General features: G+C 48.7%; 42 protein-coding genes, 2 tRNA genes and 1 pseudogene. 15 read left to right on the top strand and 30 right to left on the bottom strand.

Going from position 1 to position 45,127, the window contains the following annotated elements:
• Positions 1-133: 133 nt before the first annotated feature.
• Complete coding sequence (locus tag C234_RS0114520) at positions 134-871, bottom strand: NigD1/NigD2 family lipoprotein (protein WP_027326348.1); 738 nt, start codon at positions 869-871, stop codon at positions 134-136.
• 203 nt (positions 872-1,074) lie between these two features.
• On the opposite strand from C234_RS0114520, the gene C234_RS0114515 reads away from it, so the two are divergent.
• Both C234_RS0114515 and C234_RS0114510 read left to right on the top strand, forming a co-directional pair.
• Positions 1,075-1,623 (top strand): RNA polymerase sigma factor, encoded by a 549-nt coding sequence (locus tag C234_RS0114515; RefSeq protein WP_027326347.1) that lies wholly within the window; start codon positions 1,075-1,077, stop codon positions 1,621-1,623.
• 11 nt (positions 1,624-1,634) lie between these two features.
• Positions 1,635-2,891 carry a porin family protein gene (locus C234_RS0114510; protein WP_027326346.1) on the top strand — a complete coding sequence of 419 codons (1,257 nt, stop codon included), beginning with the start codon at positions 1,635-1,637 and terminating at the stop codon, positions 2,889-2,891.
• Positions 2,892-2,916: 25 nt separating this feature from the next.
• Here C234_RS0114510 and C234_RS0114505 read toward each other — a convergent pair whose 3' ends face one another.
• The 3 genes from C234_RS0114505 to C234_RS0114495 form a co-directional block, all read right to left on the bottom strand.
• Positions 2,917-3,636 carry a DUF169 domain-containing protein gene (locus C234_RS0114505; RefSeq protein ID WP_027326345.1) on the bottom strand — a complete coding sequence of 240 codons (720 nt, stop codon included), beginning with the start codon at positions 3,634-3,636 and terminating at the stop codon, positions 2,917-2,919.
• 125 nt (positions 3,637-3,761) lie between these two features.
• Entirely contained in the window at positions 3,762-4,106 is a 345-nt protein-coding gene (locus tag C234_RS0114500; protein WP_027326344.1) for a hypothetical protein, read from the bottom strand.
• Positions 4,103-4,405, bottom strand: a complete 303-nt coding sequence (locus C234_RS0114495; RefSeq protein WP_027326343.1) for an FtsB family cell division protein — start codon at positions 4,403-4,405, stop codon at positions 4,103-4,105. Before C234_RS0114495 ends, C234_RS0114500 begins: the two co-directional genes overlap by 4 nt.
• A gap of 148 nt (positions 4,406-4,553) precedes the next feature.
• On the opposite strand from C234_RS0114495, the gene C234_RS0114490 reads away from it, so the two are divergent.
• Positions 4,554-6,575 carry a DNA polymerase III subunit gamma/tau gene (locus tag C234_RS0114490; RefSeq protein ID WP_027326342.1) on the top strand — a complete coding sequence of 674 codons (2,022 nt, stop codon included), beginning with the start codon at positions 4,554-4,556 and terminating at the stop codon, positions 6,573-6,575.
• Here the strand turns inward: C234_RS0114490 and C234_RS0114485 are convergent.
• From C234_RS0114485 to C234_RS0114420, 12 genes are all read right to left on the bottom strand, one after another.
• Complete coding sequence (locus tag C234_RS0114485) at positions 6,572-6,811, bottom strand: PspC domain-containing protein (protein ID WP_027326341.1); 240 nt, start codon at positions 6,809-6,811, stop codon at positions 6,572-6,574. The two genes, C234_RS0114490 and C234_RS0114485, sit on opposite strands and share 4 nt — an antisense overlap.
• A gap of 97 nt (positions 6,812-6,908) precedes the next feature.
• Positions 6,909-6,985 (bottom strand) — tRNA-His (locus C234_RS0114480).
• A gap of 65 nt (positions 6,986-7,050) precedes the next feature.
• On the bottom strand, positions 7,051-8,172 hold the full coding sequence (locus tag C234_RS0114475; protein ID WP_027326340.1) for a CapA family protein: 1,122 nt from the start codon (positions 8,170-8,172) through the stop codon (positions 7,051-7,053).
• Positions 8,169-9,050 (bottom strand): bifunctional methylenetetrahydrofolate dehydrogenase/methenyltetrahydrofolate cyclohydrolase FolD, encoded by an 882-nt coding sequence (gene folD / locus C234_RS0114470; RefSeq protein WP_027326339.1) that lies wholly within the window; start codon positions 9,048-9,050, stop codon positions 8,169-8,171. The genes C234_RS0114475 and folD overlap by 4 nt, the downstream gene beginning before the upstream one ends.
• 44 nt (positions 9,051-9,094) lie before the next feature.
• On the bottom strand, positions 9,095-10,417 hold the full coding sequence (gene ffh, locus C234_RS0114465; RefSeq protein ID WP_027326338.1) for a signal recognition particle protein: 1,323 nt from the start codon (positions 10,415-10,417) through the stop codon (positions 9,095-9,097).
• 61 nt (positions 10,418-10,478) lie between these two features.
• Positions 10,479-11,801: an MATE family efflux transporter gene (locus C234_RS0114460; protein WP_027326337.1), complete on the bottom strand. Its 1,323-nt coding sequence runs from the start codon at positions 11,799-11,801 to the stop codon at positions 10,479-10,481.
• Positions 11,802-12,338: 537 nt separating this feature from the next.
• The gene (locus C234_RS16605; RefSeq protein ID WP_021644390.1) at positions 12,339-12,983 is read right to left on the bottom strand and encodes a porin family protein; all 645 of its coding nucleotides are present in this window, start codon (positions 12,981-12,983) and stop codon (positions 12,339-12,341) included.
• Between the two features lie 42 nt (positions 12,984-13,025).
• Positions 13,026-14,207 carry a hypothetical protein gene (locus C234_RS18115; protein ID WP_248596510.1) on the bottom strand — a complete coding sequence of 394 codons (1,182 nt, stop codon included), beginning with the start codon at positions 14,205-14,207 and terminating at the stop codon, positions 13,026-13,028.
• 37 nt (positions 14,208-14,244) lie between these two features.
• Complete coding sequence (locus C234_RS0114440; protein ID WP_021644392.1) at positions 14,245-15,183, bottom strand: hypothetical protein; 939 nt, start codon at positions 15,181-15,183, stop codon at positions 14,245-14,247.
• A 60-nt stretch (positions 15,184-15,243) separates the two neighbouring features.
• The gene (locus C234_RS0114435; RefSeq protein ID WP_034540914.1) at positions 15,244-15,753 is read right to left on the bottom strand and encodes a hypothetical protein; all 510 of its coding nucleotides are present in this window, start codon (positions 15,751-15,753) and stop codon (positions 15,244-15,246) included.
• A gap of 168 nt (positions 15,754-15,921) precedes the next feature.
• Positions 15,922-16,392, bottom strand: a complete 471-nt coding sequence (locus C234_RS0114430; RefSeq protein ID WP_021644394.1) for an HU family DNA-binding protein — start codon at positions 16,390-16,392, stop codon at positions 15,922-15,924.
• A 273-nt stretch (positions 16,393-16,665) separates the two neighbouring features.
• Complete coding sequence (locus C234_RS0114420; RefSeq protein ID WP_148295203.1) at positions 16,666-17,448, bottom strand: hypothetical protein; 783 nt, start codon at positions 17,446-17,448, stop codon at positions 16,666-16,668.
• A gap of 872 nt (positions 17,449-18,320) precedes the next feature.
• Between C234_RS0114420 and C234_RS0114415 the strand changes: the two genes are divergently transcribed.
• Both C234_RS0114415 and C234_RS0114410 read left to right on the top strand, forming a co-directional pair.
• The gene (locus tag C234_RS0114415) at positions 18,321-20,261 is read left to right on the top strand and encodes a tetratricopeptide repeat-containing sensor histidine kinase (protein ID WP_027326331.1); all 1,941 of its coding nucleotides are present in this window, start codon (positions 18,321-18,323) and stop codon (positions 20,259-20,261) included.
• Entirely contained in the window at positions 20,258-20,869 is a 612-nt protein-coding gene (locus tag C234_RS0114410; RefSeq protein ID WP_021644400.1) for a response regulator, read from the top strand. The genes C234_RS0114415 and C234_RS0114410 overlap by 4 nt, the downstream gene beginning before the upstream one ends.
• Before the next feature lie 361 nt (positions 20,870-21,230).
• On the opposite strand, the gene C234_RS0114405 is transcribed toward C234_RS0114410, so the two are convergent.
• The 3 genes from C234_RS0114405 to tilS all read right to left on the bottom strand — a co-directional run bounded on the left by C234_RS0114405 (position 21,231) and on the right by tilS (position 26,525).
• Positions 21,231-22,697 (bottom strand): sulfatase family protein, encoded by a 1,467-nt coding sequence (locus C234_RS0114405; protein ID WP_027326330.1) that lies wholly within the window; start codon positions 22,695-22,697, stop codon positions 21,231-21,233.
• 222 nt (positions 22,698-22,919) lie between these two features.
• Complete coding sequence (rho, locus tag C234_RS0114400) at positions 22,920-24,992, bottom strand: transcription termination factor Rho (protein WP_027326329.1); 2,073 nt, start codon at positions 24,990-24,992, stop codon at positions 22,920-22,922.
• Positions 24,993-25,238: 246 nt separating this feature from the next.
• On the bottom strand, positions 25,239-26,525 hold the full coding sequence (gene tilS / locus C234_RS0114395) for a tRNA lysidine(34) synthetase TilS (protein WP_027326328.1): 1,287 nt from the start codon (positions 26,523-26,525) through the stop codon (positions 25,239-25,241).
• 190 nt (positions 26,526-26,715) lie between these two features.
• Between tilS and feoB the strand changes: the two genes are divergently transcribed.
• From feoB to C234_RS18105, 4 genes and pseudogenes are all read left to right on the top strand, one after another.
• Positions 26,716-29,202: a ferrous iron transport protein B gene (feoB, locus tag C234_RS0114390; RefSeq protein WP_027326327.1), complete on the top strand. Its 2,487-nt coding sequence runs from the start codon at positions 26,716-26,718 to the stop codon at positions 29,200-29,202.
• Positions 29,203-29,286: 84 nt separating this feature from the next.
• The gene (locus C234_RS18110) at positions 29,287-29,502 is read left to right on the top strand and encodes a hypothetical protein (RefSeq protein ID WP_027326326.1); all 216 of its coding nucleotides are present in this window, start codon (positions 29,287-29,289) and stop codon (positions 29,500-29,502) included.
• 52 nt (positions 29,503-29,554) lie between these two features.
• Positions 29,555-29,626: transfer RNA gene (locus C234_RS0114380), tRNA-Cys, on the top strand.
• Positions 29,627-29,771: 145 nt separating this feature from the next.
• Positions 29,772-29,849 (top strand): annotated as a pseudogene (locus C234_RS18105) (HipA N-terminal domain-containing protein); the annotation flags it as partial.
• Here the strand turns inward: C234_RS18105 and mnmE are convergent.
• From mnmE to C234_RS0114355, 5 genes are all read right to left on the bottom strand, one after another.
• Positions 29,840-31,234, bottom strand: coding sequence for a tRNA uridine-5-carboxymethylaminomethyl(34) synthesis GTPase MnmE (gene mnmE, locus C234_RS0114375; protein ID WP_027326325.1), 1,395 nt, complete (start codon positions 31,232-31,234; stop codon positions 29,840-29,842). The pseudogene C234_RS18105 and the gene mnmE overlap by 10 nt on opposite strands.
• Positions 31,235-31,275: 41 nt before the next feature.
• Entirely contained in the window at positions 31,276-32,154 is an 879-nt protein-coding gene (locus tag C234_RS0114370; RefSeq protein ID WP_027326324.1) for a nucleoside phosphorylase, read from the bottom strand.
• A 260-nt stretch (positions 32,155-32,414) separates the two neighbouring features.
• Positions 32,415-33,416: a flotillin-like protein FloA gene (floA, locus tag C234_RS0114365; protein WP_027326323.1), complete on the bottom strand. Its 1,002-nt coding sequence runs from the start codon at positions 33,414-33,416 to the stop codon at positions 32,415-32,417.
• 183 nt (positions 33,417-33,599) lie between these two features.
• Complete coding sequence (locus tag C234_RS0114360; RefSeq protein ID WP_027326322.1) at positions 33,600-34,070, bottom strand: NfeD family protein; 471 nt, start codon at positions 34,068-34,070, stop codon at positions 33,600-33,602.
• A 23-nt stretch (positions 34,071-34,093) separates the two neighbouring features.
• Positions 34,094-35,521, bottom strand: coding sequence for a tetratricopeptide repeat protein (locus C234_RS0114355; RefSeq protein WP_027326321.1), 1,428 nt, complete (start codon positions 35,519-35,521; stop codon positions 34,094-34,096).
• A gap of 140 nt (positions 35,522-35,661) precedes the next feature.
• Here C234_RS0114355 and C234_RS0114350 point away from each other — a divergent pair, with 140 nt between their 5' ends.
• The 5 genes from C234_RS0114350 to C234_RS0114330 all read left to right on the top strand — a co-directional run bounded on the left by C234_RS0114350 (position 35,662) and on the right by C234_RS0114330 (position 39,969).
• A complete protein-coding gene (locus C234_RS0114350; protein WP_027326320.1) occupies positions 35,662-36,405 on the top strand; it encodes a PP-loop family protein in 744 nt (247 codons plus the stop codon).
• Positions 36,406-36,721: 316 nt separating this feature from the next.
• Positions 36,722-37,570, top strand: a complete 849-nt coding sequence (locus tag C234_RS0114345; RefSeq protein ID WP_027326319.1) for a Cbp1 family collagen-binding glycoprotein adhesin — start codon at positions 36,722-36,724, stop codon at positions 37,568-37,570.
• 36 nt (positions 37,571-37,606) lie between these two features.
• Positions 37,607-38,278: a porin family protein gene (locus tag C234_RS0114340; protein ID WP_081688175.1), complete on the top strand. Its 672-nt coding sequence runs from the start codon at positions 37,607-37,609 to the stop codon at positions 38,276-38,278.
• Between the two features lie 244 nt (positions 38,279-38,522).
• Positions 38,523-39,050, top strand: a complete 528-nt coding sequence (locus C234_RS0114335) for a hypothetical protein (protein WP_027326317.1) — start codon at positions 38,523-38,525, stop codon at positions 39,048-39,050.
• A 226-nt stretch (positions 39,051-39,276) separates the two neighbouring features.
• Positions 39,277-39,969, top strand: coding sequence for a hypothetical protein (locus C234_RS0114330; protein ID WP_027326316.1), 693 nt, complete (start codon positions 39,277-39,279; stop codon positions 39,967-39,969).
• Between the two features lie 204 nt (positions 39,970-40,173).
• Here C234_RS0114330 and C234_RS0114325 read toward each other — a convergent pair whose 3' ends face one another.
• The 6 genes from C234_RS0114325 to C234_RS0114290 form a co-directional block, all read right to left on the bottom strand.
• On the bottom strand, positions 40,174-40,623 hold the full coding sequence (locus C234_RS0114325; RefSeq protein WP_027326315.1) for an N-acetylmuramoyl-L-alanine amidase: 450 nt from the start codon (positions 40,621-40,623) through the stop codon (positions 40,174-40,176).
• Entirely contained in the window at positions 40,620-40,898 is a 279-nt protein-coding gene (locus C234_RS0114320; RefSeq protein WP_021646039.1) for a hypothetical protein, read from the bottom strand. Before C234_RS0114320 ends, C234_RS0114325 begins: the two co-directional genes overlap by 4 nt.
• 35 nt (positions 40,899-40,933) lie before the next feature.
• Positions 40,934-41,470 (bottom strand): HU family DNA-binding protein, encoded by a 537-nt coding sequence (locus C234_RS0114315; protein ID WP_027326314.1) that lies wholly within the window; start codon positions 41,468-41,470, stop codon positions 40,934-40,936.
• Positions 41,471-41,709: 239 nt separating this feature from the next.
• Positions 41,710-43,077 (bottom strand): replicative DNA helicase, encoded by a 1,368-nt coding sequence (dnaB, locus tag C234_RS0114310; protein WP_027326313.1) that lies wholly within the window; start codon positions 43,075-43,077, stop codon positions 41,710-41,712.
• 16 nt (positions 43,078-43,093) lie between these two features.
• Complete coding sequence (locus C234_RS0114305; RefSeq protein ID WP_027326312.1) at positions 43,094-43,723, bottom strand: hypothetical protein; 630 nt, start codon at positions 43,721-43,723, stop codon at positions 43,094-43,096.
• Between the two features lie 610 nt (positions 43,724-44,333).
• Complete coding sequence (locus C234_RS0114290; RefSeq protein WP_027326310.1) at positions 44,334-44,612, bottom strand: DUF4248 domain-containing protein; 279 nt, start codon at positions 44,610-44,612, stop codon at positions 44,334-44,336.
• 191 nt (positions 44,613-44,803) lie between these two features.
• Here C234_RS0114290 and C234_RS0114285 point away from each other — a divergent pair.
• A partial coding sequence (locus C234_RS0114285; protein WP_027326309.1) for a phage integrase SAM-like domain-containing protein occupies positions 44,804-45,127 on the top strand: 324 nt, incomplete at its 3' end.

The raw sequence follows: 45,127 nt of genomic DNA, 5'->3' as shown, positions 1-45,127 counted from the left end.
TTAAAGCCGTTGCCGGCTACGCTCCCTGCTCGTTTGAGGCAGAGGTTTTGCTTGCATTCATCCGTTCTTTTGCGCTTTCGCCCTCTGTTTGTTTTCGGGCGGGAGCAACCCGTATGTAGGCACGGCTATCTTTTTATTTTGATGAAATGATTTTATCTTTTACGGATGGGGGCAGATTTACTTCGTAGAATTCTTCGCCTCCGTAGATCGTGTTGACACGTATCTTCAGTCCTTTTTTTCCTTCCATTTCATCTTTGATTTTGTCGAGCTTGAAAGATATAAACCCTTCCACCAGTTCGCCGGAAGTATCTTCGTAAGCGTTGTGGCGAAACTCCAGTTCGATGTAGTCTTTTATGACGTTGCTTGCTATCTGGTTTTTCATTTCATTGATCACCAGATTTAAAACGTGCTTTTTCTTTTCCTTTTTTGTGCCGTAATATTGATATTCGATGGTCAGATATTTTCTGTCTTTAGACACCCACATATAGTTCTTGTTGATTTTGTCGTCTCCTATTTTCGCGGCATTCTCTTTGTTCAACTTTTCTATCTCTTTTGTCGGGATGTCTACTATCTCGAATATTTCCACAGTATGGTCGTACCCTTCCACCTTTTCGTCCACGAAGCTGCATGCCACAAAGGCGCGCTGCCCGTCCACAAGCTTGTAATTTCCCAAACGCCCGACATTGTAAGGGTAGAGCGTCTCTCCGTTGTCACAAGTCAGATAGAATTCTTTCTTTTCCGCATCGGGTACATTGATTGTACAGATGATCAATTGCTCTTGCCGGCTATCGTCGTCGCCTAAGCAAGACTGCAAGAATGGCGCGAGGGCCGATAGAGCGAAAATGAAAGCGATAATTTTTAGTTTTTTCATCATATGCTTTTTTAGTTTTTATTTGAAAGAATGCCGGACGGCATGAAAACCGATTCTCACCGTTCGGTATCAAAGAAATGTGAGTTTGAGCCGAATACTGCATCCTCACTCTGTTAAAGAAACAAAAGCCGGAAAAGAATTCCGTTCTCCGTGCAGTATTTTTATCTTTGTCGTATTTATAAGTCGAACACGTGCTTAACAGAATGGAAGAATTAGAGTTGTCGGATCAATGCAGACAGGGGAATAACCGCGCCCGCAAGGAGTTATACGAGCAATATGCAGGACGCATGTTCAGCGTCTGCCTGCGCTATGCCGGCGACCGGGATACCGCTCAAGACCTTCTTCACGACGGCTTTCTGAAGGTTTTCTCCTCGTTCGACAAGTTCTCCTGGCGCGGAGAAGGTTCTCTGAGGGCATGGATGGAGCGCGTTTTTGTGAACATAGCTTTGCAGTATCTTCGTAAAAACGACGTGATAAAGCAGTCGGACTCGTTGGAAAGGCTGCCCGATGATTATGAAGAGCCGGAGGAATCCGATGTGGACGTGATTCCCGAAACCGTGCTGATGCAATTTGTTCGCGAACTGCCTGCGGGATACCGCACAGTATTCAACCTCTATATTTTTGAAGAAAAATCACATAAGGAAATAGCCCGGATACTGGGAATTAATGAGAAATCTTCGGCTTCCCAACTCTTCAGGGCGAAGGGTGTGCTGGCGAAGAGAGTAAAAGAATGGTTAACGATTAACGGATAGACAGAATAGTGATGAAAGAAACTGATTTATGGGTAAAGAAGCTCAAGGAGAAGCTCGAGAATTATTCCGATTCGCTCCCGGCGTCCGGTTGGGAACAACTGGAAAAAGAACTCATGCCCTCCGCTGCCGCCCGGAAAATATATCCTTACCGGAAGCGGATGCTTGCTGTGGCTGCGGTGATTTTGCTGGCTGTCATATCTTCTGTGAGCTTGTATTTTCTGAGCATCCCGGCTGCGGACGATACGCTTCGAACTCCCGATTCCGGACTTGCCTCGTTGCCGGTGAATGTTCCCGGCGACGATCGGTCGGAAGAAAAGCGCGTGACTGCCGAGCCGGCTGTCCGCCCCATTGTAATCGTCCCGAAAGACAGGCTGGCGAAAGCCGGTGGAGGCGATGCGGCGGCAAAGCCTTCGGCTCCTGAAAAGGAAGAGGCGGGCGATAGAGAAAAAGAAAAGGATGAGAAAGCGCTTCCGGTAGCCGAGCCATCCGAAAGAGAGGGCAGGCATGAACCGGAAGTTGACGGGCAGAAACGTACACGTCCGGCACGACCGGTACGTCCTTCGTCGAAGGATAAACTGCGTGTACCCCCGAAAAAGACTTCGAAAGCCGGCGGCGGATGGGCTCTCGCCCTTGCTGTAGGCAATTCTGCGGGGGCCTCCGTAGGATTGGGCAATGACGTGCCCGTTTATATGACTCGTGTCAACACGGTACCCTTGTCCGACGGCTTGATGAATGTGCCGAATGATAAGAAGCTGGTTTTCGATGAGGAAATTCCTTATTTCCGCCAATCGAAAGAGTTGACCGAAATCAAGCATCACCAGCCTGTTTCTGTGGGAATATCCGTCCGAAAGAATCTGGGCAGCGGCTTCTCGGTCGAAACAGGGCTGAACTATACTTTCCTTTCGTCGGAAGCGAAACTGGCGGAGAGCGGAGATGAGTTGAGGCAGAAACTGCACTATCTCGGCATACCTGTGCGGGCCAACTGGAGTTTCCTCGATAGAGAACGCTTCACGCTCTATCTGTCGGGAGGCGGTATGGTGGAGAAATGCGTTTACGGGCAACTGGGAAGCGAAAAAGAAACGGTGAAGCCGTTGCAGTTCTCCGTATCGGGGGCTGTGGGTGCCCAACTGAATGCCACGAAGCGGATGGGGTTTTATGTAGAGCCCGGCGTCTCTTATTTCTTCGACGACGGCTCGGAAGTGCAGACCATCCGCAAGGAGCACCCGTTTAACTTTACCGTCAGGGCAGGAATCCGCTTGACGTATTGATATATAAAGGCATGGTGATGGTTCGTTACGTCGTGGCGCCGCCGATTCGCGCTTTTACCTTGCTCCATGCGTGAGTGTTGAAAAGGCAACTGTTTCTCATCGTTTCGTACATTTGCTTGAAACGGCAATAGGGGATAACGAAGCTGAGTTCGTTTTCTCCCACATAAGGGCGGACCGAAGGGTCGAACAGGCCGAGAAAGGTGCGCCGGCCGTCTCTGCGATTCTCTTGCACAGCCATGGAAACGACAGCCGAACATCCCGAACCGAACAGTGAAGTTACGGCATCGGGCCGGTTGTTGTCGTAGAAAGCCCATGTGCATAAGCCCGAGAGCATATCGGGCGTGGCGAAGAACAACAATCCCTCCATGCCGTTGAAGCTCTCCATACGGTCGATGCGTATGAAGTTGAGATATTTCTTGTCGGTTTGCCTGACTTCGGTTTGCCGGATGAAATCAAGAACCATCTCGGGTGTCTGTTTGTATCGCTCTTTGGCGGATACGAACTCCGGGACATGTGCGGGCATTTCGGAAAAGCCGGTATAGAACTTTCCGCCTCCGCAGCCGATTGTTTCCGCATTCAGGCTCACCGGTTGTCCGTCACGTACGGTATGCAATCCTTTGAAGAAACAGCCGTTTATCTTTTCGGTAACAGCTGCCGGTGTGTCACTGTAACTGAAAGCGATGGGCAAAGGAGCTTCTTCTCCAAAAGCTTCCTTGTAATTCCGGATAAAAGTAGCTACATTCATATTCATTCGGGTTTATGGTTGTTAATTCTGGTCAGGTCTTCTCAAGTATTCGTGAACATAGACGTCGGTGCGCTTTCCGGGAATGTCCGCTGGCAATAAACTATTTATCCGGTTGCCGGGAAAAACTATTTTTTCTTTTCTTTTTCCTCCTCTTGCGGGATGCGGAATGCTGTGTAAAGTTCGAGTATGGCGGCCACAGTGAGGCAGACTATCCATTCGTTTCCTCGCGTGAAGAACATGAACGCTCCTGCCAGTATCAACGCCAAAGCTCCGAATATCTGCTGGATGCGCAATCGGCGGAGCGTGCTGCTTTGGCCTTTAACGGGCGTGTTGATTTGGGCTAAAGCGAAACATCCGGCTCCGATAGTGTATATGTAAGGCGAATACTCCCATCGGGTGATGTAAGTGGCGGCTCCGACGAGAATCATCACAGCGCCTGTGGCAAAAAGGGCGGGTATCAGTCGTTTCATTCTGTTTCTTCAAAAACGTAAATATCTTCGTTGGGTTTCTTCATCAGGTATTTCTCACGGGCTATTTGCTCTATGGCTTCAGGATTGGTCTGCAACTCATTGAGCTTTTCGGTGCTCTCCTCGTACTCGGCTTTGTATTTTTCGATTTCCTTTTTGAGCTGATTGATTTCACGCTCGTATTTGAAACGGCGGTACAGGCTGTTTTCATCGAGAAATCCGATGATGGCTGTAAATATACCGATGGTGATCAGGTATTTATGCCTGCGTATGAAACTCCAGATATTGGTCAGTGTACTCATGTCTTCTCTTTCATTTATATCGCAAAGATAAAATTAATAACTTAAAACTTATCGCTTGCGCGCCAAAACTTATGGCTCTATCATTGATTAGTTATCGCTTTTTTGTGTATTTTTGCAGAAAGTCGAAAAAACAGAAAGAATCCCGGACATGGAAAATTATATCGTATCGGCCCGTAAATATCGTCCTTCTACCTTCGAATCGGTGGTAGGGCAGCGGGCGCTGACCACAACTTTGAAAAATGCGATCGCAACCCGTAAACTGGCTCACGCCTATCTGTTCTGCGGACCTCGCGGTGTAGGAAAAACAACTTGCGCGCGTATCTTCGCCAAAACGATAAACTGTATGAATCTTACCGCCGAAGGGGAGGCTTGTAACGAATGCGAATCGTGCGTATCCTTCAACGAGCAGCGGTCGTACAACATCCATGAACTCGATGCCGCTTCGAACAATTCGGTAGACGATATCCGGCAATTGGTGGAGCAGGTGCGTATTCCGCCGCAGATAGGGAAATACAAAGTATACATTATCGATGAGGTGCACATGTTGTCTACTTCGGCTTTCAACGCTTTTCTGAAGACATTGGAGGAACCGCCTCATCATGCCATTTTTATTCTCGCCACGACGGAGAAACATAAGATACTCCCGACCATCCTTTCACGTTGCCAGATTTACGATTTTAACCGTATCGGCGTGGAGGATACGGTGGAACATCTGTCGTATGTCGCCGCGAAAGAAGGAATCTCAGCCGAGCCCGAAGCTTTGAATGTCATTGCCCTGAAAGCCGACGGAGGAATGCGCGACGCATTGTCTATTTTCGATCAGGTGGTGAGCTTTACCGGAGGGAATATTACGTATCAAGGCGTTATAGAGAATCTGAACGTACTCGACTATGACTACTATTTCCGGTTGACTGATTATCTTTTGTCGAACAACGTAAGCGACGCGCTGTTGCTTTTCAATGATGTGCTGAACAAGGGATTCGATGGGGGGCATTTCATAACCGGCCTGTCGGGGCATTTCCGCGATTTGCTGGTCAGCAGGGATGCCGTTACCCTTCCGTTATTGCAAGTGGGAGCGAGTATTCGCGAACGCTATCAGGCGCAAGCGCAGAAATGCCCGTTGCCTTTCCTTTACCGTGCGATGAAGCTTTGCAATGACTGTGATTTGAATTACCGTGCCAGCAAGAATAAGCGACTGCTGGTGGAACTGACCTTGATACAGGTTGCGCAGCTTACCGCCGAGGGGGACGATGCAGGTGTCGGGCGTAGCCCTAAGCAACAATTAAAACCCGTATTTTCCCAAGCTGCTCCTACAGCTTCCGGTCGGCCGAAAACAGCTTCCGGTCGGCAAACGACAACGGTTGAGTCATCGGTTCAGGTGGTTTCCCCGCAATCACAGGGTGCTTCTCCATCTCTTGCGAAGGCAACTTCCGGTCGGTCGCAAGCTGATACGGCATCTTCACAGATCGTTCCCGAACAATCGCAAGCGACCGTTTCTGTATCTGCAGAACGTATAAAGCCTTCCGGTTCACAGAACGCAACTTCTGCTATGAAAGCGGATGCGCTGCCTTCGGAGAAGGTTTCTGCAGCAGCATCGTCTGTAGAAGCTCCTTCGAAAGTTTACCGTACCGTTGCGGCTTCTTCCGTCGATGCCGGCGATTCGTCTGTGGTAAAGGAGAACAGGAAAGTTCCAAGGATGAAAATATCCACTCTGGGTATGTCTATCAAGAATCCGCAACGCGAAGAGCCCGCTCCTGCCGCTCCTGCCGATATTCGGAAAGTTGATTCGGAGCCGGAAGAGGACTTTATTTTCAACGAAAGAGATTTGAACTATTATTGGCAGGAGTATGCCGGAAGCCTTCCTATGGAACAAGTGGCTATTGCGAAGCGTATGCAGGTGCTCCGTCCCGTATTGCTTCGTAACTCCACGACATTCGAGGTGGTGGTGGATAATGAGATTGCCGCAAAAGACTTTACGGCATTGATTCCCGAACTGCAAACTTACCTTCGCGGGCGTTTGAAGAACAGTAAAGTGGTAATGAAAGTACGAGTCAGCGCCTCTACCGAAAATGTTCTTCCCGTAGGGCGTGTGGAGAAATTCCAAATGATGGCCCGGAAGAATCAGTCGCTGATGCAACTGAAAGAAGAGTTCGGGCTGGAGCTGTATTAATGATTATGGCGGTCTCCTATCCGGCTGCCGTATCTGTCGCTATATCTTTCATCAGGCATCACGATCCATAGAATGATGTAAACGATGGTTCCTGCAAATGCGGTAAAGATAGTAGCCAGTACGTACACAACTCTTAAAATGCTGACGTCCCATCCGAAGTATTCTGCCAATCCACCGCATACTCCGGCTATCATTCGTTCCTTTCGCGAACGGGTGAGTTTCTTGTTTCTTTCCATGGCGATATTCTTGTTTTATTTGTAAGCACGATAGGTCTTTCGTTGTTATTTATAATAAACAAGTCCTGTAAATCTTTTGTTTACAGGACTTGCTTTGTGGGGTGGCAGATGGGACTCGAACCCACGACATTCAGAACCACAATCTGACGCTCTAACCAACTGAACTACAGCCACCATGTTTGCATTTCTCTAATGCGGTGCAAAGATAGGTATTCTCTTTCAATCTCCAAAAGATTTTGCTACTTTTTTTCAAAGAAATCATACTCTTTTATTCCCCGATTGTGCCTTTTGAAGAGCGAACGGGTGTCATCGATGAAGATTTTCAATGACTTACGCCCTTTCATGGGAATGGAGTCTTGGGGAAGATTGGCAGGCAGTATCCGGTAGTTTTTCTTTCCTGAAAGAGCAGGACGGGCAGTCCATACCAGACTGTAAGCGCAATCGTGAAGCCGGACGGTTCCGCTTTTTATAAATTCCATTCTAAGCATCACGCCTCCGTCTGTGCCTCGCAACGACATGTTCGAGATATAATTGCCCAGTGAGTAAGCTATCAAATGTTTCTCATTGGTCAGGCTGTCTGTGCGCACTTCCATCGGCTGTACGACATGCGGATGAGAACCGATGACATGGTTTACTCCTTTTTCTATCAGCCAGTCGGCCAGACGGATTTGTTCCGGATCGGGGAGTGACCGGTATTCGGTTCCCCAATGCATATAAGCAATGATTATATCCGGTTTAAGTGTTTTGCTTGCTTCTATATCTTCGGCAATGAGCGTGGTGTCTATATAGTTCACCATGTTGGGCGGCGTGACGGCAATTCCGTTGGTGTCATACGTGTAGCTGAGTAAAGCGATACGAAAATCGTTTTTTTCGAGAAAGAGAGGGGAGCGTTTGTTGCGATCTTCCTTATCGGTGTAAGTGCCTGTATGCTGTATGCCGCAAGAATCGAGTTGCCGTATCGTCCGCTCCAATCCTTTCCTGCCGCGGTCGAGACAATGATTGTTGGCGGTAACCAATACGTTGAATCCGGCATTGCGGATTGCTTGTAGAAACTCGTCGGGGGCGCTGAACGCAGGATATCCTTTGTATGGCTTGCCTCCTAAGGTTACCTCCAGATTTGCGATGGCAAAGTCTGCCCGCTGCGCTTCTTCTTTGATATATTCAAAGCAAGGGGAATAATCGTATGTAGATGAATCGGTAAGCGCGGCGTCGATTTGAGCCTGATGCTGCATGAGGTCTCCCGCAAAAAGGAGTCGCAGCGTATCCGAAGAGATGAAATTTTCGACACCTCCCCTTATCTGCGACTGCGAAGTGCAGGATAAGGAGAGGAGTATAAGGACCGGAAACAAAAAATGTTTCATGAATAGATGGCTTTCTTTCCGGCCAAGAGTGTATTCTTCATCAATGAAACGATGGTCATCGGACCTACACCGCCGGGAACCGGAGTTATGTATGAGCATTTCGGAGATACTTCGTCGAACTTCACGTCGCCTGTCAGTTTGAATCCGGACTTTCTGGAAGTGTCCGGAACGCGTGTGGTTCCCACATCGATTACTACGGCACCCTGTTTCACCATGTCGGCTTTCACAAATTCGGGCTGTCCCAAAGCGGCGATGATGATGTCTGCTTCCCGGCATTCTTTCACCAGGTCTTTGCTCCGGCTGTGGCATACGGTTACCGTGGCATCGCCCGGATACGTTTTTTGCATCATCAAGGCAGCCATCGGTTTGCCTACGATGTTGCTGCGTCCGAGCACAACGCACTTCTTGCCGGAAGTCTCTATCTTATAGCGTTTCAGCAGTTCGAGGATTCCGTTCGGAGTAGCCGAAACGTAACAAGGCAATCCGATCGACATTCGTCCCACATTGATCGGGTGGAAGCCGTCCACGTCTTTACGGTAATCGATGGTTTCGATCACCTTTTGCTCGGAGATGTGTTTGGGCAGAGGGAGTTGCACGATGAATCCGTCCACGTCGTTGTCTTTGTTCAGTTCGCGTACTTTGGCAAGAAGCTCTTCTTCGGTCACATTACTTTCGTAGCGGATGAGCGAAGACTTGAAACCGCATGCTTCGCATGCTTTGACCTTAGCCGCTACATAGGTTTCGCTACCACCGTCGTGTCCTACGAGGATGGCTGCCAGATGCGGACGTTTTCCGCCGTGTGCTACGATTTCAGCCACTTCGGCGGCAATTTCCCGCTTCACTTGTTCCGAAATGGCTTTTCCGTCTATCAGAGTCATTTTTTTAAGGTATTTATTGTTGATGGATATTTTTTGCGATACGGTTATCTTCTCATCTTGGGCATCATTTTGCCCATTTTGCTGCCGGTCACCATCTTCATCATCTTACGGGTTTGCTCGAACTGTTTCAATAGGCGGTTCACTTCCTGAATACTTGTTCCGCTACCTTTGGCAATACGTGCGCGACGCGATCCGTTCAGTATCTCCGGATTAGAACGTTCTGACGGAGTCATGGAGTGAATGATGGCTTCGATGCTCTTGAAAGCGTTGTCGTCGATGTCGATGTCTTTGATGGCTTTTCCTACACCCGGAATCATGGATGCAAGCTCTTTCAGGTTACCCATCTTCTTGATTTGAGCGATTTGGCTGAGGAAATCGTTGAAGTCGAACTGATTCTTGGCTATTTTCTTTTGCAGCCGTTTCGCTTCTTCTTCATCGTATTGTTCCTGAGCGCGTTCTACCAGTGAAACGATGTCGCCCATTCCTAAGATGCGGTCGGCCATACGTGCCGGATGGAATTGGTCGATGGCATCGAGTTTCTCGCCCGTACCTACAAACTTAATCGGTTTGTTGACAACCGAGCGGATAGAAAGAGCCGCACCGCCGCGTGTGTCACCGTCGAGCTTCGTCAATACCACACCGTTGAAGTCGAGACGTTCATTGAACTCTTTGGCTGTATTCACGGCATCCTGACCGGTCATGGAGTCTACCACGAACAGAATTTCGTTCGGATTAATGGCTTGTTTGATGGCGGCTATCTCGTTCATCATCAGCTCGTCGATAGCCAGACGTCCGGCGGTATCGACAATCACAAGGTCGTATCCTTTGGCTTTTGCCTCCTGAATGGCGTGCCGGGCGATTTCTACAGGGTTTTTGCTGTCGGGTTCCGAGTACATAGGTACGCCGATCTGTTCCGACAATACGCGCAACTGTTCGATTGCCGCAGGACGGTAAACGTCGCAAGCTACAAGTAACGGCTTACGGTTCTTCTTGGTCTTCAACATGCGTGCCAGTTTACCCGAGAAAGTGGTCTTACCCGAGCCTTGCAAACCGGACATCAGAATGACTGCCGGGCGCGCGTCGATATTGATTTCCGCAGTTTCCCCGCCCATCAGTTGTGTCAGTTCGTCGTGAACGATTTTCACCATCAGCTGGCTTGGTTTCACGGCTGTAAGCACATTCTGCCCGAGAGCTTTTTCTTTTACCGTATCGGTGAAGTTTTTTGCAACCTTATAGTTGACGTCGGCATCGAGCAATGCTTTGCGTACGTCTTTCAGCGTTTCCGCTACGTTAATCTCGGTGATTTTGCCTTCACCTTTCAGAATCTTGAACGACCGTTCCAGTCTTTCACTTAAATTATCGAACATAGTTATTTAATTACGAATTAGACGAATTACAGGCTGCAAAAGTACAAAATTCTCCTGTATTTCATATCCTTTTGTGTTGCCATTTTGCTTTTTTGAGATAAATATAGCTGGTTATCAGTAACAGCGTATAGTACAATATCTCAATCGTAAAGCAGATTTCCACCGGGGCCTTGAGCCAAATGCCGACAATGAGTATGTAGGCGCCATAAGCAACCAGTGTAATCATTTCGAGCAGTAGAGCGGCCTGGGTGTTGCCTGTACCGGAAATCCCGTTGAACGCGATGCCGGCTACCGACGCGATGAGCATGGCAAAGCAAATGACGTAGACCGAAGGAACGGATTCTGCAATGAGCGCCTGCTCGTTGGTGTAGATGGAAAGCAGCGGTTGTGTGAAAAGAACCGATACCGTAACCAGTCCGAGCATGATGAAGAAGGAAAGACGCCCGATTTTGTTGATTAACGGAATCACGTATTGCGTGCCTCCCGCACCGATGGTGTTGCTGACGAGACTGTTGCTGGTGGTACCCAGCGCATGAACCGGGATCAGGAGAATCAGATAAATGCTTCGCACGATGTTTGCGATAGCCAGTTCGCGTTGTCCCAACCGCTCCACAGCGACGAAAAAGACGAACCAGATAGCCATTGACAAGAAATATTGGAGCATGGTGAAGGAGGAGATGCTTAGTACCCTCTTCAAGAGATCCCAATTGAACGAACGCAGGTGGTTCAGTCCATATCTTTTCAGATCGACAGTAGCGTAAGTATACATAAGAAAGAAGCACACTGAGCCGGCTTCTGCCAGAACAGAGGCAATAGCCGCTCCCTTGATGCCCATTTCGGGCAGTCCGAAGTTGCCGAATATCAGGGCATAGTCGAGTATCACATTGATGAGCGCCATCACTGCGGCATTGATGGTAAGTACTTTGGTACGGGTGATGCCGATGTATAAAGCCCGAAACATGACGTTGACAGCCGCGAAAAAGAATCCGTAGATGCGCCACTCGAGGAATTCCATCGTTCCTTCGTAAATGGGTTCCGAAGAGATGAGCAGGCGCATGATGTCGCCTCCGAACGCTTGGGTAAAACTAAATAGAAATAAGGCTACCGCCAATAAGAACATAGAGCCTTGTATCATGACCGGGCCTACATCCGTGTAACGCTCTTCTCCGTTGCGTCGGGCAATGACGATCTGCGAGCCGGTGCTGAAACCGAAAGCCACGGTAAATACGCATATATAAAACAGACCTCCCATGGCCGAAGCTCCAAGGGCTACTTCTCCTACGTGTCCGAGAAAGGCGGTGTCGGTGACATTAATGATGTTTTGGGCCAGCAGGCTCAATAAAATAGGGAAACTGACATTCCAGATCTGTTTGTTGGTATACATGTGTATAAAGCGTTATTTGGCAATGCGCAAAGATAGCTCTTTATTTCAAATTATAGTTTCCCTTAAAACGATTTGACTTTTTGTTTTGCCTTATTCTGAGAATATATCCGCAATGTCAAAGACGGTATTATTAAAAGAGGAGCGCATAGAAACCGCTTTACTGCGGTTTCCGTACACTCCTTTATACTTCAGGCATTTTAGTTCAGAACAAGTGGGCTGCATTGAAGAAAGTTATGTATGTAAACGTGCTACCCGGCACAGTGAACTTCTTGCCGTTAGTTTCTGTCGGTTCTACCTTCCCACCGATGTCGAAGAGCAATTTTCTGTTGTGCGGCACATAAACCGAATGGCATATATCGTCAATGTGCAGCTGTTGCCGTCATGTCGGTGGTGAACCCTTTCAGAGATGTTTCAAGTTTCGAATGAATGTGTCAATACGGATTGAAGGCGAAAGTGTAGACGAATGTCAACCCTGTCGCTTTCCGAATTTAGGAATAGCATTCTCTTTTCGTCGACAAAAACAATATTAGTGAATGATTAAAACCGGATACCAGTCGAAAGCCCAAGATTCCAGTTCTGTGCTTTATCGTTGCCTTTTTGCATGATGTTGATGAGTCCGAAATCGCAGTGCATACCGAAACGGAATTGCCGGAAGTCGACAGCCGCACCGACAACCATTCCACAATCGAACCGTTTCAGAGCGATGCTGCTAAATGTGTCCTGCTTATGGTCTCCCTCAGTAATTTGGCCATTCACACCATAAGACAGATAAGGGCCTGCATCAATGATGAGAGCCAGTTCGTCTGTCATCTGGAGTTTATAACCTACGGTGAGAGGAAGCTGAATGTAGTTCGCATTGATGTGTTGATCGTCAGGACTAAGCTCTACGATAGGGCCTTTGATAGTATATTCCAATCCCGCAAGTAGGTAGATCTCGTTTGTGAACGCATAGTCTATCGTAATGCCTGCGTGAAAACCTGCTTTAGCCTTAATGTTGTTGTAGTTGCCACCTCCGATGCTACTCACATTGAGTCCCGCTTTGACACCCCACTGTGTGCGTTTATTGGGAACTTGTCTTTGTTGTTGCGCCCATGAGACTGTTGTAACCATGACCAAAAAAGCGACTGTTAGAACAACTCTTTTTGAAACGTTGACTACGGTAACTGTGATTTTCTTTTTCATAATAATAATGTATGAGTAGTGTGAATGAATATTTGTTGTTTGTCATCTGTTTGTTGCTTCCCAATGCAGTACAGGCCGTTTCCGCTGCTCGTCCCATTTCCACGGTGCGGTTTCATCCGACCCGAACGGGAAGGCAATCATCTTTTGCTTCATATTCCTGTCGGCTCCGTCGGGCAAACGCCACCACGATTCTTTCTGTATGGTTGAAAGCGGAACGGCACGCTTCGGTGTCAGTTTCACGGGCGGTTGCTCCACATCGTTACCGTCGTAGCGGCGGAGAGACATGTTTTCAAGATAGTAAAACTGCGTTTTGGCATGGGAAAACATTGTCTTTCCAAATAGTCCGCCTGGAAACGGAGAGGCTTTGGGCAAAGGTTTTCCTGCACCTCTGACCTCAATCAGACGGTTCAATGCCGCACAATTATTCATGATGCATGTGCCATGAGTGATTACGACAATTCCTCCGGCATTTCCTGAGGAAAACACCGATGCTTCGGAATAACAATACTCGATAAAGCCGTACTTGCCTTTCGATGATCCTGGAGTTGCACCCATGCTCATGCCTCCCGATCCTATCCCGATGCTTAAACTTCCTGTTACGAGCAAGCCGTTACCGCAGGCGATCCCTGCTGCAGAGCCTAATGCCACGCGTATGCTTCCGTTGGAGTAACAATGCCGTATTTCACCATTATTGACGCCTGCGATACAGCCGCCGTATTGTCCTCCTTCATATCCCGAGAGTGCTTTCACTTTCTTGTGAGGTTCTGTTTGGGTGTACTCGCAAGTAAGTTCGGCAGTCGAAACACAACATGTAATTTTTCCTTTGTTCACTCCGGCTATACAGCCTATATATAGGAATTTCTGTCCGTCGGTATAAGTCGGTTTGCCGGCTACGCGCAAGTTCTTTATCTCGCCTTTTCCGTCAACAACCCCAAACAGTCCGACACTTCTGTTATCCGTTTCAGGATAGAAACTGTTGAGCGTTATTGTGCGGCCGTTTCCGTCGAAAGTTCCGCTAAATCCTGTTTCACCGTCCTTGTCCATCCTTCCGATGGGCATCCATCCGTCGAGCGTCAAATCATTCATCAATATGTATGAACCGCTCAGAGCTTCTTTGTCCGTGCCAATAGCCATCAGCTCTTCCGCCGTGCGGATTTTTGTCTGCCCCATCGCCGAACCGATGACGGCGGTGAGCAGGGCGGTCAATGCAAATATTCGTTTCATCTTTTTGTTTGTTTTATGCCCCGTTGCCAAAGGCAGATTAATGTTTTCGTTCATTGTTTTTTAAAATCCCTTCCGGAATATCTTGTGGTGTGGTGGTGTTTTTGAGCACAGCATATACCGATTTTGTGCTACCCATATCCATTTTAAATTTTATCTGCCCGTATATGCAGGCATTCGTAACTGTCAAGTCGCAGATTAACGGTTTTTGCCCTTGTGTTATTTTGCCATCGATGACATTGATAGAATCTCTTGTCTCGAATCCACCTTGAAAAACGAGGCTACTCACTCCTTTCTCCGAAGGGTTCATTTTCAATCTTTCCGCAGATAGGTTCAAATGAATGACTTGCTTCAAATCGCGCGACAACGTCATTTCCAGCGTTACGTTCTTCGCGTTCTCGAAAGGTATTTCTCCCGAATATTTCTGTTCGGTGAAAAACATGGGCGTGTAGGTTGCTGTAAACAGGTTGTCTGCAATGCGGGGCACGGGGGTGAGTACGCTTACGGCTCCTTTCTTATTCTCGACAAGGAAGAACAGTGGAGGGATGGCTGCCTCTTTCGATTCGGTAGGAGCGATGCCTTCAAAACCAATAAGTAAGAATGGTATTTTGATGCTGTCGAGCGCAAGGCTATGTCCGTATGACACGGATTGTGTCGTGTTCTTCGCCGACATATCGGCAATCGTCATAACTTTCACCTTGGCGGGCAGCCGCACTTCGGGATTCAGTGCGTCGGCTACGAACCAGCGACCGGTCAGCTCGCTTACGTGTTCCTGACTGCTGTTTATCAACGTTGATGAATAGCTTATCACCAGAGGAATGCCATCCATGATTTCGAACGAGACGGGAGGTTTATTCCCCTCCGCTGTTAACCGGACATATGATTCGTACTTTTTCAGCACATCCTCCGCAGAGGGACTGCAACCGTGAAATAGGGATACTAAAAGTATCGCAGTCATCCATTTTGTTATTAGTTTCATATTCTTTTATTTTATGCCTTTGTTGCCAGAGGCGGGTTAGAAGTTAGTTCTTCAACAGAGTCATTGTGTTCCGAGAATAGTCAGTACACCGTTATCCAGTTCATATTTCAGCCGGGCATACACCGAATAGGCTACGGTGTTTTCCCCGGCATAGATCGTTACAGTTTGGGTGCCGTCCATCGATTGCACCATCGATATGCCATATCCTTCCCAACTTTTCGTTCGGTATTTCTTGTCGCCCAATTGAACAATAAGCGCGACGGCTGGCAATACGTAGATGTTGCCGACAAGGTATTTCTCGAATGGCTTGTCCATGCCGTTCCTGTGCAGAAGATAGCGGAGCAGGAAGTAGGGAATAAGGAAGAAAACGCCGAGCATCATCCACAACACCACTTCTTCCCGATCAAGGTTGAAGGAAAGAAAGCTTGCTGCCATGCAGAGGGCGGCTGGCAGCAGCGCCAGCCATCGGCCTGCCGGAAGTTTGCGGTACACGAGTATAGCTCCGGCAATGCCTGCCAGCGACAGCCCGAAAAATGTCGCTGCCATGTAATTGAAGATTCTTCTTTTCATGATTTCTTTCGTTTTTTCCTTATGGGAGAGGGGGGAGGCGTTTAATAATCAGTCTGGTGGAAAGAGAATCGCAGGGCAAGCGCCATTTTCTTTGGGGCTGTCCTGCAGTTCTCGTCAGGTGACGGTTCGATAGACCGTTGTTTTTGGGCAACCCGTTATCGCTTTTTCTTATGTACCGGGATCGGGGGCTTCGCCTCCACCGCCGGGCGAGGGCGTTGGCTTCTTGGCTTTTTTGGCGGAGACTTCTGTCCGTTCGTAGCTCACGCCCGTGAGAGTGAAGTACCGTTTCGAGGGCGAGAGTTTCACAACGGGTTTGGTGATGTGAACGTTTGCATTGAATTCCTCTTTGCCTTTTTCCACGAGCTTGCTCTGGAATGAGGGGCGGAGCGTCCCGATGTCGCCGAAATCTACGATATCGCCATTCTCAACGTGTCGTTTGGCGATTTCGGAGGCCAGCCGCAGCACCGCTTCCACTTCTGCTCCTGTGAAAGTGGTGGCGCGTGCCACTTCTTCGCAGAATGTGCGGTGATCTACCCGTTTGCGTCCCGTGGGACTTGCCTGAATCACAGTTTTGCCAGCCAGTTTGCCGACAGTTGCCTTACGCTCGCTGAGCGTGTAGGCCAATGGTCTGTTTGCCATAATTCTTGATTTTTACATTTATAATTATACTGATAAATTCTACCGTTTGTACGTTTTTGAACCGTCTGTCCGACTTTGCATTTCAGGGGGCCCTAACCTTCTCTCTTGAAGGGTCTACCTTTTTGCCCCAAACCCTCGAGGGTTTTCTGAAAAATGGTCGAGGGTTTCTATGGAAACCCTCGTGGGTTTTAAGGAGGCAGATTGATGACCGGGCAGCTTTCCCTCTCTTTTTCTCTTTTTTCAAGCCTTTTGGGGAAATGCGGGATTGAGAACTCACGGTACCGTTTTCTCTCTGTTTGGTGTAGCGTTTTCTGCCGTGTTTCGTGCGGCACGGCGGTAGACCGGAGATTGTAGGCTTCGGACAGCTTTCGAACTCATGTCCACCCCTGTGGCTTCCAGCCAAGCGGAAGAGCCGTCGTATTGAAGCACGGTGTATTTATTTTTGATGATTTTGAATACCCCCGAGCGGAAAGTCTTTCCTTTTGCATCGGTCAATTCACCGATGTAGTTGCCCACAGGTAGTTCGTAAGAAAATTGGTATTCCGGGGGGAGCCGATCTTCATCCGTACTGAGAAGATTGCCATCGGCATCGTAGAGCTTGAGCATGGTAATGTCGCAGTTTTCGCTCAGATTCTGGACAACTAAGTATCCCGTCCCGTCGCCTTCTTCTCCTTCTTCACGAGTGAATACGGTTTGGCTTGCCGCCTGTGTGCCGATCATGCCGATGACCATCGGGTTGACAAACGTAAGTACGAGTTTTCCGTCTATCAGTCCTCCCGTACCCAAGACAGCATCTTGCATGCCCACGAATGTTGCCTTACCACTGTTTATGAGGTATTCTCCCTTGTCGTACGTCCCGCCTTGTCCGGGTTTGGAAATGTCGAAACGGAAGTCGGTCGGGGTGATCTTCATTTTCAGGTCATAGCCCGATGCCTTAGCCGTCCACGTACCCACGATGCTTCCTGTTTCCACTTTCTCTTTGTCATCGTCTCCCGAACAGGAGAAGAGGCTCGTCATCATAATACCCATTAGGGTAGTAAAGAAAATTTGTCTCATAGTCTTGTTATTTAGATGTTATATTGCTTCTATATTATGCCTCAAAGTTATTCCTCTTCCGGCGGAAGCAATACCCTACTTGTAGGAGTTTTTCGGTCAACAGGCAAAAAAACACATCCGAAAGTTGGGAACGATGATGTTTTTTTTCATTTACGGATGGAAAATACCGCCACTTCTTCATGGGCTACGGTTTGAGATAAAAGGATAATCCGGTATTTTGTGAAGAAAAATCAGTTCGTTCACCATAAAATATACGCTCAATGGCATTGCTGATCATCGTAAAAAATATACCTTTGTATAATCCGAAATGATTTTATATGGTAAATTACCATCAGTGGCAGGATTGAGTTGATCTTAATTATAGGGTGAAAGGAGTAATTTGTATGTTATTGGTAAAAATATGCTACCGCCAAGGGTGTATTTCCGGAAATATATTGCAGAACGTTCTGCATAAAGCAGCTTTTGGGATATGTAATGTCACCGACATTTAATGATCATCAGACAACGATGCTGAATAATTTGCCTGACGGCGACTTTTCGGTGAGCTGCGACCTCCCAAAAAGCGGGTGGAAGCCTGCAAATGATGCGAGATACGGCCATAATGTATTTAAATACATGATAATCAGAGGTGATTTGTAACGGGAGTAAGGTGATGATTAGAGTACAAGTTTCCCGTTCAGAGAGGTGAAAGTTTCGGAAACTGATGCCGGATGTCAAAAGCAAAATTCGACTCTACCGAACAGTGCTACAAGTATAAAGACTGTCGAAAAGATGGTTATGACTCGTGAAAACTCCCACAAGTGGGGTATTGCGTTTCATATGAGGGATATAATTTTGCGACAGAAACATTTGAATCTCAACTATCCGACAAGATGAAAAGAACATACGCTATAATAATCCTGCTGTCGCTCTCTATCTTCCCCTTTCTCTTTGCACAAGGCGGTAAAACGGTGACGAACGATACGAGGGAAGCCTATCCGGATTCCCTGTGGGGCGTGTTGCGTACTTCGGAGCTGACACCTAAAGAGCAGGTCGGCATCTATCGGTTATTGTCCAATTGGTACGGAAGCTATGACACGCACCGCACCATCGCTTGTTTGAAAAAAGGATTGGAGATAGCTGAAAGGGAAAAGGTGACAAAGGAAATTCCACATTTCACTCGTTCGCTCGGAGTCTATCACAACATGTTGATGCAATATGATTCGGCCAAGATGTATCTCGACCAATCGCTTGCTTGTGCTGTCAAGCTGAAAGACCGTCGCGAAGAAGTACAGGCTTACCGTTGTATAGCCCATTGGAATTATCGGCAGAACCGCTATATTGAAACTCTTGACAATTGCATGACGGTACTCCGGATAAGCGAAGCCATCAACGACACTTCGAGTCAGTTCAATGCCTTGTCGAATATCGGCTCGCTCTATCGGGAATTAGGTAATTTGGACCGTGCCGAATATTATATTCGAAAGAATATCGATTTGAGCAAAAAGTATAATATACCTGAAGACCGTATGGCTTACTATGAACTGGGGCTTATCTATATGGAGAAGGGCGAACTCGATCTTGCTTTGGAATATGAACTTAAAGCAAACGAATGGTTCAAGTTAGGTTATAAAACATTCGAAATATATTGCGATCAAGCCATAGCCAAGATTTATACTTTGAAACGAGAGTACCCTCAAGCCATAGAATATACGGAAGAAAGTATCCGGCTGGCGCGTGAATTCAGTGATACGCGCCTCGAAACCATAGGTCTGCAGATACTTTCTACTATCTATCGAGAGCAAAACCGATATGGCGAATGTGAGACCATAGCCTTCAAAGCATGGGAAAACGATTCTACGATGCTCGATACCGCTCCTGAATTGGCCTATAATTTAGCTTTTGCTAATTTACAACTCGGTAATAGGGAAAAATCTTCATATTTTTTCCGCCAATATGCCCGGCTGGTGAACGAACAGAACGTGAAGGGCTTTCATCGGACTATGGCGGACATGGAAATCAGGTATGAGACTGAAAAGAAACAACTCCAGATTTCTTCCTTGCAAAAGGAAAAACGACTTTATATTATAGTGAGTGTGTCGGGACTCCTTGTTCTTTTGCTGATAATGGGGATGCTCATGTATCGCTACCGTTTGATCCGTCAGAAACGTGAGCTCGCTGAGCAGCAGGTCAAGCAGTTGAAGCAGGAGAAACAACTTGTAGCCACACTTGCTTTGTTAGACGGAGAAAATGCCGAGCGTACCCGCTTGGCACGTGACTTACACGATGGGTTGGGGGGCATGCTTTCGGTTATCAAACTGCATTTGTACGGTATCAAAAGTCTTTCCGTACTGCCGCCGGCAGATGCAGAACGGTTCAACAAAGCTCGAAAGATGCTCGACGAACTGATGGAAGAACTTCGCCACGTGGCGCACAACATGATGCCCGATTCACTTTCACGCTATGGTATCAAAACCTCGTTGGAGGATTTCTGTCGTTCTGTTCCAATGGCGAATTTCCAGTTTTTCGGTGAGAATCCGCGGCTCGACAGCCGTCTCGAAGTGCTTATCTACCGTTGTGCCTACGAGCTCATTAATAATGCGATGAAGCACGCTGACGCTACGCGTATCAATGTTCAGTTGACAGTTGATGAACGTCTCGTCTCTCTTTCCGTGCAGGACGACGGCAAAGGATTCGATCTCGAAACGGTGGCATACGGGGCTGGCTTTACTAACATGATTAACCGCATTGCTGCTTACAATGGTACAATCAATGTATATTCCTTACCCGGCACGGGTACGGAAGTAACCATAGAAATAGAACTTACGTCATGATACAGGTACATATCGCGGATGACCACCGCATGTTGGTCGAAGGGTTGCAGGCCGCAATCGAAGAATCAGGCATCGCCAGAGTCGTGGATAAGTCTCACACACTTGATGTATGTCGTAAAACACTTTTGTTCAGGTGTCCTGATGTGCTCCTTTTAGACATCTCTATGCCCGATGGAAGCGGTGTCGATTTTTGCGAAGAGGTACATGAAAAATATCCGGACGTGAAGATACTGATGCTCACTACTTATGATGAATATACGATGGTCAACCGTGCCCTTGCCGCTGGAGCATCGGGATACATCCAGAAAAATGCCTTGTCGGAGGAAGTGGTGAAAGGTATTGAGACTGTTATGGCCGGCAATACATTTTTCAGCACTGAAATCGACCGGATGATGAAGAAACGTATCAACCAAGCCGTATGGCTCACTACTCGCGAACAGGAATTACTCCGCCACATCGTGGACGGCTGCACCAATCAGGAGATAGCCGACCGTATGTTTCTCAGCGTAGAGACCGTCAAGACCTATCGAAAGAACCTCACACAGAAGCTTGGAACCAAGAATGTGGCAGAGTTGATACGTATTGCTCTGCGTGACAAGTGGGTGTGAATGGTTTCCTTTATTTTAAGGAGCGAGATATCTTATTGTTGATTTCAGCGAAGACACTTGCCTCGTTCGATCCAAGTTTGATATGCTACACCGACCTAATATCCGGTAGCAGATTGTTCTGCTTGTCGTTGAGAATGATAGCTTCTTCACTCTTAATACGACTTCCACGGCGCAGTTCTAACAAGTGGATAAAAAGACCCCCTTTAATATTACAATGTCTTCGTTCTGAGGAAGATGATTTGTTTCATAATAGGAAACTTTCCTGACTTGTCCAATTTGTTATGTGTACGCTGTACACATGAACATGGTCGCTTTTCAGTGACTCTTTAGACAAACGTGAAAAATTTCTTAGACGGAGACTTTATCTCTTTTTAATCAGTTCACGAACACTGGGGCCTCTATGATGCGGGTATCCCGGAGTATGCTCTCTGCAGCGGGCATCGGCGTTTACTTTTAGGCTGCGGTAATCATCTCCGGTGCGGGTAATGTAATCGTCGAGCAATGCACGGTGTTCGGCAAGTATCGCGGTATATTTCGGGTTTTTGGCGAGATTTATTCGCTCGCCCGGATCTTTTTTCATGTCGTAAAGCTCTTCACCGTTCCCTTCCAGAAAATGCGTGTATTTGTATCTCGGGCTTCGTATCATCCGTCCGGGAGTAGTGATGTACTCGTATTCGGTATGCCACTCCGAAGCCACATAGGCGTGTGTCTTTTTCTGCTTTTCTCCTTTCAACGTCGGAGCAAGGCTGATACCGGCTTTATCTGAGGGGACAGGGATATTTGCCAGCTCGCAAAGTGTGGGCAGAAGATCTAATGTAGGCTGGGTGAGCAATTCGGATACAGGTTTCTTCCGTTGCTTGATGCCCGGACCGGCAAAGATGAAGGGAACGTTCGTCATTTCATCATAAAAACTGAGGTGTTTGGTCACCATGCGGTGCGAAGCCATTCCGTCGCCATGGTCGGCTAAGATCACAATGATAGTATTTTTGCCTGCGGGTGTGGAATAGAGTGCTTTCAGCACGCTGTCTATCTGCCGCGATACCATCTTGGTGTAGTGCCGGAAAGCGGCAATATAGTGGCGGTAGTTTTCTTCGCTCCACTGAGAGGCTTGTGTCATACGGCGGTGTCCGCAACAGATGTATTGAATCGGAATAGGGATTTGACTCCAATCTTCCACTTCAAAGTTAGCAGGCAGTTCCGGAAGTTCTCCGCTGATGGGGCGGTCGGTATGCACGCCCTGATTCTCGCCTACGAATCCGCAAATATTGTGCGGGTTTTGGAAATCGGCGATGCAGATAAATGGTTTTTGGGGCGGATTGCTCAGGTATGCCACCGCGTCTTCGCAAGTCCCCACATCGAGGAAGCTGTCGTTGTTGACCGGAAAATCCGGATCGGTGAAAGGCTTGGGTACGGGTTCCTTATGCTTGAAGCCCCTTAACGCGCCCATGTCGTGTGTCTTTCCGAAATGTACGGCCTCATATCCGTGGTCCGAGAAAAGGCTTCCCAGTGTCGGTACGCTGTCCGGCAGAGGTGTGTTTACGGGTTCAGCGGAATTGGAACGCACATTCGTCTGATGAGGCATCAGTCCGCTCCATAGCCCCGCACGTGAGGGCTGGCTCAGGGGGCATCCCACGTAAGCGTTGGAGAAGATGACTCCCCGTGCCGCCACTTCGTCGATAGGAAGCGTACAGCCTTGGGTTTGTCCGTATGCGCCTACGACACGCTGGGTCAGATGGTCGCATTGGATGATTAAAATATTGGGTTTTTCTTGCGCTTGGGTTGCTGCACCGCATAGTGCCAATCCCATAAACGGATAAATTGTTCTCATTCCGGTTAGAATTAAGTGATAAAATGATTTTCAAACAAAAGTAACGAAAAACAAGAAGCAGGCGGCTTGTATGCCGACTTTTTGAACGTAAACGAAAGGATTTTGTACAAAATAAAGAATTACCGCCGATGTCGCGCGCTGCCGTCATACGGTTTTGCGTGCATCGTTGGTAATTCGAATACTCTTGTTTTCCGATAAATGTCGGAAATCGATAGGTATTTGTTAACTGTTCATGCTCATCAGGAATTCGTCGTTGTCTTTGGTTTTCTCCAAACGGTCTTTTACGAAATCCATCGCTTCGAGAGGATTCATGTCGGCAAGATATTTGCGCAATATCCACATGCGGTCGAGCGTAGTTTTATCGAGCAACAGATCGTCGCGCCGAGTACTGGAAGCCGTAATATTGACTGACGGGAAGATACGCTTGTTGGACAGGTTGCGGTCGAGCTGCAATTCCATGTTGCCGGTACCTTTGAATTCTTCAAAAATCACTTCGTCCATTTTCGAACCCGTATCGATCAATGCAGTGGCGATGATGGTAAGCGAACCGCCGTTTTCGATGTTACGGGCTGCGCCGAAGAATCGTTTCGGCTTGTGCAACGCATTGGCGTCCACACCGCCGGAAAGAACTTTGCCCGAGGCGGGAGATACAGTGTTGTAAGCGCGCGCCAAGCGGGTAATGGAGTCGAGGAAGATAACCACATCGTGTCCGCATTCTACCAGTCGTTTGGCTTTTTCGAGTACGATGCCCGCTATCTTCACGTGGCGATCGGCAGGTTCGTCGAATGTAGACGCAATGACTTCCGCATTTACGCTGCGTGCCATATCCGTTACCTCTTCAGGGCGTTCGTCTACCAGGAGCATAATCATGTAAACTTCCGGGTGGTTGGCAGCAATGGCATTGGCAATATCTTTCATCAGGATAGTTTTACCTGTCTTCGGCTGGGCGACGATCAATGCTCGCTGTCCCTTGCCGATCGGTGAAAACAAGTCTACTACGCGGGCAGACATCGAATCGGAATACCCTCCTTTGCAAAGCTTGAACTTTTCGTCCGGGAAGAGCGGGGTCAGATGCTCGAATGGAACACGGTCGCGTACGAATGCTGCATCCCGGCCGTTGATTCTTGATACTTTGACCAGCGGGAAGTATTTTTCTCCTTCTTTTGGCGGGCGAATGACGCCTTCTACCACATCGCCTGTTTTCAGGCCGAACAGTTTGATTTGAGACTGCGATACGTAGATGTCGTCCGGTGAAGAAAGGTAATTATAATCCGAAGAACGGAGGAATCCGTATCCGTCTTGCATAATTTCGAGCACGCCTGTTCCGCTCAGGATATCATCGAATTCGTAAGCCTTTTCACGTGGTTCGGGAGCTTTTCGCTCCTGTTGCTGCGGCTGGGTGTTTTCGTTTGAGTTATTCTGCTGGGCAGGGCGTTGCATTTGCTGACGCGGATTGTTGCGTTGGGCGTTGTTGTTTCCGGCATTGTTGTTGTCGCGTTGGCGGGCGATGCGCGGACGCTGTTGCGGTGGGGTTCCCGGTTCGGCAGTGGCTTGAACGGGTTCGGCTTTGGTTGCTTCGAATTTGCCGACAAGCTCGGTGGGAAGTTCGATTTTTTCGGAAGGCAAATCTTCGATGGGGATGAAATCATCTTCATCTGCGCTTGATAAAATAGCGCTTTCTTCATCGATTACGGGTGTGGGCTTAGTAGGCTTGGTTACCGGTTGAGGAGTTGTTTTAGGTGTTTCTGCTTTTTTCTCCGTTTCTTTGCTTGTCTGCACATTGTCTGCAACAACGGCTTTCTTCTCGGCGACAGTTTTTTCTTCGGTTGTTTTCTCTGTTTTTGCTACAGTTTCTGCTTCTTTCTTTGCCTTTGCCGTTTCTTTACGGGGACGTCCGACTTTACGCTTCGATTCGGTTGTTTTTTCCATTGTTTCTGCTGCGGTAGAACTTTCGTTTTCTTTACCTGCCGTTTTTTCTTTCGGAAGCGCCGTCGGTTGCGGGGCGGGAGTGGTAGCTTTCGTTTTGGTTATTTCTCCCTCTTTCGTTGCCGACATTACTTTGTCTTCTTTTTTAGGGGCGGCAACGCGTGAACGCTTTTTCTTTTCTTCCTTGCGCTCCTCTTTCAGCTTGTCCGCCGCTACTTTCTTAGTAGCGCCGGCTATTGCCTGTTCGTCGAGTATTTTATAAACAAGTTCCTCCTTTTTTAAAGATTCGGTTTTTTTTATACCCAATTCTTTGGCAATAACTTGAAGTTCCGACAAGTTTTTGTCGTTCAATTGAATGATGTTATACATATAGTATGGTAAGTTATTAATAGTTTTATCTTATTGATCTTTTTGAGATATGGGTGACGTGACTACAGCCTTTAAGCCACAGATATGCATGCATATATTGTATCTTACAAATAATTATGATTTTGGGATGTTGTATATCGGTTGAATAGTGGAATTCATTCAACGAGGCAAAGATAGGAAATATTTTTTATATTCGGTACGATTAAACGTTTTTTATGTGAAAAAGGTAATAAGTTTTTTGTAATGTCAGGTAGTGCGGTAGACTACGACCCGTCGTGTGTGCTCGTCTATGCGGAATCGGTCGTCCGTTCGTTCGCCTATTAGCCATGCGATGTGTTCTCCGCAGCATAGTACCCATTGTTGCTCTTTTTGTTTGATTGAAAATTTATGGTCGGTCAGGTAGTCGCTTACTTTTTTCTTCCCTTTCATGCCGAAGGGCACAAACACATCTCCCTTCTGCCACTTGCGGCAATGCAGGGGAGCGTTCAGTTTATCGGCGTCGAAGCAGGCGTACTCTTTTCCCCGGGGAATCTGAAAATCGGGAGTATAAGATTTTTCTTCACTGATCAACCGGAAAGGCGGATTCTCTTCTTCTTCTTCTTCCGATTGCAGGGGGTCAATCAATAGAAGGCTGCGGTCTTTGATCACTCTCCATTTTTCGTTGGTGAAAATCTTTCCCGGCTGGCTTTGCAGGGCGGAGGTGATATCATTGATTTGCGAAGGGTTGAAACCCAGCGGGTGAAGAATCTCGAATAAAATGCTTCGAGGAGCCGGTTCTTCGAGTAATTTGTCGATACGGATTCCTTCCGGCGTCATTACCCGTTCTTTGGCATCTGCAATACCTTTGTGGTATATCGCATAAGCTTCGTTCAGATAACTCCCTGTCTCCGTCAAGTTTTTTTTGACCGAAGGATTAATCTCTTCCATCAGCGGAAGCAGGTGCAAACGGATTTTGTTACGGGTATATTCGTCTTCCGTATTGGTACTGTCGGTTACATATTCCTGTTTGATGTGTCGCAAATAGCGGATGATTTCCTCCCGGGTCGCGCAAAGTAGCGGACGGACAATGGATCCGTTGCGCGGGCGGATGCCGAGCAAGCCTTTGATTCCTGTTCCCCGGATCAGGTTTAGTAGCATTGTCTCCACACTGTCGTCCTGATGATGTGCTACGGCGATGGCATCTGCCCGATATTCGACTCGCAGTTTTTCGAACCATTCATACCGCAGATCCCTTGCTGCCATTTCTATGGAGACATGCTTTTCTGCGGCATAGCCCGTTGTATCGAAGTGGGTGGTGTGAAGCGGAATGCTTAATTCCCGGCAAAGCCTGCGGACAAACCGTTCGTCCCGATCGGATTCCGTTCCTCGCAAATGAAAGTTGCAATGCGCGGCTTCGCATCGGTAACCGATGGAATGGAGTAGGCGCAACAATGCTACCGAGTCGGCTCCGCCGCTTAATGCTACAAAAACTTTACTCTCAGGTGAGAATAACTTTTCTTTTTCGATATATTGTTTCACCCGTTTCTTTATCATAGGGGCAAAGGTACTAATTATTCTTTTGATTTCGTTCAGATAGCCGGTTTTTCGTTTGTAGTTTTAGAGATCATATTCGTTCAATTTAAATCTTTGCTTGCTTGCAAGTATTTCTTGCTATTTGAAAACAATCTAAATAATTTGCGCACTCGGGAGTAATGGATTATCTTTGCCGAAAATTAAGAGAGTTATGCGTTTGTCCGATCTGAGAACAGGTGAGAAAGGTGTGATAGTCAAGGTACTGGGGCACGGAGGTTTCCGCAAGCGTATTGTGGAAATGGGTTTTATTAAGGGCAAAACGGTTGAGGTGTTACTGAATGCTCCCTTAAGGGATCCGATAAAGTATAAAATATTAGGTTACGAGATATCCCTTCGTCGGCAGGAAGCCGAAATGATTGAAGTAATCAGTGAAGAGGAGGCGGAAAAGAATGCGATGGATTCGGCTTATCATAAGGGATTGGCCGAAGATGTTTCGGTAAAGGAAGAGGTCTTGAAGAAGATCGCTTTAGGAAAACGTCGCACAATAAATGTCGCATTGGTGGGAAATCCGAATTGCGGCAAGACCTCTTTGTTCAATCTGGCTTCCGGAGCTCACGAACATGTGGGTAATTATAGTGGGGTGACAGTGGATGCCAAAGAAGGCTATTTTGATTTCGAAGGGTACCACTTTCGTCTCATCGACCTTCCCGGAACTTATTCTTTATCAGCTTATACACCTGAGGAGCTGTATGTGCGTCGCTATATTATCGACGAAACTCCCGATGTGATCATTAATGTAGTCGATTCCTCCAATTTGGAACGCAATCTCTATCTCACCACTCAGTTGATTGACATGAACGTGCGCATGGTGGTGGCTCTTAATATTTATGATGAATTGGAGGCGAGCGGCAATCAACTGGATTATCGGTTGTTGAGCAAACTATTCGGTGTCCCTATGATACCTACCGTGTGTAAAAAAAACAGGGGTGTAGATACGCTCTTTCATGTAGTGATCAACTTGTACGAAGGTGTCGATTTTTTCAACAGAAAGGGGCAAATGAATCCCGAAGTCCTCCAGGGATTGATGGAATGGCACGATTCATTGGAGTATCGCAAGCATCATGAAGAAGAGCATCCGGAAGATTATACGCATGCGCATGAGTCGGCTGGACGGGTTTTCCGGCATATCCATATTAATCACGGACCCGATTTGGAGAAAGCGATTGATGCCGTGAAAGAAGAGGTTTCGGAGAATGAATCTATCCGTCATAAATATTCCACCCGTTTTCTTTCCATTAAATTGTTGGAGAATGATAAGGATATAGAGCGGCTGGTACTTCAATTGCCCAATGGCAACAAAATTATCGGAATGCGCGATAAAATGTCGAAACGATATAAAGAGACAAACGGTGAAGAATGCGAATCGGCTATAACAGATGCCAAATATGCTTTTATCAGCGGAGCTTTGAAAGAGACTTTCACTGACAACCATTTGGAGAAGCAACAAACCACCAAGATGATCGACGCGATTGTAACGCATCGTTTCTGGGGATATCCCATTTTTTTTCTTTTCATGTTCCTGATGTTTCAGGCTACTTTCGTATTGGGCGAGTACCCTATGCAAGGAATTGTATGGATGGTTGAGAAGTTTGGAGATTTTGTGCGCGGATACATGAACGACGGACCTTTGAAGGATATGATCGTCGATGGAATTATAGGAGGAGTAGGGGGTGTGATTGTCTTTCTCCCCAACATTCTCATTCTCTATTTTTGTATTTCGCTGATGGAAGATTCGGGATATATGGCCCGCGCCGCCTTTATTATGGATAAAATTATGCATAAGATGGGGTTGCACGGCAAGTCTTTTATCCCTTTGGTCATGGGATTCGGGTGTAATGTGCCGGCAGTAATGGCGTCTCGCACCATCGAAAACCGGAAAAGCCGTCTTATCACCATGTTGATTAACCCGTTGATGTCTTGCAGTGCCCGCTTGCCCGTCTATTTGTTGCTGGTCGGAGCTTTCTTTCCCGGTACCGCCAGCCTGGTGTTGCTAAGCATTTATGTCATCGGTATCTTGCTGGCTGTACTGTTTGCCCGGTTGTTCAGCAAGTTTTTGGTGAAAGGCGATGATTCTCCATTTGTCATGGAGCTTCCCCCTTACCGTATGCCGACCGCAAAATCTATTTTCCGCCACACGTGGGAGAAAGGAGCACAATACTTGCGGAAAATGGGCGGAATTATTATGATTGCTTCTATCATTATCTGGTTTTTGGGATATTATCCCAATCATGAGACGTATCCTACCGTTGTAGAGCAACAGGAAAACTCTTACATCGGTCAGCTGGGGCGTGCGATGGAACCGATTATCAAGCCTTTGGGGTTCGACTGGAAGTTGGGCATAGGTTTGTTGTCGGGAGCGGGGGCAAAGGAGTTGGTTGTCAGTACGTTGGGCGTTCTCTATGCGGGCGATTCCGATGTCGATACTGTCAGCTTGTCCGAACGGATTTCCATTACCCCTTTGGTCGCTTTTTGCTACATGCTGTTCGTTTTGATTTATTTTCCCTGCATCGCAACATTGGCGGCTATCAAGCAGGAATCCGGCAGTTGGAAATGGGCGCTTTTTGCGGCTACTTATACCACTTTGCTGGCTTGGCTGCTTTCCTTCGCCGTTTATCAGATAGGGAGCTTGTTTGTTTAATTGTCAGAGACAGGCTTTGAAAACGAGTTATGCCGCTGTTGGTTTTTCGTTTTCTTTGCCGTCCGATAAAAAAGGAGAATTTATATGAGTAATTGGCAGGAATGGGTTGTCGGGATAATTGTTTTGTTCTGTATAATCCGTGTTTTATATGGAGTGCTTCTTTTTTTTCGCCGAGCCGAAGCGAATAAAAATCCCTGTTCTACCTGCGTAACAGGTTGTGAATTAAAGGAACTGATGGAAAAGAAGCGGAATGAATGTAAGTCTCAGAAAAAAAGTTCAAAGAAAAAGTGTTGCGGATAGTTGGTTATTATAAAAAAAACACTACCTTTGCAACCGCAATCGAAAAAGATTTGGTTCCTTGGATGAGTGGCTTAGTCAGCGGTCTGCAAAACCGTGTACGGCGGTTCGAATCCGCCAGGAACCTCATAAAACTCTTGTAACAGACTGAATTTCAGTACATGTTACAGGAGTTTTTCTTTTTAGGACTAAAAGAGAATTAAAAGCAATGATGCTTCAGTGAATTATAAGATTTTCAAGGAGCTGGTAAAGTATAATGGATCAGTTATTATATTCATATACTCTACAAAGACCAATTGGCTGGGATTCTGACTGAAAATGATGCAGGATATGAGTTCCGCTATTTGCCAATACAAAAATTCTTAAATATATTCCGAAGCACCATGTCGTTTGTCACTTCGCCGGCTATATCGGAGATGTAGAAGATGCACTCGCGGATGTCTTGCGAGAGGAAGTCGCCTGAGATTTGCGAGGCGAGACCGTCTTGTACGCGGCGGATGGCGTCCAACGCTTTGGTGAGAGCTTCGTAGTGGCGGACGTTGGTCACGATGATGTCGTTTTGCGTCACAGAGGGCAGGCGGGCGGCATCCACTAACATTTGCTGGAGCTTGTCGGTATTCGTGTGCCGGCGTGCCGACAGGAAGATGTGCGCGGTGTTCTCTTGGGGGAAGTCCTTCAGCAGGGCAGAGAGCGATGTCTGCTCTTCCGTGTTTATCAGATCGCATTTGTTGAATACGACGATGAGGCGTTTGCCTGCGCAGCGTGGAAGGATGCGGGGCGAGAGTTGGGCGATTTGCGAGGAGGCGCGTGAGGAGTCGACCATCCAAAGCACGATTTCCGCCTGATCGAGCTTCCGGAACGTACGTTCGATGCCCAAACTCTCGATCGTGTCTTTGGTGTCGCGGATGCCTGCCGTGTCGATGAAACGGAAGGTGACGCCTCCGATGTTCACCGTGTCTTCTATCACGTCGCGCGTAGTGCCGTGGATGTCGCTCACAATCGCTTTCTCCTCGTTCAGCAGCACGTTGAGCAGAGTCGACTTGCCGGCATTGGTCTCGCCGATGATGGCTACGGGAACGCCGTTCTTGATGGCGTTGCCCACGCTGAACGAATGCGCCAGCCGGGTGATGACACGCTCTATCTCCCCGGCAAGGGCTTTCAGGGCGCTCCGGTCGGCAAACTCCACATCCTCTTCGCTGAAGTCGAGTTCGAGTTCGATCATCGAGGTGAAGTGTAGGAGCTTGTCCCGAAGTCCGGCAAGCTCCTTGCTGAAGCCTCCTCTCATCTGGTTCATCGCCAGCCGGTGAGTGGCTGCCGAGGTGGAGGCGATCAGATCGGCCACCGCTTCCGCCTGACTTAAATCCATCTTGCCGTTCATAAACGCGCGTCGGGTATATTCTCCGGGCTCTGCCATGCGGCATCCTTTGCCGATGAGCAACTGCAACACTTGCTGCAAGATGTAGGGCGAACCGTGGCAGGCTATCTCCGTGCAGTCTTCGCCGGTGTAGGAGTGGGGGGCGCGAAACAGGCTGACCAGTACTTCGTCTACCACTTCGTCGCCGTCATATATGCGCCCGAAAGTGATTTTGTAAGCATCCTGCTTATCGAGAGGGCGGGAGCCTGTCGGTTTGAAGATGCTTCCGGTTATGGAAACCGCCTCCGGACCGGAGACGCGGATGATGCCGATGGCTCCTCCCTGTGCGGTAGCGATGGCGCAAATCGTATCGGTTGAAATCATTCTTTGTCGGTTATTATGTTTTTCGCGGCTGGAAAACGTCAGATTCTGTCGAGCACTGTCGAAATCAGCGTGTCGATGGTGTTCTTGTATCCCGTGTTCGCCTCTTTGATCAGCCTGTTGGCAATCACCATGCACACGGTCATTGCTTTGTGCCCCATCAGGCGGCTGAGTCCGGCAAGGGCGGAGCTTTCCATCTCGAAGTTGGTGATTTTGAATCCCTTGTATTCGAACGATTCGATCTTTTCGTTCTGCTTCGGATCAGCCAGCGGGATGCGGAGTTCCCTGCCCTGCGGACCGAAGAATCCTCCGGCGGCGATGGTCACCCCCCGTACCATGTCTTCGCGGGCAATCCGGTCTATCAGCTCCTTGTCGGCGTCGATCACGTAAGGAGCGGGGGCGCACATGTTGCCCGACCATCCCATGTGGTTGAGGAACGCGCGTTCGAAAGGAAGGTCGCACACGGCGTTGCGTCCGGCGTAGAAATTCAGCAGGCCGTCGAATCCCATCGACTTCTGCGAGCACACGAAAGTCCCTACCGGAGTGTTGGGTTGCAGCCCTCCGCACGTGCCGATGCGCACCAATTCCAGTTGGCGGAAGTTCTCTTTTTCTTCCCGCGTGCCGAAGTCGATATTGGCAAGCGCGTCCAGTTCGTTCACCACGATGTCGATGTTGTCGCACCCGATACCTGTGGAAACCACTGTAATCCGTTTGCCTTTGTACGTTCCCGTGATGGTCTTAAACTCGCGGCTTTCCACTTCGCATTCCTTGTTTTCGAAGTGCGACGCCACCAGCGCCACCCGTCCCGGATCGCCCACGAGGATTACTTTGTCCGCCAGCATTTCCGGTTTCAGGTGAAGGTGGAATACACTCCCGTCTTCATTGATGATGAGTTCCGATGAAGGAAAATATTTTTTCATTGCTATATAATTTTGAGGCATTCCCGTGTTTCCGATTCGCGGGAGTTGCCGTGTTAATAACTCAAGTTGATAACATTCGCCGTTTGCTCTGGAGCTTGTGGGGTACAGGCCTTTCCTTTCAGGGCTTTCACCGGCTTGTTTGTCCCCATTTGTCCGGCGACTAATGGGATGTACAAGTACTCCCTTTCAGGGCTTTCACCGGCTTGTTTATTCCCATTTGCCCGGCGAAACTTTATTGAATTTAAAGCGTTTGCCCCTTGCTACTTGCTCAGCGGCTGGTTCGTTACGCTGCCCGACGACGGCTTGGCGATGTTTTCACGCATCGAGGTGTCCGCCTCTATGTTCTTCATCCGGTAGTAGTCCATGATGCCCAGATTCCCGTTGCGGAACGCTTCCGCCATGGCTTTCGGCACTTCGGCTTCGGCCTCTATCACCTTGGCGCGGGCCTCCTGTGCTTTGGCTTTCATCTCCTGTTCCGAAGCCACCGCCATTGCCCGGCGTTCCTCCGCTTTTGCCTGCGCGATGTTCTTGTCGGCGTTCGCCTGATCTATCTGCAGGGCGGCCCCGATGTTCTTACCTATGTCGATATCGGCGATGTCGATGGATAGGATTTCGAAAGCAGTTCCCGCATCCAGTCCCTTGCGCAATACCAGTTTGGAGATAGAGTCGGGGTTTTCCAGCACCGACTTATGGTTCTCTGACGAACCGATGGACGAAACGATACCCTCGCCCACACGCGCGAGAATCGTGTCTTCGCCTGCGCCGCCCACCAGCTGGCGGATGTTGGCGCGCACCGTCACCCGTGCTTTGGCGATCAGCTGGATGCCGTCTTTGGCAACGGCAGTCACCGGCGGAGTGTCGATAACCTTCGGGTTGACAGACATTTGCACGGCCTCGAACACGTCGCGTCCCGCAAGGTCGATAGCGGTAGCCATCTGAAACGGCAGTTCGATGTTCGCTTTCGAAGCCGATACAAGCGCGTGCACCACCTTCTCCACGTGTCCGCCCGCCAGATAGTGCGCTTCCAGTTCGTCGCGCGTGATATCTTTCAGTCCCGCCTTATGCGCTTCTATCATGCCCGGCACGATGATATACGGCGGCACGTTCCTGATGCGCATCAGGAAGAGCTGCACCAGCGAGATGTTCACTCCGGACACTTTGGCCGAAAGCCACAGGAAAAACGGTACATAATGAAAGAAGATGGCCAGGAAGATGATACCTCCCGCAATCAGGATAATGGGTAAATAAACGGATGTTTCCATTGAATAGATTATTTAATTGATTATGTTTATTTTATTTATGATACAGCTTGGCTTATCGCTTTGCTTTGGGGCTTGGCTTATCGCTTTGCCCTATTGTTTTACTGTATATATTTACACCATACTATATATACGTATCATAATATTATATTTAGCCTGCAAGCGTTAATTTTATATGAACAAACATTAATTCGTTTGCCGCTCCACCAGAATCGTTCCGTCGGTGATGCGCCGCACCACGATGGGCGTCTTTTCGTCGAGGAAGCCGTCGATCGACCTCACCTCCACGATATTTCCGTTGATTTCGGCGTATCCGATTTGTGCGAGCCGGGTGGTGCTTATACCCGTGTCGCCTACCTTCACGCTCTTTTCCGCGCTGCGGTCTACCTTAGAGTCGATGTCTTTCTTCAACGCCAGCTTGTCGAGCGTTTTCGAACGCATAAACCATACGATCGAGCCTACCCCGGCAATTACCGATACGGCCAGCGTGACGAGACCGCCCGTCATGCCCAAGCGGGTAAAGGCGTAGTAGTTGGCATACAGCATGCAGCCTACCGCCGCGAAGCCGGCCAAGCTGAGCCCGGGGATGACGAATAACTCTAACAGAAAGATGACGATTGCCGTGATAATGAGAACCGCAATGATAAATATTTCCATAAGTCTTGTTTATTGGGTGTTATTTATTTGGTGTCGTTTATTTCCGCGTTGCGTATGCCCCTCCTCATGCTGTCCATTTCCAGAGCCATTTGCAACACCCTTTCCTCAAGGTCGCGAATGGCGGGCGCCATCACCGCCCGTTCGCTCTCGCCGGCTTGGGCGTACTCCTCACGTTGAGCGTCCAGCTTTTCCCGTTGCAGGCGGTAGTCCTTTTCCAACTGTTGGTACTGCCGGAACATCTCCTTCGCCTCTTCCGAGCGGAAGTCGCTCAGCAGATAGTACGTCCTGCGGTCGTCTATCACAAACTCGAAATCCATCGCCCGCTGTTGCTTCGGGCGGTAGTTCAGGGCGGCCTCGAGCCGTTTCTTCGCCGCTGCCACCGCCTCCTCGTCTTCCCATGTCTCTTTCAGCGAATGCAGCTTTGCCATCCGCACGATGTGCCCCGGCTCCGCCGATTCGTAGTCGTACGTCTGCTTCGAGGTGTTGGGGATGAACACATACACGCACACCTTCCCTTCGGGCTGGAAGCGGTCGGAAGCGAACCATCCCAAGTTGTTGTACTCGTCGATTACGTACATATAGTCGTTGTAGGGCGAGTTGAACGGCATCCCCACGTTTTCGGGGGTGAGGTAAGTGTCGGTATTCGTGTTGTACCGCGTCACGTAGATGTCGTATCCCCCCAGACCTTCGCCGTCGGTGGCGTAGTACACCGTCGCCCCGTCGGTCATCACGAACGGATAGCCGGTATTTCCCTTTCCGTTGATGTTTTCGGGCAACGGGCGCGCCGCTCCCCATTCGTTGCCGAGCCTGCTCCGCGAGAATACGCTCAACGTTCCCTCTCCGCCGTCGTCGCCGTAGTATATCCTGTTTCCTATCTCAGTCTCGTACACCGTGCCCGGATGCTTCCCTTCGGTGCCGAAGAAAGCGTTGTACGTGTGCAGCTTGCCCGACTCCCCGCTTATCTTGTAAGCCTCGAGAAACCGCTCTTTATCCACCGTGAAGCTGTCTATCACGCACACCTTTTCCACCCCTTTCAGCATCCGCAGGCGGGCCTTGCTCCGTTCCAGCAGCCGTTCCCCTTCTTCCGCCGGGCGTTTCAGGCGTTTCAGGTCGGCCACGTATTTCTCGAAACAGGCCACCGCGTCTTCATACCGGTACGTGGCGTCGTACGCCTGCCCCAGATGCAGTTGCCCCCCTGTCACCCGCTTTTTCACGGCAGTCTCCAGATGCGGCACCGCCTCTTCCGGCTGTCCCGTTTTCAGGCAGCATACGCCGTACCAGTAGTTGTAATTGCCGTTTCCCGGCTGCGCTTTCAGCTGTATTCTGAATACCGGCTTAGCCTTTTCGTATTCCCCCTTGGCGAAAAGCTCGCGCGCCTCTTCGAGTGTCTGTGCCGAAAGGCCGGCGAGGAGGAAGCTGCAAAGGATGGTTAGTATCTGTTTTTTCTTCATGTTTTCTTCACATTTGCTTGGGTTAGCTTGTCCAAAAATACAAATTTATCGGCAATAAACCCTTTTTGCCCCATTCTATTTTGTTAATTCTTCTTTAAATGATTCTTTTCGTTTATTTTTGCATCCGTTTATAGCATGGTATGACGAAATTTACGGAAGAAGAAAAGACGCTGCGCCGCATCGAGAGGCGTTTTGCCAAGGGCGTGGTGCAATACGGCCTCATTGAAGAGGGCGACAGGATACTCATCGGACTTTCGGGCGGGAAAGACTCGCTCGCGCTGGTCGAACTGCTGGGGCGAAGGGCGCGCATCCACAAGCCCCGTTTCTCGGTGGCGGCTCTCCACGTGGTGATGAGCAACATCGCCTACCGTAGCGATGCCGCCTACCTGCGGGCGCATTGCGAGGCGCACGGGGTGGAGTTCGTGCTGCGCGAAACCTCGTTCGACGCCTCTACCGACATGCGGAAATCGCCCTGCTTCCTCTGCTCGTGGAACCGCCGCAAGGCGCTTTTCACCGTTGCCAAGGAGATGGGGTGCAACAAGATTGCTTTGGGGCATCACATGGACGATATTCTGGAGACGCTGCTCATGAACATCACCTATCAGGGCGCGTTCGGCACCATGCCGCCGCGGCTGGTGATGAAGAAGTTCGACATGACCATCATCCGCCCGATGTGCCTCGTGCACGAGTCGGACTTGGCGGAGCTGGCGGCGTTGCGCGGTTACCTCCCTCAGGTGAAAAACTGCCCCTACGAGTCGGACTCCGGCCGCAGCGAGATGAAAGAGGTGCTCCGCCGTTTGGAGGCGATGAACCCCGAAGCCCGTTATAGCCTGTGGGCAAGCATGACGAATGTGCAGGAGGAGCTTTTGCCGGATAAAATATAAAATTGTTGCTCTCCCTTTTCCTCTGTCTTCTCAAAACGTACTCAAATATAAAATTTTATAAGATTTGTTGGCTGATTTGTACGATTCGCTAGTCGATTTGTACGATTTATTAGTTGATTTGTACGATTTATTAGTCAAGTCAAAGCATATATTTCCTATATTTAACAAAAATATTCAGTAAGGTGAAAGTTGTTTTTAGATAAGGCAGCTTTTAAAACTAATACTTAATAGAAGAAATACGTAAGCAGAAACAATAATCTCTAATCTTTTTGATAAAATTATTGATAAAACTTATTTAATAAACAATCTAAAAAGTATGCGAAAATTTTTGTATTTTTTTACAGCTATCCTTGTTCTGATCGGCATAGCGGCTTGCGGCAATGGAGCAGCCGACAAATTGAGAAAGCAGGTGGACTCTTTAGAGACCATCAATGCGCAAAACCAGAGTATCCTCGAAAACATGACTTCGTTTGTGTCTGTTCTTTCCGAAGGACTTGACACGATTGCCAAACAAGAGGGTCGGCTTTTCTTTTCGAATAAAGGTACGGAGGGAACATTGGTAGATAAAGAACAGTTGAAGAAAAATCTGGATTCCTTTGCCAATACACTTATGGAGCAGCGCGAAAAAATACAGAGAATGGGCGCTTTGCTGGAAGCCAAAGGCATGGATATGAAGAAGCTGGAAACGCTTGTCGATTATCTGAACCGGCAGATCGACGAAAAGGACAAAATGATAACTAATCTGAAAAATGAGCTGGACCATAAGAACGTAAACATCGCTCAACTGCGTGATAAGTTGACTTCTATGGGGCAAGATAACCAAGCGCTCAGCCAAAAGCTGCAAGAACAGGAAAAGTTGATGAGCAGCGCGAAAATAGGAAAAGGCTTTATAGTTATGGGTTCCAAAAAGATTTTGAAAGAAAGTGGAATCTTGAAGAAGTCTAAGGTGAACTATGATGATTTGCCACACGAGCTTTTCACGGAAGTGGACACGCACACTTTTGGCGGAATGGAGATTCCCGCAGGCAAACCGAAAGTACTCTCAACCATGCCCTCTTCTTCCTACGAGATTGTGCGCAAAGGAAAGGAAGCTTCGGAAATTCACATTTTAGACCCGGAGGCTTTCTGGAGTAACACGAAATACCTGATTATTCAAACCAATTAAATCTCATAATAATTAACTTTTAATTTTTCTTCTATTATGAAACGATTCAGATTTTTAATGATGGCGGCATTCGTGGTAGTCTGCGCCTCAATTTCCGCGCAACAGGTGATTACACTTGACCAGCTGAAAGAGAGAAAGCAAAACAAGCAGTCACAGTCACAGTCGCAAAACCAGCAGAAAGCACAGCAGAAGAAGCAGACTAAGAGTCACAGCTCGTCTGATTACGAAGGCTTCAATGCGGCCATCTTGCAGTATAATGCGGTCAGTTTAAAGAGTGGAGATAGCAGTGTAAGTTATTCCTGCCTTTCCGCCGGCTATCTCAAAGCTATCAACATGGGCGGCACACCGTTTTACTTCGAGCCGGGTGCCATACTCCAATATCAATTTAAGGATAAATTCAAGATGCTGTCCGTTAGGATACCCGTCAGTGCCATCTATACTTTCCCGATTAGCGATGGCATCAATCTCGATCCTTATGCAGGACTCTATTTGCGGGGTAATATCATAGCGAAAAATGACGGAGAAGATCTTTTTTCAGACGATGCTCTGATAAAATTCAAGCGTGTGCAGTTCGGCCTTCATTTTGGGCTTCGCGCTCGTTTCAACAACAAGTTTATGGCGGGTATCGGCTATTCGATAGACTTGAATGAGATTTCTGAACATTCAAAAGTCCGTTCGCTCGACTTGACGTTCGGACTCGTCTTTTGACGTCCGTTGATATAAAACAGGAGGGGCCAAGGCAATGTTTATCTGAGTCATGTTAGGACGTAGGATGATGAAAACATTGAACTTCTGGCAAAGAGAATACCAATTTCCTATTATATTATAAGGATGGATTAATAACGATTTCAGATCAAAACAGACACGTCTGAAGAAAGGAAAGGGGCGTGTTGAGATAATTGTGAACTATAGAAGTTATGCAAAATTATTAACCTTTTAAATACAAAGAATTATGAAGAAGCATTTATTGTTATTATTTAGTTTGCTTGCGACACTTGCAGTATGCAGTGGATGTGATAAAGTAAAAGATTTGGCAAACGTGAAATTTCAGTCTGAAGCCCAAATTGATATTCCTGTCAGGTTGAACAACGATACATCGGGTGATGAGCAAATAACCGTATCGCTGGAAAGTAATCCGAAAATAAAGGAGTACATAGATTATTTAGAGAATATCACGGTGAAAAGTGTCATTGTAAGCCTCCCCGATTATAAAGGAAGCGATGCCACGTATGATTTGATTTTGAAAATAGATGGCTCTACCATTTGTAAAGAAGACAATGTCAACCTGCCTGAAATGAAACGACAGGGAACAACCATCACTGTGGCAGAGCAAGCTGTATTGAAGCGTATAGAAAAGAATTTACTGAATAATAAAAAGATAAATGTGTATGGTGCTGCCGAATCTAAAGTAGGTGCCGTGACTGCCAACTTCACAGTGCGATGTGTCATCAAGATGGAGCTTACAGCCAACCCACTGTAAAGAAAGAGTGTGTTTTTGTGTTTTCCACAGTCATCATTGTTATGCGAATTTATTGACCTTTGAATACAAAGAATTATGAAGAAGCATTTATTGTTATTATTTACCTTGCTGTTGTCGGCATGCTTTTTTTATCTCTTGTGATAAAGAAGACGGAGGAGACGATTACGAATTTACGAACACATCCGTAAACGGGAAGTCGTTCTATTCGGTCTACGAGGAGTTGCGTATGCGCATGATTTTCGGTCTTGCCAATCCGGATGCCTCTTACAACGATTCGGATAGGATATACGAACTTTTGACGGCTCTCGGTGAGAGTCAGGCAAAGACGCGCGGGGCGATCGGTAAAGTTAAGGCGGGTTTCGATTTTTACAAAGCGATGGAGTCTTCCATCGCCCTGCCGAGATATGCGGCCCTGGGTGTCATCAAAAAGGCGGGCATAAATATAAAAGACAGCAAAGTGAGACGCGAACTGTTTGCCGCCGTAAGAGTCGAGAGTCTGCCTAAGGATAAGGTATATAACGTTAAAGATTTTTGGACCGATTTCTCCACGGGGAAACTCGACCGCTATGCGCCTGCGATTTTTAAGGATATATACTACACCGGCGGATTTTCAGGACACGGAGGTGAACATATGCCTTACTGCGAAGCTTTTCAGAACTATTATTTCAAATCCGATCATACAGGAGCGTTTACAGTCCACGAAGAGTCCGGGGTAGTAGTCGGTTATGCTACTTTTAATTGGAAAGTATCCGGTAACAAACTCTTCCTGTGGATAACGGGAGAAGAGCCTTCGGGAGAACTAGCCGAAAGCGATAAGGAAGAGCTGGCAAACGGAGTGAAGATTGTTTATAAAGATGGAGTGCTGATTCTTACATCATTCGATGGTGAGTCAGTAAAGCTTTATCCTGCCAATAGATGATGGATGATTGAACCTTTGCTCAATTAACGTGAATTCGATAAAAACGCTCTCGTCATTCGTGCGATTTTTGTAATTCATATCCATATACTTGTTTCCGCCGAGAATGAAAGAGCTGCATCGTTACTCAAAACTGAGTTCGACGCAGCTCTTTCCATTACTGATTTCAAGCGATTCCTATTTTTCTCTTCGTTCCGGCTTTTCGCCTCACCTCTCGTTCCAACGCGTGGCGGCATCGAAGCAGGGACAGGCCTTGATCCACTCTTCCGGCTCTATCTCCCCGTTGCCGTCGAGGTCGGGACTGAGGTCGCGGTGTCCGCATACGCGGCAGCCCGGGAAGTCTTTCAGCAGGGTGAGTATGAGCACCCGCATCGAGTGCTTCTGCCACGGCGTGCGCGTGTCTTTGGGGCGTCCGTGGCAGTCGAGCCCGCCTTCGTAGCAGATGCCTATGCTTTCGCCGTTGAACCCTTTGGCGTGCGCGCCTACCCGTTCGATGGGGCGGGTGGACTTGATGTCGCCGTTCTTGCGGATGTAGAAGTGGTATCCCGGTCCGTCGAATCCCCGCCTGCGGTGGCAGGTGTCGAGGTCATACTCCGTGAAGTCCCTGTCCTCGCGCGTGGCGGAACAGTGGACTACAATCAGGTTGACGCTTCTCATAGGCGTTGTTTGCACTCCCTTTTGCGGCACTCCAGTACGGCTGCCTGTGTGAGTTGTTCGCGGAGCGAGAAGATCTCGGCGTGCATTTCCTTCACTTTCGCGCTGAGGTCGAAATAGTCCTTCAGCACCTTTTCGAGTTGGTCCATCAGAAAGCCGTACTGGTCTTTCACCAGTTCGCTGAATTCTTTCACTTCGCGCGCCATCTCTTCGCGCTTTTTGCGGTTGCCCAGAAAGGGGAGCACCGCCATGAGCAGGTCGATGATTTTGTTGAACATGGTTCATGCGTTTTTCAGGTTACGATTACGGTTGGTTACAATGCCGGGTCGGGAGCTTCGGAACCGCCCGGTTTCGGGCCTTCCTGCCCGCTTCCTCCGCCTCCGGGCTTCGTGCCTCCTCCGGAGGTCGACGGCTTGCCCCCTTCGTCTTCTTTCCCCGCGAGGAGGAAGTCTACGTTGTTTCCGCTGCGGGTGGTCACCAGCCCCGAGTTCACCAGATGCAGCGCCTTGTCGGCGATGAAGCGCACGTTCACCCGGCGGATGTTGCGCACGGTGCACTCTTTTTCCGTCTTCGCGCCGGTGCTGCTCAGGGTGATGTGAAACGTGCCCAGTCCGGCGATTTTCACCTTGTCGCCCTGAGTGAGCGAGAGGCGCAGTTGCTGCACGAATGCCTCGATGGCGTGCTTCACGTCGCCCGCCGTGAGCGAGGTTCCGGCTTCGATGGCTTCGGCGATTTTCTGGATGTTCATCACCCGTACCGTGCCCGTTTTCTGACGGATGTAATACAACTTCGGCGACTCCGGATTGTGCATGTGCTGCTTGCGTTGGTAGCGTTCTACTAATACGTTCATAATGGTAAAAGTTAAGGTTTAAGTAAAAAAATATTTGTTTGTTGTCGACAATGCAAATATACAAAATATAAAACTGGAAGTCAAGTAATTTTAGATAAATTTTGTCTGTAAATATGATTATTTCCGGTTCTTTATTTTGTTATGTTTTTTCTTTTTCTGTTCGCCTGCTTCCGGTTGCTTGTCCGCTCCGTTTCGGCGGCGATGTCGTACAGTTTTCGGGGGCTTTTCGTAGAGCTTGCTTACCCCGGTTTCCGGGCGTTTTTCAGCAGATATTCCATCGGCGGCACATAGTCGGCTATCCGTGTCATCGAGGGGTTGTGCCCGAAGTATGCGTTGCCCGTCTCGCCGTTTCGCTGCTTGGCTACGATCACCACGCCCAGTCCCTCGGCGGGGTAACCGCTCTCGCGGTCGGCGGCGAGGCGCGCCAGTGCGGGACGGTAGAGCAATGCCACGATATCGGCGTCTTGCTCTATGGCCCCGCTCTCGCGCAGGTGGGCGAGTTCGGGACGTCCTCCGGGGCGGTTTTCCGACTCCCTGTTCAACTGGCTGAGCAAGATCACCGGCACGTTCAGCTCCTTCGCCAGCAGCTTCGCCTTGCGGGTGGCCTGCGCCACCTCCTGCTCCCGGTTGCGGTTGTTCTGCCCCGTGCTCATGTCGCAGAGCTGGAGGTAGTCGATGATGATGAGGTCGCACGCCTTGCGGCTTTGCAGCAGTCGCGCGCTTGCCCGCACGCGGTCGATGCTCATCGAGCTGCTGTCGTCCACATATATGGGCAGTCGCGCCAGCGAGGCGGCTGCCGTGCGTGCCTCCGCCATCTCGTGCGGATCGGCTATTCCCGTGCGCCAGCGGTAGGGGTTGATGTCGCCCGCGCTCAGCAGCCAGCGGTCGCCCAACCTTTCGCCCTGCATTTCGAGGCTGTACACCGCCACGGCATGCCCCGCTTCCGCCGCGCTCCGGGCAAGGTGAAGGGCGAAGGCGGTTTTCCCCACCGACGGGCGTGCGGCGATTACGATGAGTTCGCCGTTCTGCCAGCCCGACGTCATCCGGTCGAGATCCTTCAGTCCCGTGGGGATGCCCGTCACCCCGTTGACGCTCTTCGCCGCGCGTCCTTCGGCTTCCGCCATCGTGTCCTCCATCAGGCGTTGCATGTCGCGCATGCGGTCGGCGGTGCGCGCTTCGCCTTCGAGCCGGTCGAGCAGTCCGCGCGCGTCCGTCAGCACGTCGTCGATGTCCATCGTTTCGTCCATGGCGCAGGCGAGCAGCTTGTTGAGCCCCGTCACCGCCTCGCGCCTGATAAACTTCTGGTGCAGGATGCGGGCGTGGAATTCGAGGTGCGCCGAGCTTGCCACCTTGCTGCTCAGCTGCACGATGCCGTAGGGACCTCCCGCTTCGTCGAGCTTTCCGCGTCGCGTCAGCTCCTCCTTCACGGTGAGTATGTCGATTTGTGTTCCCGCATGGTACATGGCGAGCATCGCCGAGTAGATGACGCAGTGGCGGGGGATGTAAAACATTTCAGGTCGCAGCCTGTCGGCTACCATCGGCATGGCGGTGCGTTCGATGAGGCACGCGCCTATGACGGCTTCTTCAATTTCGGTTTCGTGATACATGTTCGATTCGTTTTTTTCAGTTATCGTATTCGTTCAGGTAAGCTTTGTTCGACAGATAGTTGCACGCCCTCAGCGTGAATTGCGTGTCGGCGAGGTGGTAGTAATACTCCTCGATGCGTTCGATGGCGAGTATCTGCTCCTTTTCCGCCAGTTTTTTCCATTCGCGCTGCGCCTTCCCGATGTTCTCTTTGGGCAGCAGTGTGATGCGGTGGTATTCGTCCCAAAAGCGTTTGAAGCGTTCCTCGCCGGCCTTTCCGCCCCCTTTGCATGCGGCGGGAGTGCCCGTCCAGTGGTCGTATTCGGCGATTCGGATGTGCAGGATGCTCCGGCTTTCGCGGTGGGCGATCACCTCGATCAGCCCGTCTTTTTTCAGTTTGCGGATGAAGCGGAACGTCCGCCCCAGCGACCAGCCGAACACCTTGCTCCAGTCGCGGTAGCTGTACAGGCTTTCGCCCCGCCCGCAGGCAAGCCCTTTGTTCGTCCCCGTGTCTATCTTCATGTCGGTGTAGTTCACCTTCATCAGCATTTTCAGGAAGGCTTCGAAATCTCCGTCCCGGCAGTCGGATGCGTCGTTGAGCTTTTGCAACATCATTTTCGGTACGATGAGGTAACCGTGTTTCAGAATTTCCGGATTAAATTTGTTCATACATGTGTTTTTCTTGGGTTATACTTGGTTTGTGCCGCAAAGATATATCATCCGAAAGCCTTTGTCAATACCCTCCGGACGCGTTTGGACCGAAACGGACCGAAATGGGCGAAAATGAACCGAAATGGACGAAAATGAACCGAAACGGACCGATTTGAACCGAAATGAACCGTTTTGGACGGAAATGGACTGTTTTTCGCGGAGAAACGGACTTCTTTTTGGTGGAATGCTCTGTTTTTTGGGGGGGCGGTTTTCCGCCGGACGAAGAACGAAGCTTTTGCCCCGATGTAAAACAGAGCCTCTGTCGAGTAAAATCGGAGCCTTTGCAAACGCAAAACGGAGCCTCTGCCGGATGGCAAAAAAGGCTCCGTAAAAGCGAACAGCAAATGGAACACTTTTTTTCTTCGATAACATTTTGTTCCACTGTTCGTTACGAGAATTTCGTAAAGAGGGGGCGAACGCCTAAGCGAACACTTAATAAATAAGGGAGATAATAAATATATTTTCTTCAAAAATATATTCTGATCGATTTTCGCGTTTTTGCCCGTTTTTGTCCCGGCATCCGCGCCCATTTTTCAGTGTCCGTTTTCGGCATATTTCCCCCTGCCGCCTACTCGGATTTTTTCTTTCCGCTAAGCCTGATTTTCGGCAGTCCCCAATACTTGTAAATGATGCGTTGCATTTCCGGACTCAGCAAGGTGATTCGCGGCGTGTAGTGAGCGGCTTCCAGTTCAGCCTTCAAGGCTTTGTTTTTTTCGATGTCTTTCTGCATTCTTTTTCTTGCCGCGCTGCTGCTTGCATAGTTTGGAAAATACTCCATTGCCAATTCGGAGAAATGTTTGAAACCATTTATTTCGAAATCCTCTCCATCATCAAGAAAATTTTTCATAATACGACTTTTGGGTTAATAAAAAAAGATATTTTGAAATTTTGCGGCAAAAGTATAATAAAAAACGATTCGTTATTCTCATTTTTGTTGTTATTTTTAATGATTATTTTCACGCTGTAAAAAAATATGACCGCATCGCTTATATTAAGAGGTGCAGAATACCACAAAATGTAATTTAATTTTATTTATTTATGAACAGCTTTATTTTATTCATGAGACAGGTTGCGGGCGAACTTCAGCACTCCGGCAATCAGGGAACCGCCCATGTTTATCGTAGCAGTCTGAACGCGATTCTCGCTTTTCAGGGCGGCGAGTCGTTGGCTTTTCGCGACATTACCCCCGAATGGTTGAAGAAGTTCGAGATCAGCCTTCGTGCCCGCGGTTGCAGTTGGAACACCGTATCCACCTATCTGCGCACGCTGCGTGCCGTCTACAACCGTGCGGTGGACCGTGGCAAGGCTGAGCACGTGCCCCGCCTGTTCCGTTCGGTCTACACCGGCACCCGCGCCGACCGC

Source organism: Bacteroides pyogenes DSM 20611 = JCM 6294 (assembly GCF_000428105.1).
Lineage (GTDB): Bacteria > Bacteroidota > Bacteroidia > Bacteroidales > Bacteroidaceae > Bacteroides > Bacteroides pyogenes.
Note: the sequence above shows the minus strand (reverse complement) of the source record. Positions and strands in the feature narration are given on the sequence as shown.

Excerpts from the sequence above, each read along its gene's own strand:
- C234_RS0114520 (WP_027326348.1), bottom strand. The coding sequence starts at position 871 with ATGAAAAAACTAAAAATTATCGCTTTCATTTTCGCTCTATCGGCCCTC.
- C234_RS0114515 (WP_027326347.1), top strand. The coding sequence starts at position 1,075 with ATGGAAGAATTAGAGTTGTCGGATCAATGCAGACAGGGGAATAACCGC.
- C234_RS0114510 (WP_027326346.1), top strand. The coding sequence starts at position 1,635 with ATGAAAGAAACTGATTTATGGGTAAAGAAGCTCAAGGAGAAGCTCGAG.
- C234_RS0114505 (WP_027326345.1), bottom strand. The coding sequence starts at position 3,636 with ATGAATGTAGCTACTTTTATCCGGAATTACAAGGAAGCTTTTGGAGAA.
- C234_RS0114500 (WP_027326344.1), bottom strand. The coding sequence starts at position 4,106 with ATGAAACGACTGATACCCGCCCTTTTTGCCACAGGCGCTGTGATGATT.
- C234_RS0114495 (WP_027326343.1), bottom strand. The coding sequence starts at position 4,405 with ATGAGTACACTGACCAATATCTGGAGTTTCATACGCAGGCATAAATAC.
- C234_RS0114490 (WP_027326342.1), top strand. The coding sequence starts at position 4,554 with ATGGAAAATTATATCGTATCGGCCCGTAAATATCGTCCTTCTACCTTC.
- C234_RS0114485 (WP_027326341.1), bottom strand. The coding sequence starts at position 6,811 with ATGGAAAGAAACAAGAAACTCACCCGTTCGCGAAAGGAACGAATGATA.
- C234_RS0114475 (WP_027326340.1), bottom strand. The coding sequence starts at position 8,172 with ATGAAACATTTTTTGTTTCCGGTCCTTATACTCCTCTCCTTATCCTGC.
- folD (WP_027326339.1), bottom strand. The coding sequence starts at position 9,050 with ATGACTCTGATAGACGGAAAAGCCATTTCGGAACAAGTGAAGCGGGAA.
- ffh (WP_027326338.1), bottom strand. The coding sequence starts at position 10,417 with ATGTTCGATAATTTAAGTGAAAGACTGGAACGGTCGTTCAAGATTCTG.
- C234_RS0114460 (WP_027326337.1), bottom strand. The coding sequence starts at position 11,801 with ATGTATACCAACAAACAGATCTGGAATGTCAGTTTCCCTATTTTATTG.
- C234_RS16605 (WP_021644390.1), bottom strand. The coding sequence starts at position 12,983 with ATGAAAAAGAAAATCACAGTTACCGTAGTCAACGTTTCAAAAAGAGTT.
- C234_RS18115 (WP_248596510.1), bottom strand. The coding sequence starts at position 14,207 with ATGAAACGAATATTTGCATTGACCGCCCTGCTCACCGCCGTCATCGGT.
- C234_RS0114440 (WP_021644392.1), bottom strand. The coding sequence starts at position 15,183 with ATGAAACTAATAACAAAATGGATGACTGCGATACTTTTAGTATCCCTA.
- C234_RS0114435 (WP_034540914.1), bottom strand. The coding sequence starts at position 15,753 with ATGAAAAGAAGAATCTTCAATTACATGGCAGCGACATTTTTCGGGCTG.
- C234_RS0114430 (WP_021644394.1), bottom strand. The coding sequence starts at position 16,392 with ATGGCAAACAGACCATTGGCCTACACGCTCAGCGAGCGTAAGGCAACT.
- C234_RS0114420 (WP_148295203.1), bottom strand. The coding sequence starts at position 17,448 with ATGAGACAAATTTTCTTTACTACCCTAATGGGTATTATGATGACGAGC.
- C234_RS0114415 (WP_027326331.1), top strand. The coding sequence starts at position 18,321 with ATGAAAAGAACATACGCTATAATAATCCTGCTGTCGCTCTCTATCTTC.
- C234_RS0114410 (WP_021644400.1), top strand. The coding sequence starts at position 20,258 with ATGATACAGGTACATATCGCGGATGACCACCGCATGTTGGTCGAAGGG.
- C234_RS0114405 (WP_027326330.1), bottom strand. The coding sequence starts at position 22,697 with ATGAGAACAATTTATCCGTTTATGGGATTGGCACTATGCGGTGCAGCA.
- rho (WP_027326329.1), bottom strand. The coding sequence starts at position 24,992 with ATGTATAACATCATTCAATTGAACGACAAAAACTTGTCGGAACTTCAA.
- tilS (WP_027326328.1), bottom strand. The coding sequence starts at position 26,525 with ATGATAAAGAAACGGGTGAAACAATATATCGAAAAAGAAAAGTTATTC.
- feoB (WP_027326327.1), top strand. The coding sequence starts at position 26,716 with ATGCGTTTGTCCGATCTGAGAACAGGTGAGAAAGGTGTGATAGTCAAG.
- C234_RS18110 (WP_027326326.1), top strand. The coding sequence starts at position 29,287 with ATGAGTAATTGGCAGGAATGGGTTGTCGGGATAATTGTTTTGTTCTGT.
- C234_RS0114370 (WP_027326324.1), bottom strand. The coding sequence starts at position 32,154 with ATGAAAAAATATTTTCCTTCATCGGAACTCATCATCAATGAAGACGGG.
- floA (WP_027326323.1), bottom strand. The coding sequence starts at position 33,416 with ATGGAAACATCCGTTTATTTACCCATTATCCTGATTGCGGGAGGTATC.
- C234_RS0114360 (WP_027326322.1), bottom strand. The coding sequence starts at position 34,070 with ATGGAAATATTTATCATTGCGGTTCTCATTATCACGGCAATCGTCATC.
- C234_RS0114355 (WP_027326321.1), bottom strand. The coding sequence starts at position 35,521 with ATGAAGAAAAAACAGATACTAACCATCCTTTGCAGCTTCCTCCTCGCC.
- C234_RS0114350 (WP_027326320.1), top strand. The coding sequence starts at position 35,662 with ATGACGAAATTTACGGAAGAAGAAAAGACGCTGCGCCGCATCGAGAGG.
- C234_RS0114345 (WP_027326319.1), top strand. The coding sequence starts at position 36,722 with ATGCGAAAATTTTTGTATTTTTTTACAGCTATCCTTGTTCTGATCGGC.
- C234_RS0114340 (WP_081688175.1), top strand. The coding sequence starts at position 37,607 with ATGAAACGATTCAGATTTTTAATGATGGCGGCATTCGTGGTAGTCTGC.
- C234_RS0114335 (WP_027326317.1), top strand. The coding sequence starts at position 38,523 with ATGAAGAAGCATTTATTGTTATTATTTAGTTTGCTTGCGACACTTGCA.
- C234_RS0114330 (WP_027326316.1), top strand. The coding sequence starts at position 39,277 with ATGCGCATGATTTTCGGTCTTGCCAATCCGGATGCCTCTTACAACGAT.
- C234_RS0114325 (WP_027326315.1), bottom strand. The coding sequence starts at position 40,623 with ATGAGAAGCGTCAACCTGATTGTAGTCCACTGTTCCGCCACGCGCGAG.
- C234_RS0114320 (WP_021646039.1), bottom strand. The coding sequence starts at position 40,898 with ATGTTCAACAAAATCATCGACCTGCTCATGGCGGTGCTCCCCTTTCTG.
- C234_RS0114315 (WP_027326314.1), bottom strand. The coding sequence starts at position 41,470 with ATGAACGTATTAGTAGAACGCTACCAACGCAAGCAGCACATGCACAAT.
- dnaB (WP_027326313.1), bottom strand. The coding sequence starts at position 43,077 with ATGTATCACGAAACCGAAATTGAAGAAGCCGTCATAGGCGCGTGCCTC.
- C234_RS0114305 (WP_027326312.1), bottom strand. The coding sequence starts at position 43,723 with ATGAACAAATTTAATCCGGAAATTCTGAAACACGGTTACCTCATCGTA.
- C234_RS0114290 (WP_027326310.1), bottom strand. The coding sequence starts at position 44,612 with ATGAAAAATTTTCTTGATGATGGAGAGGATTTCGAAATAAATGGTTTC.